The 55,725-nt window shown below is 63.7% G+C and carries 56 protein-coding genes, 1 tRNA gene, 1 pseudogene and 1 riboswitch (1 of these 59 cut by a window edge); of the genes and pseudogenes, 34 read left to right on the forward strand and 24 right to left on the reverse strand.

The window, feature by feature from the left end; genetic code table 11:
• The first annotated feature begins 249 nt into the window (after window positions 1-249).
• The 4 genes from EJ076_RS32780 to EJ076_RS32795 all read left to right on the forward strand — a co-directional run bounded on the left by EJ076_RS32780 (window position 250) and on the right by EJ076_RS32795 (window position 5,064).
• Entirely contained in the window at window positions 250-1,650 is a 1,401-nt protein-coding gene (locus tag EJ076_RS32780; RefSeq protein ID WP_109658601.1) for a lipopolysaccharide biosynthesis protein, read from the forward strand.
• Window positions 1,650-2,930 (forward strand): GNAT family N-acetyltransferase, encoded by a 1,281-nt coding sequence (locus EJ076_RS32785; protein ID WP_109658600.1) that lies wholly within the window; start codon window positions 1,650-1,652, stop codon window positions 2,928-2,930. The genes EJ076_RS32780 and EJ076_RS32785 overlap by 1 nt, the downstream gene beginning before the upstream one ends.
• Before the next feature lie 128 nt (window positions 2,931-3,058).
• Window positions 3,059-3,895 (forward strand): creatininase family protein, encoded by an 837-nt coding sequence (locus tag EJ076_RS32790; protein WP_126070652.1) that lies wholly within the window; start codon window positions 3,059-3,061, stop codon window positions 3,893-3,895.
• Window positions 3,892-5,064, forward strand: coding sequence for a YncE family protein (locus tag EJ076_RS32795; protein WP_126070653.1), 1,173 nt, complete (start codon window positions 3,892-3,894; stop codon window positions 5,062-5,064). Before EJ076_RS32790 ends, EJ076_RS32795 begins: the two co-directional genes overlap by 4 nt.
• A 138-nt stretch (window positions 5,065-5,202) precedes the next feature.
• Here the strand turns inward: EJ076_RS32795 and EJ076_RS32800 are convergent.
• Window positions 5,203-5,287: transfer RNA gene (locus EJ076_RS32800), tRNA-Leu, on the reverse strand.
• A 275-nt stretch (window positions 5,288-5,562) separates the two neighbouring features.
• Here EJ076_RS32800 and EJ076_RS32805 point away from each other — a divergent pair.
• Both EJ076_RS32805 and EJ076_RS32810 read left to right on the forward strand, forming a co-directional pair.
• Entirely contained in the window at window positions 5,563-6,150 is a 588-nt protein-coding gene (locus EJ076_RS32805) for a YqaA family protein (protein ID WP_109658597.1), read from the forward strand.
• Window positions 6,151-6,185: 35 nt separating this feature from the next.
• Entirely contained in the window at window positions 6,186-6,704 is a 519-nt protein-coding gene (locus tag EJ076_RS32810; RefSeq protein WP_109658596.1) for a disulfide bond formation protein B, read from the forward strand.
• 219 nt (window positions 6,705-6,923) lie between these two features.
• Here the strand turns inward: EJ076_RS32810 and EJ076_RS32815 are convergent, their stop codons facing one another.
• Entirely contained in the window at window positions 6,924-7,481 is a 558-nt protein-coding gene (locus EJ076_RS32815) for an HNH endonuclease (protein WP_006328497.1), read from the reverse strand.
• A gap of 128 nt (window positions 7,482-7,609) precedes the next feature.
• On the reverse strand, window positions 7,610-8,251 hold the full coding sequence (locus EJ076_RS32820; RefSeq protein ID WP_109661086.1) for a DNA-3-methyladenine glycosylase: 642 nt from the start codon (window positions 8,249-8,251) through the stop codon (window positions 7,610-7,612).
• A gap of 73 nt (window positions 8,252-8,324) precedes the next feature.
• Here EJ076_RS32820 and gluQRS point away from each other — a divergent pair, with 73 nt between their 5' ends.
• A complete protein-coding gene (gene gluQRS, locus EJ076_RS32825; protein ID WP_126071200.1) occupies window positions 8,325-9,200 on the forward strand; it encodes a tRNA glutamyl-Q(34) synthetase GluQRS in 876 nt (291 codons plus the stop codon).
• Between the two features lie 149 nt (window positions 9,201-9,349).
• Window positions 9,350-10,246, forward strand: a complete 897-nt coding sequence (locus EJ076_RS32830; protein ID WP_126070654.1) for a DMT family transporter — start codon at window positions 9,350-9,352, stop codon at window positions 10,244-10,246.
• Between the two features lie 68 nt (window positions 10,247-10,314).
• Here the strand turns inward: EJ076_RS32830 and EJ076_RS32835 are convergent, their stop codons facing one another.
• On the reverse strand, window positions 10,315-11,163 hold the full coding sequence (locus EJ076_RS32835; RefSeq protein WP_206438751.1) for a YihY/virulence factor BrkB family protein: 849 nt from the start codon (window positions 11,161-11,163) through the stop codon (window positions 10,315-10,317).
• Window positions 11,164-11,221: 58 nt separating this feature from the next.
• On the opposite strand from EJ076_RS32835, the gene EJ076_RS32840 reads away from it, so the two are divergent.
• The 7 genes from EJ076_RS32840 (at window position 11,222) to EJ076_RS32870 (ending at window position 16,745) form a co-directional block, all read left to right on the forward strand.
• Entirely contained in the window at window positions 11,222-12,088 is an 867-nt protein-coding gene (locus tag EJ076_RS32840; protein WP_126070656.1) for an SDR family oxidoreductase, read from the forward strand.
• Between the two features lie 23 nt (window positions 12,089-12,111).
• Window positions 12,112-12,303, forward strand: a complete 192-nt coding sequence (locus EJ076_RS32845; RefSeq protein ID WP_027038149.1) for a twin transmembrane helix small protein — start codon at window positions 12,112-12,114, stop codon at window positions 12,301-12,303.
• Between the two features lie 25 nt (window positions 12,304-12,328).
• Window positions 12,329-12,910: a cob(I)yrinic acid a,c-diamide adenosyltransferase gene (locus EJ076_RS32850; RefSeq protein ID WP_126070657.1), complete on the forward strand. Its 582-nt coding sequence runs from the start codon at window positions 12,329-12,331 to the stop codon at window positions 12,908-12,910.
• 28 nt (window positions 12,911-12,938) lie between these two features.
• Window positions 12,939-13,739, forward strand: coding sequence for a rhomboid family intramembrane serine protease (locus EJ076_RS32855; protein ID WP_126070658.1), 801 nt, complete (start codon window positions 12,939-12,941; stop codon window positions 13,737-13,739).
• A 213-nt stretch (window positions 13,740-13,952) separates the two neighbouring features.
• Window positions 13,953-14,702: an electron transfer flavoprotein subunit beta/FixA family protein gene (locus EJ076_RS32860; RefSeq protein ID WP_126070659.1), complete on the forward strand. Its 750-nt coding sequence runs from the start codon at window positions 13,953-13,955 to the stop codon at window positions 14,700-14,702.
• Between the two features lie 24 nt (window positions 14,703-14,726).
• Complete coding sequence (locus tag EJ076_RS32865; RefSeq protein ID WP_126070660.1) at window positions 14,727-15,656, forward strand: electron transfer flavoprotein subunit alpha/FixB family protein; 930 nt, start codon at window positions 14,727-14,729, stop codon at window positions 15,654-15,656.
• Window positions 15,657-15,866: 210 nt separating this feature from the next.
• The gene (locus EJ076_RS32870) at window positions 15,867-16,745 is read left to right on the forward strand and encodes a 3-hydroxybutyryl-CoA dehydrogenase (RefSeq protein WP_013529423.1); all 879 of its coding nucleotides are present in this window, start codon (window positions 15,867-15,869) and stop codon (window positions 16,743-16,745) included.
• A gap of 56 nt (window positions 16,746-16,801) precedes the next feature.
• On the opposite strand, the gene EJ076_RS32875 is transcribed toward EJ076_RS32870, so the two are convergent.
• From EJ076_RS32875 to EJ076_RS32885, 3 genes are all read right to left on the reverse strand, one after another.
• A complete protein-coding gene (locus tag EJ076_RS32875; RefSeq protein ID WP_245462931.1) occupies window positions 16,802-18,736 on the reverse strand; it encodes a PAS domain S-box protein in 1,935 nt (644 codons plus the stop codon).
• Between the two features lie 212 nt (window positions 18,737-18,948).
• Window positions 18,949-19,587 carry an NrsF family protein gene (locus EJ076_RS32880; protein ID WP_126070662.1) on the reverse strand — a complete coding sequence of 213 codons (639 nt, stop codon included), beginning with the start codon at window positions 19,585-19,587 and terminating at the stop codon, window positions 18,949-18,951.
• Between the two features lies 1 nt (window position 19,588).
• Window positions 19,589-20,140, reverse strand: coding sequence for a sigma-70 family RNA polymerase sigma factor (locus EJ076_RS32885; RefSeq protein ID WP_109671652.1), 552 nt, complete (start codon window positions 20,138-20,140; stop codon window positions 19,589-19,591).
• A gap of 207 nt (window positions 20,141-20,347) precedes the next feature.
• Here EJ076_RS32885 and EJ076_RS32890 point away from each other — a divergent pair, with 207 nt between their 5' ends.
• From EJ076_RS32890 to EJ076_RS32900, 3 genes are all read left to right on the forward strand, one after another.
• Window positions 20,348-21,355, forward strand: a complete 1,008-nt coding sequence (locus tag EJ076_RS32890) for an iron ABC transporter substrate-binding protein (protein WP_126070663.1) — start codon at window positions 20,348-20,350, stop codon at window positions 21,353-21,355.
• Between the two features lie 174 nt (window positions 21,356-21,529).
• A complete protein-coding gene (locus tag EJ076_RS32895; protein WP_164548919.1) occupies window positions 21,530-23,110 on the forward strand; it encodes an iron ABC transporter permease in 1,581 nt (526 codons plus the stop codon).
• Window positions 23,107-24,189 carry an ABC transporter ATP-binding protein gene (locus EJ076_RS32900; protein WP_126070665.1) on the forward strand — a complete coding sequence of 361 codons (1,083 nt, stop codon included), beginning with the start codon at window positions 23,107-23,109 and terminating at the stop codon, window positions 24,187-24,189. Before EJ076_RS32895 ends, EJ076_RS32900 begins: the two co-directional genes overlap by 4 nt.
• 30 nt (window positions 24,190-24,219) lie before the next feature.
• On the opposite strand, the gene EJ076_RS32905 is transcribed toward EJ076_RS32900, so the two are convergent.
• The 5 genes from EJ076_RS32905 to EJ076_RS32925 all read right to left on the reverse strand — a co-directional run bounded on the left by EJ076_RS32905 (window position 24,220) and on the right by EJ076_RS32925 (window position 29,549).
• Window positions 24,220-25,029, reverse strand: coding sequence for a phosphodiesterase (locus EJ076_RS32905; protein WP_126070666.1), 810 nt, complete (start codon window positions 25,027-25,029; stop codon window positions 24,220-24,222).
• 65 nt (window positions 25,030-25,094) lie between these two features.
• Window positions 25,095-26,195, reverse strand: coding sequence for a sn-glycerol-3-phosphate import ATP-binding protein UgpC (locus EJ076_RS32910; protein ID WP_109671647.1), 1,101 nt, complete (start codon window positions 26,193-26,195; stop codon window positions 25,095-25,097).
• Between the two features lie 19 nt (window positions 26,196-26,214).
• The gene (locus tag EJ076_RS32915) at window positions 26,215-27,129 is read right to left on the reverse strand and encodes an ABC transporter permease subunit (RefSeq protein ID WP_126070667.1); all 915 of its coding nucleotides are present in this window, start codon (window positions 27,127-27,129) and stop codon (window positions 26,215-26,217) included.
• 7 nt (window positions 27,130-27,136) lie between these two features.
• Window positions 27,137-28,021: an ABC transporter permease subunit gene (locus tag EJ076_RS32920; protein ID WP_109671666.1), complete on the reverse strand. Its 885-nt coding sequence runs from the start codon at window positions 28,019-28,021 to the stop codon at window positions 27,137-27,139.
• A 175-nt stretch (window positions 28,022-28,196) separates the two neighbouring features.
• Window positions 28,197-29,549 carry an extracellular solute-binding protein gene (locus tag EJ076_RS32925; protein WP_126070668.1) on the reverse strand — a complete coding sequence of 451 codons (1,353 nt, stop codon included), beginning with the start codon at window positions 29,547-29,549 and terminating at the stop codon, window positions 28,197-28,199.
• Between the two features lie 245 nt (window positions 29,550-29,794).
• Here EJ076_RS32925 and EJ076_RS32930 point away from each other — a divergent pair, with 245 nt between their 5' ends.
• On the forward strand, window positions 29,795-30,835 hold the full coding sequence (locus tag EJ076_RS32930) for an endonuclease/exonuclease/phosphatase family protein (protein WP_126070669.1): 1,041 nt from the start codon (window positions 29,795-29,797) through the stop codon (window positions 30,833-30,835).
• A gap of 149 nt (window positions 30,836-30,984) precedes the next feature.
• On the opposite strand, the gene EJ076_RS32935 is transcribed toward EJ076_RS32930, so the two are convergent.
• Window positions 30,985-31,674, reverse strand: a complete 690-nt coding sequence (locus tag EJ076_RS32935; protein ID WP_126070670.1) for a TlpA disulfide reductase family protein — start codon at window positions 31,672-31,674, stop codon at window positions 30,985-30,987.
• A 35-nt stretch (window positions 31,675-31,709) separates the two neighbouring features.
• On the opposite strand from EJ076_RS32935, the gene argH reads away from it, so the two are divergent.
• The 3 genes from argH (at window position 31,710) to lysA (ending at window position 34,799) form a co-directional block, all read left to right on the forward strand.
• A complete protein-coding gene (gene argH, locus EJ076_RS32940) occupies window positions 31,710-33,110 on the forward strand; it encodes an argininosuccinate lyase (RefSeq protein WP_126070671.1) in 1,401 nt (466 codons plus the stop codon).
• A 143-nt stretch (window positions 33,111-33,253) separates the two neighbouring features.
• Window positions 33,254-33,460 carry a lipoprotein gene (locus EJ076_RS32945; RefSeq protein WP_056583600.1) on the forward strand — a complete coding sequence of 69 codons (207 nt, stop codon included), beginning with the start codon at window positions 33,254-33,256 and terminating at the stop codon, window positions 33,458-33,460.
• Between the two features lie 70 nt (window positions 33,461-33,530).
• Window positions 33,531-34,799, forward strand: a complete 1,269-nt coding sequence (gene lysA, locus EJ076_RS32950) for a diaminopimelate decarboxylase (RefSeq protein ID WP_126070672.1) — start codon at window positions 33,531-33,533, stop codon at window positions 34,797-34,799.
• Between the two features lie 32 nt (window positions 34,800-34,831).
• On the opposite strand, the gene EJ076_RS32955 is transcribed toward lysA, so the two are convergent.
• Window positions 34,832-35,134: a metalloregulator ArsR/SmtB family transcription factor gene (locus EJ076_RS32955; protein ID WP_126070673.1), complete on the reverse strand. Its 303-nt coding sequence runs from the start codon at window positions 35,132-35,134 to the stop codon at window positions 34,832-34,834.
• Between the two features lie 50 nt (window positions 35,135-35,184).
• Here EJ076_RS32955 and EJ076_RS32960 point away from each other — a divergent pair, with 50 nt between their 5' ends.
• From EJ076_RS32960 to EJ076_RS32970, 3 genes and pseudogenes are all read left to right on the forward strand, one after another.
• Window positions 35,185-36,126, forward strand: a complete 942-nt coding sequence (locus tag EJ076_RS32960) for a threonine/serine dehydratase (protein ID WP_126070674.1) — start codon at window positions 35,185-35,187, stop codon at window positions 36,124-36,126.
• A gap of 212 nt (window positions 36,127-36,338) precedes the next feature.
• Window positions 36,339-38,933 (forward strand): TIGR02302 family protein, encoded by a 2,595-nt coding sequence (locus tag EJ076_RS32965; protein WP_126070675.1) that lies wholly within the window; start codon window positions 36,339-36,341, stop codon window positions 38,931-38,933.
• 53 nt (window positions 38,934-38,986) lie between these two features.
• A pseudogene (locus EJ076_RS32970) lies at window positions 38,987-39,357 on the forward strand (glyoxalase superfamily protein).
• Here the strand turns inward: EJ076_RS32970 and EJ076_RS32975 are convergent.
• Window positions 39,336-40,217 carry a LysR family transcriptional regulator gene (locus EJ076_RS32975; RefSeq protein ID WP_126070676.1) on the reverse strand — a complete coding sequence of 294 codons (882 nt, stop codon included), beginning with the start codon at window positions 40,215-40,217 and terminating at the stop codon, window positions 39,336-39,338. The pseudogene EJ076_RS32970 and the gene EJ076_RS32975 sit on opposite strands and share 22 nt — an antisense overlap.
• A 223-nt stretch (window positions 40,218-40,440) precedes the next feature.
• On the opposite strand from EJ076_RS32975, the gene EJ076_RS32980 reads away from it, so the two are divergent.
• On the forward strand, window positions 40,441-41,388 hold the full coding sequence (locus tag EJ076_RS32980; protein ID WP_109671663.1) for a DMT family transporter: 948 nt from the start codon (window positions 40,441-40,443) through the stop codon (window positions 41,386-41,388).
• Here EJ076_RS32980 and EJ076_RS32985 read toward each other — a convergent pair whose 3' ends face one another.
• The 3 genes from EJ076_RS32985 to EJ076_RS32995 form a co-directional block, all read right to left on the reverse strand.
• Complete coding sequence (locus tag EJ076_RS32985) at window positions 41,389-41,760, reverse strand: response regulator (RefSeq protein WP_164548794.1); 372 nt, start codon at window positions 41,758-41,760, stop codon at window positions 41,389-41,391.
• A gap of 75 nt (window positions 41,761-41,835) precedes the next feature.
• A complete protein-coding gene (gene hpt / locus EJ076_RS32990) occupies window positions 41,836-42,378 on the reverse strand; it encodes a hypoxanthine phosphoribosyltransferase (protein ID WP_056583612.1) in 543 nt (180 codons plus the stop codon).
• 24 nt (window positions 42,379-42,402) lie between these two features.
• Window positions 42,403-43,047: a hypothetical protein gene (locus EJ076_RS32995; protein WP_126070677.1), complete on the reverse strand. Its 645-nt coding sequence runs from the start codon at window positions 43,045-43,047 to the stop codon at window positions 42,403-42,405.
• A 192-nt stretch (window positions 43,048-43,239) separates the two neighbouring features.
• On the opposite strand from EJ076_RS32995, the gene ftsE reads away from it, so the two are divergent.
• From ftsE to EJ076_RS33010, 3 genes are all read left to right on the forward strand, one after another.
• Entirely contained in the window at window positions 43,240-43,899 is a 660-nt protein-coding gene (gene ftsE / locus EJ076_RS33000; RefSeq protein ID WP_010911739.1) for a cell division ATP-binding protein FtsE, read from the forward strand.
• Window positions 43,892-44,887 (forward strand): ABC transporter permease, encoded by a 996-nt coding sequence (locus tag EJ076_RS33005; RefSeq protein ID WP_126070678.1) that lies wholly within the window; start codon window positions 43,892-43,894, stop codon window positions 44,885-44,887. The genes ftsE and EJ076_RS33005 overlap by 8 nt, the downstream gene beginning before the upstream one ends.
• 133 nt (window positions 44,888-45,020) lie before the next feature.
• Window positions 45,021-45,746: a YdcF family protein gene (locus EJ076_RS33010; protein ID WP_109671635.1), complete on the forward strand. Its 726-nt coding sequence runs from the start codon at window positions 45,021-45,023 to the stop codon at window positions 45,744-45,746.
• On the opposite strand, the gene EJ076_RS33015 is transcribed toward EJ076_RS33010, so the two are convergent.
• Window positions 45,747-46,379, reverse strand: a complete 633-nt coding sequence (locus EJ076_RS33015; protein ID WP_126070679.1) for a pyridoxamine 5'-phosphate oxidase family protein — start codon at window positions 46,377-46,379, stop codon at window positions 45,747-45,749.
• Window positions 46,380-46,570: 191 nt separating this feature from the next.
• Between EJ076_RS33015 and EJ076_RS33020 the strand changes: the two genes are divergently transcribed.
• Complete coding sequence (locus EJ076_RS33020) at window positions 46,571-47,473, forward strand: LysR family transcriptional regulator (protein ID WP_126070680.1); 903 nt, start codon at window positions 46,571-46,573, stop codon at window positions 47,471-47,473.
• A 124-nt stretch (window positions 47,474-47,597) separates the two neighbouring features.
• Window positions 47,598-48,398, forward strand: a complete 801-nt coding sequence (locus EJ076_RS33025) for a 1-acyl-sn-glycerol-3-phosphate acyltransferase (protein WP_126070681.1) — start codon at window positions 47,598-47,600, stop codon at window positions 48,396-48,398.
• Window positions 48,399-48,423: 25 nt separating this feature from the next.
• On the opposite strand, the gene EJ076_RS33030 is transcribed toward EJ076_RS33025, so the two are convergent.
• The 3 genes from EJ076_RS33030 to EJ076_RS33040 all read right to left on the reverse strand — a co-directional run bounded on the left by EJ076_RS33030 (window position 48,424) and on the right by EJ076_RS33040 (window position 50,731).
• Window positions 48,424-49,050: a LysE family translocator gene (locus EJ076_RS33030; RefSeq protein WP_126070682.1), complete on the reverse strand. Its 627-nt coding sequence runs from the start codon at window positions 49,048-49,050 to the stop codon at window positions 48,424-48,426.
• A 91-nt stretch (window positions 49,051-49,141) separates the two neighbouring features.
• Window positions 49,142-50,089, reverse strand: coding sequence for an aldo/keto reductase (locus EJ076_RS33035; protein WP_126070683.1), 948 nt, complete (start codon window positions 50,087-50,089; stop codon window positions 49,142-49,144).
• Between the two features lie 120 nt (window positions 50,090-50,209).
• The gene (locus EJ076_RS33040) at window positions 50,210-50,731 is read right to left on the reverse strand and encodes a gamma-glutamylcyclotransferase (RefSeq protein WP_109671627.1); all 522 of its coding nucleotides are present in this window, start codon (window positions 50,729-50,731) and stop codon (window positions 50,210-50,212) included.
• 151 nt (window positions 50,732-50,882) lie between these two features.
• Between EJ076_RS33040 and EJ076_RS33045 the strand changes: the two genes are divergently transcribed.
• A complete protein-coding gene (locus EJ076_RS33045; RefSeq protein WP_126070684.1) occupies window positions 50,883-51,884 on the forward strand; it encodes a DUF2125 domain-containing protein in 1,002 nt (333 codons plus the stop codon).
• 7 nt (window positions 51,885-51,891) lie between these two features.
• A complete protein-coding gene (locus tag EJ076_RS33050) occupies window positions 51,892-52,827 on the forward strand; it encodes a sugar kinase (protein WP_126070685.1) in 936 nt (311 codons plus the stop codon).
• A 12-nt stretch (window positions 52,828-52,839) separates the two neighbouring features.
• On the opposite strand, the gene EJ076_RS33055 is transcribed toward EJ076_RS33050, so the two are convergent.
• On the reverse strand, window positions 52,840-53,775 hold the full coding sequence (locus EJ076_RS33055) for a prephenate/arogenate dehydrogenase family protein (RefSeq protein ID WP_206438752.1): 936 nt from the start codon (window positions 53,773-53,775) through the stop codon (window positions 52,840-52,842).
• Window positions 53,776-53,781: 6 nt separating this feature from the next.
• Window positions 53,782-54,891 (reverse strand): histidinol-phosphate transaminase, encoded by a 1,110-nt coding sequence (hisC, locus tag EJ076_RS33060; protein ID WP_126070687.1) that lies wholly within the window; start codon window positions 54,889-54,891, stop codon window positions 53,782-53,784.
• A 132-nt stretch (window positions 54,892-55,023) separates the two neighbouring features.
• Window positions 55,024-55,101, forward strand: a riboswitch (SAM riboswitch).
• A gap of 120 nt (window positions 55,102-55,221) precedes the next feature.
• On the opposite strand from hisC, the gene EJ076_RS33065 reads away from it, so the two are divergent.
• Window positions 55,222-55,725, forward strand: partial view of a homoserine O-acetyltransferase gene (locus EJ076_RS33065; RefSeq protein ID WP_126070688.1) — the beginning only. It continues 666 nt past the right edge of the window; 504 of the gene's 1,170 nt are visible here — the first part of the coding sequence; its start codon is at window positions 55,222-55,224; the stop codon falls past the right edge of the window.

Consider the following 55,725-nt stretch of genomic DNA (forward strand, 5'->3'; position numbering starts at 1 on the left):
GATGTGACACTCCCCATGTGACACCTCTGGCACCGCATATACCCGGTGCCTGGCCTTCCCCCTTGCGGGGGGAGGGGCGAGCGCAACGCCGACCCGGCTTCCCATGCTTCCCGGCGTTCGCTCGCCTTTCGTCATGCCACCGGCATGACGAATGCGCGTCCCGCGCACCGGCGGCTCACCCAACCGTTTCTTAATGTGTTTTGGCTACACCAAGGCCTGAAAAGAAGCGGAAAACGGAGAGAAATCGGGGTGCGCTTTTCCGCGGCCACGACAGCCGGGCGGTTCTTGCCGCAGCGTTTGGCGCTGCGCATGGGGCCGCTGCTTGGCCGTATCGACGCCGTGCTGTTCACCGCCGACGAGCGCGGCGAGGCCGGCCGCATGTCGGTCATCGCCTTCTCCATCCGCATCGTCAGCGCCGTCATCGCCTTCATCAGCCAGGTGTTGATGGCGCGCTGGATGGGCTCGTTCGAATACGGCATTTTCGTCCTCGTCTGGGTGACGATGGTCATCGTCGGCAACCTCGCCTGCCTTGGCTTCCACACCTCGGTCATCCGCTTCATTCCCGAATACCGCGAGCGCGGCCTGATGGACGAACTGCGCGGCATCGTGCTGGCCAGCCGCCTGTTCGTGCTGATCGCCTCCACGATCATCGCCGGACTCGGCGCGCTCGGCGTCTGGCTGGCAGCACCCTGGATCGAAAACTACTATGTGATCCCGTTCATCCTCGGCGTCATCTGCCTGCCGATGATCGCCATGTCCGACCTTCTGTCCGGACTGGCACGCGCCAACAGCTGGGCGCTGTTTGCGCTGTCGCCGACCTATCTCGTGCGACCCATCCTGATCCTGCTGTTCATGGCGCTGATGCTGGCGGCCGGCTACGCCCCCGATGCCAGGACGGCGATCTTCGCCTCGATCGCGGCTACCTATGTCACCACGCTTGGCCAGCTCATCGGCGTCACCCAGCGTATGGAAAGGCAGATCCCGGCGGGGCCGATGAAGGTGCATTTCGCGCAATGGTTCATCGTCTCGCTGCCGATCTTCCTGGTCGAGAGCTTCTTCTTCCTGCTCACCAATGCCGACGTGCTGATGGTTGGCGCCTATATGGATCCCAACGACGTCGCCGTCTATTTCGCCACGGTGAAGACGCTGGCGCTGGTGCATTTCGTCTATTTCGCCGTCAAGGCCGGCGTTGCCCAGCGCTATGCGCAGTTCACCCATGGCGACCCGCAAAGGCTCGCCGCCTTTGCCCGCGAGACGGTGTCGTGGACGTTCTGGCCCTCGCTCTTGATGGCGCTGCTGGTGCTGGCGTTGGGCGAGCCGATGCTGGTGCTGTTCGGCCCTGAATTCAGCAGCGGCTATCCCTTGCTGTTCCTGCTCGTCTTCGGCGTCGTGGCGCGGGCCGCTGTCGGCCCCTGCGAAAGCCTGCTGACGATGAGCGGCAACCAGAACATCTGTGCCGCCGTCTATGCCATGACGCTGGCTTTCAACATCGCCCTCAACGTGGTGCTGATCCCGATGTTCGGCCTGTGGGGTGCAGCCATGGCCACCGCCTTTGCCATGATCTTCGAAGCCAGCGCGCTGTCCTTCACGGTGTGGCGCAAGCTCGGCATCGTCATGCTCATCTTCGTGCCTGCGAAAGGAGCCGCGTGATGGCCGCCATCCCGTTGCTTGAGGAAACCAGCGGCGGCACCGCCGGCGCCATGGTGTCCGGCCTTGCCGGGCTGGCCCGTGACGCCGACCCGGCCCATATCGAGATCCTCGCCAACAACCGGCCCGAGCGCAAGCTCGCAATCTACCCGGCATCGGCCGGCTTCGACCTGGTCGAGGAACTGGATTATCTCTGCGCCCGCACGGTCGAGCCCAACGTCTTCTTCAACCCGCGCTTCCTGGCGCCCGCCATGCCGCGGCTGGAGGATCGCGAGGTGCGGCTGGCGGTCATCCGCGACGGCGACGAATACCGCAACCGGCTGCGCCTTCTGGTGCCGTTCTCGGTGGAACGGCCGGTGGTGCCGCTCGGCGTGCCGGTGATGCGCACATGGTCGAGCCCGTTCGGCCCGCTCGGCACACCGCTGGTCGACCGCGACGATCCGGTCGGTGTCATCGAGGACTTCTTCTCGATGCTGTCGCGCCCACATCTCAAGCTGCCGAAAGTGTTCGTCCTGCCCGACATCCGGCTCGATGGCCCGGTGGCGAGCCTGCTTGCCACCGTGGCCGAGACGCGCGGCCTGATGCTGGTCACCACCGGCCAGACCCAGCGCCCGGCGCTGGAGAGCGAGCTCGATGGCGATGATTATCTGAAGGCCTCGCTGCGCGCACACCATTATCGCGAGTTCCGCCGCCTGAAACGGCGCCTTGGCGACCTCGGCAAGCTTGAGCATGTCGTGGCGCGCGGCCCCGAAGACATCCGCCACGCCATCGAAGGCTTCCTGACCTTGGAAGCGGCCGGCTGGAAGGGTCGCGAACGCACCGCCATGGCGATCGATCGTTACCGCGCCGCCTTCGCCCGCGAGGCCGTGCACCGGCTGGCCGAGCAGGACATGTGCCGCATCCATTCGCTGACGCTCGACGGCCGCACAATCGCTTGTCTGATCGTCTTCGTCGAAGCCGGCGTGGCCTACACCTGGAAGACGGCCTATGACGAGACGCTGGCCAGCTATTCGCCCGGCACGCTGCTGATGATCGAGGTGACCAGGCAGCATCTCGACGATCCCAACATCATGATGACCGATTCCTGCGCGGTTCCCGACCATCCGGTGATGAGCCGGCTATGGGCCGAGCGCAAGCCGATGGGCACGCTGGTGATCGGCCTGACGCCGGACGCCGACCGCCTGACCCGCCAGGCCGCCTCGCAGCTGCATCTCTACCGCGAAACCCGCAACATGGCCCGTTTGCTGCGCAACCGCATGAAGAGTTTGCTGGGGCGGCGGTAGACCATGATCTCGAACTTCTGCGGCTGGATGGGCAGGCGCCTTGCCGAGACCCCTGCCATTCACACAAATTGCGCAAATCGGCAGACCGGCATGGGCGCTCGGATGCCGCGTAGGATCTAGAGGCTGGAATGATCGCACGACACGGTTTCACTTTCGCAAGCACCGTGATTGCCCTTTGCTTTCTGTCGGGTCTTGCGTCGGCAGCGAACGCCGCCAATGCGTCGGTCTTTCTTGAAGACCATACCTGGACCGAACTGCGCGATCTGGTCGCTGCCGGGACGACGACGATCATTGTCCCTATAGGTGGGACTGAGCAAAGTGGTCCCGCCATAGCTTTGGGCAAGCACAATGTGCGGGTCAAGTTCCTGGCTGAAAAGATAGCCAGCAGGCTGGGCAACGCGTTGGTCGCTCCGGTGATCTCCTATGTTCCGGAAGGGACCATCGACCCGCCGACCGCCCATATGCGGTTTCCCGGAACAATCACCATCAGCGACAAGACTTTCGAACAGCTGCTTGAATCCGCGGCCCGCAGCTTCAAGCTGCATGGCTTCAGGACCATTGTGCTGATCGGCGACCACGGCGGCTATCAGGCCGACGAGCGCCTTGTGGCCGATCGCCTGAATGCCGAATGGCGCAAAACCCCGGTCCGGGTCTTTGCGGCGCTCGAATACTATCAGATCACCCAGAGCGCCTATGTCGAAAAGCTCTTGTCGGCCGGCGCGACGCAGCCTGAGGTTGGAACGCACGCCGGATTGGCCGACACATCGCTCATGCTAGCTATCGACCCTTCCATGGTGCGCAAGGATCGCCTTGCGGCCGCCCCGAAGCTCAATGCCGACGACGGCGTCTATGGCGGCGATCCGACCCGATCGTCGGCCGCGTTCGGCCAACTCGGCGTAGACCTGATCGTTGATGGAACGACCGAAGCGATCCACGGATTCATCGCAAAGCAGCAGCCCAAATGATCAAGGCATATTGGTGGTTCAAGAGCTTCTGCGCGCCGCTCATGTTTTCGCTCGCGCTGTCGTCGACATCAGCTTCTGCCGGATCGTGCCCGGAAGATTGCAGCGAGCCGCCTCCTTCGCACTCTCCGATCAACATCTACAGCCAGACAACGGCGGATCATTTGAGCCCGGCGACGACAGGCGCGCTGCCCCGTGTCTATGTACCAAATCGCTCGTCCAACAGCGTATCGGTCATCGACACCGTGACCCTCAAGGAGGTCGACAGATTCCCTGTCGGGCGCAAGCCGCAGCACGTCGTTCCGTCTTGGGATCTGAAGACGCTCTGGGTCGCCAACAACGCCAGCGGTACCAACAAGGGCAGCGTGACGCCCATTGAACCCAAGACCGGCAAACCGGGTCACGAAATTCCAGTCGATGACCCCTACAACATGTACTTCATGCCGGACGGAAGCGCGGCCGTCATAGTCGATGAAGCCTATGAGCGGCTCGATCTGCGCGATCCGCATACAATGGCGCTCAAATCGGCGATCCCGACGCCGACCTGCCCCGGTATCAATCATGCTGATTTCTCCGCCGACAATGCCTACGCCATCTTCACATGCGAATACGGCGCTGGCGGCCTCTTGAAGGTGGACCTGAAAAATCAAAAAGTGCTCGGCCACCTTGCCCTGTCGAAGATGGGCATGCCGCAAGACGTCAGGCTTTCCCCCGACGGCAAGGTCTTTTATGTCGCTGACATGATGAACGACGGGGTGTTCCTGATCGACGGAGACAGCTTTTCCGAGATTGGTTTCATCTCCACCGGTATCGGAACGCACGGATTTGTCGTGAGCCGTGACGGGACAAAGCTCTACGTTTCAAATCGCGGCTCGCACAAGATGGAGCAAGGCCGCGCACACGGGCCGGGCAGCGTGACCGTCATCGATTTCGCCACCCGTTCGGTCGTCGGCCAATGGCTCATCCCTGGTGGCGGCAGCCCCGACATGGGAAATGTCAGCGCCGACGGCAAGCAATTGTGGCTGTCTGGTCGCTTTGACAGCGAGGTCTACATGATCGACACGACCTCGGGCGCTGTCACGAAGATCCCGGTTGGCGTTGAGCCTCACGGCCTGACGGTCTGGCCGCAGCCAGGCAGATACTCGCAAGGCCATACCGGCAACATGCGGTGAGCATCGGTAAAATTGGTGCCCCTTCGACGGCTCTGAATCGAACTGTCAACAGTCCTCCTTCGCCAAGGCTTCGGAGGACACTCCTTCGTCTAACGAGCTTCGAATGGCTTTGCCACCCGAAGCTCGAAGAGCGAAGGGTGGTGCCCCTAGCCGGAATCGAACCAGCACTCCTTGCGGAACTCGATTTTGAGTCGAGCGCGTCTACCAATTCCGCCATAGGGGCTCAGGCCGGGCGGCCTGGATGGCGCGGGACTATACGGTTGGAGGCCTGTTCGTCAACTGGCCAATTCTCCGGCGCCCTCAAGATGCGACCAAACTGCGCCTTTCGATTTCGTGACGGGGCTGCCATTGTGCCGCGCGGAAAATCTTTCTAGACAGGCGGCGCATCGAAGTGCTGCACGTCTGAAGGGACGATAGCGCGCTTTGGGTCTGGTTTTTGTGCACGCCGTTGTCCCGAAAACGCTGCGCACCTTTGGGTGACATGCATTAGGAGTGCCGATGCTTCGCGGACTTTACGACTGGACCTTGTCGCTGGCGGCCCGCAAATCCGCCGAATGGTGGCTGGCCTTCATCGCTTTTGTCGAAAGCTCGGTGTTCCTGGTGCCGGCCGACGTGCTGTTTTTGCCGATGGCGCTGTCGCGGCCGGATCGCGCCTACCGCTACGCGCTGATCGCCACGGTCGCCTCGGTGCTGGGTGGCATCGCCGGCTGGTTCATCGGCCACTACGCCTATGACGCGGTGGCGAGGCCGATCCTCGAATTCTACGGCAAATATGACGAATTCGAAGCGCTGCGCACCTCTTCGGGCGTCGGCTTCATCATCCTGATGCTGATCACCTCGGGCGCTGCTCATCTGCCGCCGATCAAGGTGGTGACGATCCTGTCCGGGGTTATCGGCGTCAATCTGGCGCTGTTCATCGTGCTGGCGATCGTGGCGCGCGGCGCCCGCTTCCTGCTGCTCGCCTGGCTGCTGCGCCGCTATGGCGAGCCGATCCGCGAATTCATCGAAAAGCGCCTTGGCCTGATCGCCGGCGGCGCGGCGGCTGCCCTGATTTTGCTCTATATCGTCGTCAAATACGCGTTCTGAACACAGCCTTCGCAAGCCGGACGGAGCCGATCGAAATGACCGCGACCATGAATGCCGACACCGGACGCCAGCGGACGCGCACGGCCTTGTTCCTCGCCGTCGCCATGGCCGCCACCGTCGGCTCGGCGCTCGGCTTCCAGTATCTCGGCGGCTACATCCCCTGCCACCTCTGCCTGGAACAGCGCACACCCTACTACATCGGCGTGCCGCTGATGGTGCTGGCGGTGATTGCCTCGATGCTGCACGCACCTAGCTGGCTGACGCGCGGCCTGCTGGCCGTCGGCGGCCTCTTGATGCTCTACGGCCTCTATCTCGGCGTCTACCACTCCGGCGTCGAATGGCAGTGGTGGGCCGGCCCGACCGATTGCACCGCGGGCGCCGGACCGGTCGACACCGGCGGCAAGGGCGTGCTCGACGCGCTCGACAAATTCGTGCCGCCATCCTGCGACAAGGCCGCACTGCGCATCCTCGGCCTGTCGCTGGCCGGCTGGAACGCCATCGCCAGCCTTGTCTTGGCCGCTATCGCCTTCCGCGGCGCCCTCACCCGAGACTGAGTCACCAAGACTGAGCCGACGCGAGATCGTTCAAAGAATTCGGCAGGCTGAGTCATAAGGAGTGATTGTCGAGAACCGAAGCGGAGCGGACATCCAGCATGTCCCGGAAAAGTGGTTCCGGTTTTCCGATAAGGACATGTGGCAAAGCAAAGTATCCGTGAACATCGGAAGCGCAGACAGTCGCTGCAGACGGCCAGCCTCCCGAATTCTCGGACGATCTCAGGGTTCGAGTTCGACATCCCAGTAGAGATAATCCATCCAGCTCTCATGCAGATGGTTGGGCGGGAACAGGCGACCGTTGTTGTGCAGATCGTGCACTGTCGGCTGGAAAGGCTTCTGCAGCGGCCACATCTTGGCATGCGCAGGCATCATGCCGCCCTTCCTCAAATTGCAGGGCGAGCAGGCGGCAACGACATTCTCCCATGTCGTCGCGCCGCCGCGGTGGCGGGGAATGACGTGATCGAAGGTCAGATCCTCCGGCGTGCCGCAGTACTGGCACTGGAAGCGGTCGCGCAGGAAGACGTTGAAGCGGGTGAAGGCCGGATGCCTGGACGGCTTCACATAGGCCTTCAGGCTGACCACGCTCGGCAGCTTCATCGAGAAGGTCGGCGAGGAGACGGCGTGCTCGTATTCGGCGACGATGTTCACCCGGTCGAGGAACACCGCCTTGATGGCATCCTGCCACGACCAGAGCGACAGGGGGTAATAGCTGAGCGGACGGTAATCCGCATTCAGCACCAGTGCTGGAAGCCCATCCGGAGATACGGCGACCGTCACGTGTTTACCTCCTTGGTTCTAGACCCGAACGGCGCGGATACTGTAAGCCCGACATGACAGGGATGTGAAGCGGATTGTCGCGCCGCTGAAGCGCCAAAAATATATGATTTTTATGCTTTTTTGCGGATTCAGGCCGGTGGCGCGGCATCCCGTCCTCTGGTTTCGCGATAATAGGACCAGAAAAGCCGTGATGCGACACCTCGCCACGGGCTCCATGATTCGGCCAATGCGATCAGTGTTTTCTCCGGCGGACGCGGCTCGATGCCGAGCGCGTGGCCGACCGCGCTCTGCAGCGCGACGTCGCGTGCGGGGAAGATGTCGGGGTGTCCGGCGGCAAACAACAGGTACACTTCCGCCGTCCACGGGCCGATGCCGGGCACCGCCGTCATCGCCGTGATCGCCTCCTGGGCATCGAGCGAACAGAGGTGATGAAGGTCGAGGCCGTCGACCACGGCCTGGGCAACAGCGATCAGGCCGCGCTGCTTCGGCCGCGACAGGCCGGCCTCGCGAAACATGTCTTCGCCGGCGGCAAGGATCGCCTGCGGCGTCAGAGGATCGACGAGCTTGGTCAACCGGCCGAAGATGGCATCGGCGCTCGCGCGGGACACCTGCTGTGAAACGACGATCGACGCCAGGCTCCTGAAACCCGGCTCTGAGAGCCGCAGCGGCACCTCGCCGGCCATGCCGCGCACCTTTTCCAGGCGCGGGTCGATCACGCAAAGCGCATCGAGCCCACGGGCAATGTCGTCTGATGTCACGATACGCTGCATGCTTTCTTGTTCCTTGACCGTCGACAAGGTAGCAATTGGCGAAGCGCCGCAAAACATGATTGCCGCCGAAGAGATGACACTCCTGACATTCCGCTTCGCCCCCAGCCCCAACGGCGACCTGCATCTCGGCCACGCTTATTCGGCGCTGCTCAACCAGAAACTGGCGGCACAGACGGACGGCCGCCTGCTGCTGCGCATCGAGGATATCGACACGACGCGCTGCACGCCGCAATTCGAGGCAGGCGTGCTTGCCGATCTGAAATGGCTTGGGCTTGGCTGGGAAGAGCCGTTGCGCCGCCAGTCCGAGCATTTCCCCGAGTATAAGGCGATGCTTGACCGGCTGATCGCGGAAGAACTCGTCTATCCCGCCTTCATGAGCCGTGGCGAGATACGCGCTTTCATCACCGACAGCGAAGGGAACGGACGCGACTGGCCGCGCGATCCCGACGGCGTGCCGCACTACCCCGCAGCCGACAAGGCTCTGCCGGTCAAGGAGCGCAAGCGGCGGATCGCCGAGAACACGCCCTTCGCCTGGCGGCTGGATGTCGAGGCCGCCATGGTGCGTGTCGGCAAGGACCTGTCATGGACCGAATTCGTCGATGAGAGACTTTCTGCGACCCGATCGGTCGAAGCCCGGCCGTGGGACTGGGGCGATGTGATCGTCGCGCGCCGCGACATCCCGACCAGCTACCACCTCGCCGTCGTCATGGACGATGCCCTGCAAGGCGTCAGCCACGTCGTGCGCGGCCAGGATCTGTTTTCCGCCACCGGCGTGCAGCGCCTGCTTCAGGAACTCCTCGGACTGCCGCAGCCTGCCTATTTCCATCATCGCCTCGTCCTCGGGCCGGATGGACGAAAGCTGTCCAAGAGCCTCGGCCACACCGGCCTTGCCGCCTTGCGCCATACCGGCGCATCACCGGACGACGTCAGGCAACTGGTCGGGCTTTGAGCGCGGCGCGGTCAAGGTAACGCATGTCGAACTTGACGCCCGTTGAATTCCGGTGATGCATGGATCAATGGTTTCGTTTTGCGCGCCGGGTTGAAGCGCAGTAGAGCAGCGCCACGGTCAACTCCCTCCAGCGCGGCGGTCTGCGGAACATGCACAGCATCAAGCGGTTCATTCCCGCCACCTTCGTCGTCCTGTGGGCGACCGGCTTCATCGGCGCGCGCTACGCCATGCCATGGGCGGAGCCGTTCACCTTCCTCGCCGCACGGTTCGTCATCGCCGCCATCCTGCTGGCCGTTCTGACGCTTGTGCTGGGCTCGAAGGGAGCCACACGCGAGGAGGCGTTGCATGCCACCGGCGCCGGAATCCTGATGCACGGCGTCTATCTCGGCGCCGTCTTCTGGGCCATCCACAGGGGCATGCCGGCCGGCTTTTCGGCCCTGATCGTCGGCCTGCAGCCGCTGATCACAGCGGTGCTTGCCGGCAAGTTTCTCGGCGAGGCGATCCTGCCGCGTCACTGGCTTGGTCTTGGCATCGGCCTCATCGGCATCGTCATCGTGCTGTGGCCTAAGCTCGGCGCGCTGGGCGGCGGCGTGACGGCGGCGACACTGACCGCCTCGCTGGTCTCGGTGCTCGGCATGAGCGCCGGCACCATCTGGCAGAAGCGCTTCGCCTCGGGCGGCGACCTCGTCGCGGCGACCATGTGGCAATATGTCGGCGGCGCGGCTTTGATGATCCTGGCCGCGCTGGCCTTCGAGACGCACACGGTCGTCATCAACGGCGAACTGATCTTCGCCATGGCCTGGCTGGTGCTGGTGCTGTCGCTCGGCGCCATCTTCCTGCTGATGGTGATGATCCGCGACGGCGAGATGTCGAAAGTGGCCTCGCTGTTCTACCTGGTGCCTGCGGTGACGGCCCTCATCGCCTGGGCCTTGTTCGACGAGCAGCTCAACGCGCTGCAGATTGTCGGCATGGCGATCACCACATTCGGCGTCGGCCTGGCGACGGCTCGGCCGAACAAGGGAGGAATTGTAGAACTGAGGAATTGAGGAACCCAAGCGACAGCCCGTTCTTCAATTCTTCAATTCTTGATTTCCTCTATCCGCCCAGCACCGACTCATCCGACCCGCGCACGGGCCTCCAGATAGCGGCTGATCGCGGCATTGAGTTCGCCGCCGAGGATGAAGATCGCCGAGACCATGTAGAGGAAGACCACGGCGATCATGATCGAAGCCAGGCCGGCATAGGTCGTCACATAGGACGAGAAGTGGTCGAGATAGGTGGCGAAGATGGTCGAGCCGATAAGCCATGCCGCCAGCGTGAAGATGATGCCCGGCACCAGCGAGACGAAGCGGCGCTTGCCTGCCGGCAGCCAGAAATGGACGGCAAACAATCCGCCGACAATGACCGCCGAGGCGATGACATAACGCCACAGCGTGATTGTGCCCATATAGGGCTTGATCCCGTCAATATGGGCTTCGGCGAGCCGCGCCAGCAGCGGCGCGAACACCAGGAGCACGCTGATCGCCAGGAAACCGGCGGTGGCGATGAGAACGAAGATGATGCTCTGCACCCGGCGGTAGATGATGCCGCGCGTTTCCGAGACGCGATAGGCGCGGTTGAGCGACGTGCGCAGCGCCTCGATGCCGTTCGAGGCAAAATAGGCGGCAAGCACCACGCCGTAGGTCAAAAGATCGGTGCGCCTGACGGTCAGCACATTGAGCACTTCGCGCGCGATCGGCTTGGCGATCTGTTCGGGCCAGGTGTCGAAGACCAGGTGCACGGCCGTGTCGGAGAACGCCTGCGCGCCGAGGAAGCTCGCCAGCGTCGTGGCAAAGATCAGGAAGGGGAACAGCGCCATCAGCGAGGTGATCGCCAGATGGCTGGCCATCGCCCAGCCGTCATCGGTGTTGAAATGGCCAAGCGCGTCGTAGAGGACCCGCTTGAGGGCTACGATCTTCCGCATCAAGAACCGCGCCCTCCAATTGTCTCCACGCCGGGAATATGGGAAGGGATTGCGGCAAATGGCAACCCTTGACGACACCACGAACAGTCCGGCGCAGGAATTGCGCTCGATCATCGTCACCGGCGCATCTTCTGGGATAGGCGCGTACTGCGCCCGTGCGTTGAAGGCTGAAGGCTGGCGGGTGTTCGCGACGGCGCGCAAGCCGCAGGACATCGCCGCGCTCGAAGCCGACGGTATCGAGGCTTTCTATCTCGATTATTGCGAGCCGGACTCCGTCGGCGAGCTGGTGACGGCGGTGCTCGACCGCACCGGCGGTCGGCTCGACGCCCTGTTCAACAATGGCGCCTATGCGCAGCCCGGAGCCGTCGAGGATCTGCCCGTTGCAGCGCTCAAGGAGCAGTTCGAAGCGAATTTCTTCGGCTGGCATGACCTGACCCGCCGGTTGGTGCCGGTGATGCGCCGCCAGGGCCACGGCCGCATGGTCCACTGCTCGTCGATCCTCGGCCTGACGCCGGTGCGTTTTCGCGGCGCCTATTCGGCGTCGAAGCACGCTCTGGAGGCCCTTATGCTCTGCCAGCGCCAAGAACTGGCCGGCAGCGGTGTCCATGTTTCGTTGATCGAGCCAGGGCCGGTGAAGTCAAAGATAGCCAGCAATGGCCTCACCTGGTTTCTCAGGAATATCGACCACGAGAATTCCGTGCACCGCGTGGACTATGCGGCGCAACTCGAGCGGCTGCGGGCCGGCGGCAGCCAATCGGCCTTGAAGCCAGGGCCGGAAGTGGTTCACGCGGCGCTGCGCCATGCACTTCTGTCGCGGCGCCCGCGCCCGCACTATGTGGTAACAGTGCCGGCCAAAATCGGTGCGGTGCTCAAACGCATCCTGCCCGCATCGATGCTCTACCGCATCCTTGCCAAACGCGCCTGAATCAATCGAACTGGGAACACACCATGGCAACCGTCTTCAACATCCTCGCCATTCTGGTCATGGTCGCCGTGGTGATCGTGCTTGTTCGTGGCCTCATCAACATGATGCGCGGCGGCTCAGGCGTCACCTCGAACAAGCTGATGCAGGCGCGCGTCATGCTACAGGCCGTGGCGCTGGTGCTGATCCTGCTGGCGGTGTATTTCACCCGCAAGTGAGGATATCGGCAGCCGGGGAGGCGAAATGGTCAAGCTCAACAAGATCTATACCCGCACCGGCGATGATGGCACCACGGGTCTCGGCACCGGCGAACGGCGGCTGAAATCCGATCTGCGGGTGGACGCCTACGGCACGGTCGACGAGGCCAATGCCTGCATCGGCATCGCCCGGGTCCATACGGCAGCGACCCATCCGGCGATAGACGCCATGCTTTCCCGCATCCAGAACGATCTCTTCGACCTCGGCGCCGATCTTGCCGTGCCCGACGACGGCAAGCCGCTCGGCTATGAGCCGCTTCGCATCGTCCCCGTGCAGACCGACCGGGTCGAGAAGGACATCGACCTGCTCAACAAGGAGCTTCAGCCGCTCAAATCCTTCGTGCTCAATGGCGGCACGCCGGCAGCGGCGGCACTTCACCTTGCCCGCACCGTGGCGCGGCGAGCCGAACGGCTGATGGTGGCACTGGCCCAGGACCCGCGCGAACACGTCAATCGCGACGGACTGAAATACATCAACCGCGTCTCGGATTTCCTGTTTGTCGCCGCCCGGGCGGTCAATGACAACGGAAACGCCGACGTGCTATGGGTTCCCGGCAAGAACCGCTGATTGTCGAAAGCGGAAGAGGGCCTGGGGCATGTTCATCCCGCTTTACGACACCAACAGGCTGCGGCACATCCGCCTGCAATACGTGACGATCGGACTGATCGTGGTCAACGCCCTGGTCTACCTCGCCACCGCGCTCGGCGGCGAGAGTTTCTCCAATGCAGCCGTGCTTGGTCTCGGCTTCATCCCGTCGGTCGTCCATGACACCGCCGAGCTTGATCCCCGTTTTATCGTCATCCCCGAAAGCCTGAGCTACCTCACCTATTCCTTCCTGCACGCCGACATCTTCCACCTCGGCGGCAATATGCTGTTCCTGTGGGTGTTCGGCGACAATGTCGAGGATGCGCTGGGCCACATCCGCTACCTCATCTTCTACCTGTTATGCGCCGTCGCCGGAGCCGCCTTCCAGGGCCTTCTCGCCTGGGATTCGCAGGTGCCGCTGATCGGCGCCTCGGGCGCCATCGCCGGCGTGGTCGTCGCCTATCTGATCCTTTATCCCAGGGTGAAGGTCTGGGTGCTGGCCTTTGCCCGCATCCCGCTCCGCATCCCTGCCTTCATCCCGCTCATCCTGTGGGTGCTGTTCCAGGTGGTGATGTTTGCCGCCGGCGGCGAGGACCAGATTTCCTGGGCCTGCCATATCGGCGGCATCATCGCCGGCGCCGTTCTGGTGCTTGTCCTGCGCAGCCGCGGCGTGCCGCTGTTTGCCGGCGCTGACGACGATGCCGCGGTCGCCGCTCCCAACCAGCCGCAGGCCACTGCTGAACCGGTGGCGCCTGAGCCACCCGCAGCGACGCCGCGTTGGGGGCGCGGAAACGCTTCCAGTTCGGACTGAACCGATTTGAGCGGCTTGCAGCGTATTGACGTGCAGTGTTGCCGCAACTACGGAAACGTCACTGCCGCAGCCTAAGGCGGTCAAAGACCAGAATTTCCATCCGGCCAGAATTCCGTCTGGCCGGAATTCAGTCAGGAATGTCGGCTTTCGACAACTCAGAAAGGGCGCAGGCTGTTATAGCGCGCCCAACTAGCGTGAAGAGGTGACAGGCAAATGAAGATCCTTGTGCCCGTGAAGCGGGTTGTGGATGCGAACGTCAAGGTTCGCGTGAAGGCTGATGGTTCGGCGGTGGAGCTCGCCAACGTCAAGATGGCGATGAACCCGTTCGACGAGATCGCGGTGGAAGAGGCAATCCGGCTGAAGGAAGCCGGCAAGGCGGAAGAAATCATCGTCGTCTCGATCGGCCCGCAGCAGTCGCAGGAAACCCTGCGCACCGCGCTCGCCATGGGCGCCGACCGCGCCATCCTGGTCAAGACCGACGAACAGACCGAGCCGCTCGGCGTCGCCAAGGTGCTGAAGGGCGTCGTCGACGCCGAGCAGCCCGGCCTTGTCATCCTCGGCAAGCAGGCGATCGACGACGACAGCAACCAGACCGGCCAGATGCTGGCGGCCCTGCTCGGCTGGGCGCAGGGCACCTTCGCCTCCAAGATTGTGCTCGACGGCGACAAGGCCAAGGTGACGCGCGAAGTCGACGGCGGCCTGCAGACGGTGGAGCTGAAGATGCCGGCGATCGTCACCGCCGACCTTCGCCTCAACCAGCCGCGCTATGCCTCGCTGCCCAACATCATGAAGGCCAAGAAGAAGCAGCTCGACGAGAAGACCCCGGCCGACTACGGCGCCGACGTCAAGCCGCGGCTGAAGGTCATCAAGACCGAGGAGCCGAGTGGCCGCAAGGCAGGCGTCAAGGTCAAGAGCGTCGCCGAGCTGGTCGACAAGCTCAAGAACGAAGCCGGCGTGCTGTAAGCGATCGGGAAAGGAACAAGAAAAATGGCTATTCTCCTCATCGCAGAGCACGACAACGCAACGCTTTCCGACCAGACCGCCAAGGCGCTGTCGGCGGCGCTGCAGATCGGCTCGGACGTGCATGTGCTGGTGGCCGGCAAGGGCGCCAAGCCGGCAGCGGACGCCGCCGCCAAGCTGAAGGGCGTGAGCAAGGTGCTGCTGGCCGAAGCCGACGAGCTGGCCGAGCGCCTTGCCGAACCGACGGCAGCGCTCGTCGTGTCGCTGGCAGGCGCTTACGACACCATCATCGCGCCGGCGACCTCGTCGGGCAAGAATGTCGCGCCGCGCGTGGCAGCGCTGCTCGATGTCGCGCAGGTGTCCGAGATCATCGAAGTCGTATCGCCCGACACCTTCAAGCGGCCGATCTATGCCGGCAATGCCATCCAGACGGTGCAGTCGAGCGACGCCAAGAAGGTGATCACGGTGCGCACGGCCTCCTTCCAGGCAGCCCCCGAGGGCGGCTCGGCGGCGGTCGAGTCCGTCAAGGCGGCAGCCAATCCCGGCCTTTCCACCTTCGTCGAGAACAAGCTTTCCGAGACCGACCGTCCGGAACTGACCTCGGCCAAGATCATCATCTCGGGTGGTCGTGCGCTGGGTTCGGCGGAGAAGTTCCAGGAAGTCATCCTGCCGGTCGCCGACAAGCTCGGTGCGGCGGTCGGCGCTTCGCGCGCGGCGGTCGACGCCGGCTATGCGCCGAACGACTGGCAGGTCGGCCAGACCGGCAAGGTGGTTGCCCCCGATCTCTACATCGCGGTGGGCATCTCCGGCGCCATCCAGCACCTCGCCGGCATGAAGGATTCGAAGGTCATCGTCGCCATCAACAAGGACGAGGAGGCGCCTATCTTCCAGGTTGCCGACTACGGCCTTGTCGGCGATCTCTTCGTCATTCTGCCGGAGCTGCAAAAGGCGCTTTGACGCTTTCTGCCAAAGCGTATTAAATAGTGAGGGGTGGGGTAGACGAAGTCGCCCCGCCCTTTTAGTTTGCACTGCACAAAAACCAGGCCGCAAAGGCCAAAAGCAATTCCAGCAAAAGTGCGCAGCGGTTTTGCGTCCGGAATTGCGGAAAACAAAAAGGTGGAGCGCTTTCGCAATTCATGCGGAAGGGCTCAGGACGGGATCGGTGTAATGAGCAAGATCGAGACGATCGGCATCATCGGCGCGGGCCAGATGGGCGGCGGCATCGCCCATGTCTCCGCGCTTTCGGGCTACAAGGTACTGATCTACGATATATCCCCCGACCGCATAGAGAAGGGCATCGCCACCATCAGCGGCAACATGGCCCGCCAGGTGGGGTCGGGCAAGCTCGACGAAAAGGTGCGCAACGACGCGATGGGCCGCATTTCGGCCGCCCCGGCGATGGCCGATCTTGCCGGCGCCGATCTGGTCATCGAGGCGGCGACCGAGGACGAGACGGTCAAGCGCAAGATTTACGCCCAGCTCTGTCCGCAGCTCAATCCCGAAGCCATCCTCGCGACCAACACCTCGTCGATCTCGATCACGCGGCTTGCCGCGCAGACCGACCGGCCGGAGCGGTTCATCGGCATACATTTCATGAACCCGGTGCCGCTGATGAAGTTGGTCGAACTGGTGCGCGGCATCGCCACCGAGGACCAGACCTTCGAGGCAGCCAAGACCTACGTGAAGCAGCTCGACAAGACGATCACGGTCTCGGAGGATTTTCCGGCCTTCATCGTCAACCGCATCCTGCTGCCGATGATCAACGAGGCGATCTACACGCTCTATGAGGGCGTCGGCTCGGTCGATGCCATCGACACCGCTATGCGGCTCGGCGCCAACCATCCGATGGGACCGCTGCAGTTGGCTGACTTCATCGGGCTCGATACCTGCCTGTCGATCATGCAGGTGCTGCATGACGGCCTGTCGGACTCGAAGTACCGCCCTTGTCCGCTGCTGGTGAAATATGTCGAGGCCGGCTGGCTCGGCCGCAAGACCGGGCGTGGCTTCTACGATTATCGCGGCGAGCATCCCGTCCCGACGCGCTGATCAGATCCGCGTCAGCGGAAACCCGAAGCCTCTCGGATCAGAGGTTGATACCCGGATCAGGAGGCCGCAGCCAGCGGCTCGGGCGGCACTGCCTTGCCGTCCACAATCTCCCCTTCCGGCGCCACGCAAACGCAGCCACGGCCGGCCGCCTTGGCCGCATAGCAAGCTGCATCGGCCCTAGCGATGATCTCGTCGACCTCGCCGCAATTGGCGCTGATCGCGGCCAGCCCGATGCTGGCGCCGATCACGTGAGGACGGCCGTCCCAGGTGAAGTCCAGGCCGCCGATCGAATCGATGATGGAGCGCGCAGCGATCTTGGCACCGGCTGCCGAACCCGATTTCAAAATGACCGCGAATTCATCGCCGCCCAGACGAGCAACGATGTCCTCTGGACCAAGCACGCCGCGAACCGCCGCGGCAACCCGTTTCAGCAGCGCGTCTCCCGCCGCGTGGCCGCCCGTATCGTTGACCAGTTTGAAATGGTCGAGATCGATGAACATGAACTGGTGTCCGCCGCCTTTGCCCGAGGTACCGTCCTTGCGGGCCTGACCGACCAGTTCCTCCATGGCGCGAATGAAGCTCGAGCGACTGGCAAGGCCGGTCAGCGCGTCATGCGCGGCGGCATGGGCGAGCTGGCGCTGCAGCGCGCGCGCATCGGTAAAGTCCTGGAAAACGATGACCAGCCCGCAGAATTCGTTCCGCTCGTTGATGATCGGCGACACGACCTGACGGATGCTGCAGCGTGTGTCGTCGCGCCGGATGAGAACGGCGCGGCTGTTCTGATCTGCGGGCGCCAGGCCGCCGATCGCCGGTCGGATCACGCCGATCCGGTGCCCCGTCTCCTCGTCAACTGCCCAGTAGACATGGCCAAGCATCTTGCCGAGAGCCTCGCCGCTGGCAACACCGGTCAGCTTTTCGGCGACCGGATTCATGAAGGTGACGCGGTTTGCGGCATCGGTGCAGATGACGGCATCACCGATCGACTGCAGGGTCACCCTCAGCCGCTCCTTTTCATCGGCAAGCATTGCCGCCGATACGGTGAGGCGTGCTTCGGCCTCCTTGCGTCGGGTGATGTCGGTCAGGCTGCCAATGGCCCTGATCAGCCGGCCATCCTCGTCACGCTCGATGGCCTTGCCGCGGTCGAGGATCCACATCCAGTGGCCATCCTTGTGGCGCATCCTGAACTCGGCTTCAAAGAACGGCGTCTTGCCCTCGAGATGGGCGCGATCCGCTTCCGCGACAATCTCGCGATCGTCGGGATGGATCATCGTCAGCCAGCGGTCGGTGTCGCCATCGAGCTCGCCATCCGCATAGCCCAGCATCTTGACCCAGGTCGAGGAATAGGTCGTGCCGCCCTTGCGCATGTCGAGGTCCCAGACACCTTGGCCGGCGCCGGCCAGGGCGAAATTCCAACGCGTTTCCGCTTCGGCAATGCGCGCCTCGGCCTGCTTGCGTGCGTCGATGTTCTCGATTTGCGAGACAAGATAGAGCGGGCGGCCGCTGTTCTCGTCGCGAATGACCGAGCCCGCAAGATGGGCCCAGACCGGCGTTCCGTCCTTCCTGAGATAGCGCTTCTCGAAGTGGAAGGAATTGACCGTGCCCGCCTTCAGATCGTCCATCGTCTCCCGCCCGATCTGCAGATCGTCGGGATGCGTGATCTGGAAGAAGGTCAGCGCCTCGATCTCTTCACGGCTGTAGCCAAGCATGGCGGCGAAGGCCGGATTGGTCTCGCGCATGCGCCCGTCGAGACCGACAACGGCCATACCGATCGCCGAATCCGCCATGGCGCGGCGGAAGCGCATCTCGCTCTCGGCGATCTGCTGACGATCCTCGCTGATCCGACGGGTGGACATGACAGCGAGGAACAGCGCGCCCGCCGCCACCGCCGCCGAGATCTGCAGGCAGAGTTTCAGCGCTTCGGTGCCGAGGTCCAGGCGCGACAGCAGGATCGAAGCCGCTAGGACGCCCAGGCCGGCCACGAGCAACGCCAAGCCTGCATGCCCAAGAGATTTTCGGCTGGTCAATCCTCGCCACATCACGATACGTGCCACCCCCGTGCGCAAACGCATGTTCTCGCATCAACCTTGACGGATCGATTTTAAGGAAAGGTTGCGTCCGGCATACCGGCGCCATCGCTAACCGGCAAACAATTGCCGGCATGATTAAGGATCGGTGTGCATGGGCTCGGGATCGTGGCGGAACGCTACCAGCGCACGAAAAATCGTCCGCCGAGCGCACCGAGCAACGCGAGTGCTGCGATCGCTGTCGTGTACCAAGTGGCGACGAAAAGCGGCGAATCGTCGAAGCAGTGCGCGGCGTAGAAGGTCGCCGCCAGCCCGCCAGCGAGCAGACCCGCCACCGCACCGGCCAGCACCGGTCGTGTCGGCGCGCCGTAGCGCAGCATCCACAGGAAGATGGCAAGCGGACCGAGGCCGATCAACGGGATGAAGCCCATGCAGATCATCATGTTGGAGCCGACCATCCTTGTTCCCCACAGCGCCTCCGGCACCATGAAAAGCTCCAGAATCACCGCCACTGCTACCAGCACCGGAGCCGCGGCCATCCAGGCCATCGCCCGGCCCGTCGAGGCACCCGGCGTCGACAAGGCGCGGATCAAGGCAAAGGCGCTGACCGCAAGCACGATGGTGAAGACGAATTTGGAGAGGAAGCGCATCGTGTGCGCGGCCGCCATGAAATCAGGGCGCGGGCCGATGGTCAGCAGGAAAACGGCTGCCGCGATGACAACGGCCGCACCGGCGGCCATCCACCACGCCGACTGCAGCGGCATCGCCTTGCTGCTTGCATCGGCGTCCAGCGCCTTGATGAGATCGTCCGTCCTCATGTCATTCCCGCCCGAACCGCCCCTGCCCGAATCGCTTGGCTATCGCGGCAAGTCCCCGATGCAGCGACACACGCACCGCCGTCTCGCTGATACCGAACTTTGCTGCCGTCTCACCGATGGACCGCCCTTCCACCGAAACGGCCGAGACCACGGAGCGCTGCGCCGGCGACAGGCCGTCCAATGCCCGATTGATGTCGCGTTCGCTGACGGTCTCGGTTTCCGGCTCGGCGAAGGTCTCGGCGATATCGTCGACATCGATCTCGATGCGCCGCCCACGCCGCCGGAACGCGTCGATCAGCTTGAAGCGGGCAATCGCATAGATCCATGGCAACACCGGCGCGTCCTGGCGCCAGGTATGCCGTTTCACATGAATGGCCAACAAGGTTTCCTGCACGACATCCTCGGGATCGACCCCGCCCTGCACGATCTTGCGCCGAACAAAACCGCGCACCAGCGCGGCAATCCGGTGCAGAAAGTCGGCATAGGCCTTCTCGTCTCCCGCGATCGCGGCCCGCATCAGCCGGGAAAGCTCGGCCTCATCCTTGCCGCTCACAAGAGTTACTCCCCCGATTTTCGCGTCTCGGCGCTGATTTGTTACGTGGCCGGCGAAATAATGTCCAAGCCAAATTACCGGCAAATCACGAAAGTTTGTGCCTCGGCGTCTTATTAAAATCCGCAAGACAATGTTGACTATCCTTGTCATGTATCGATAGGTGCAGCCGTGACAGACTGAAGACTCCCCGAGATCGAGGACAATGCCATGAAATACGCTCTTTCCACCCTCGTCGGCGCCACCGCGCTGGCAATCAGCCTGATCGGCGGCCCGGCGATGGCGGAAGATGATGGCATCATTGTCTACAACGCCCAGCATGAAAACCTGACCAAGGCGTGGGCCGAAGGCTTCACCAAGGAAACCGGCATCAAGGTCACCGTGCGCAATGGCGGCGACAGCGACTTCTCCAACCAGATCGTCGCCGAAGGTACGTCTTCGCCGGCCGACGTCTTCCTGACCGAAAATTCACCGGCCATGGTGCTGGTCGAGACATCAGGCCTGTTCGCACCGGTCGACGCCGACACGCTGGCACAGGTTCCGCAGGACTATCAGCCGGCCAGCGGCAAATGGGTCGGCGTCGCCGCGCGCAGCACGGTCTTTGCCTATAACAAGACCAAGCTGACCGCCGACCAGCTGCCCAAGTCGATGCTTGACCTCGCCGATCCGAGCTGGAAGGGCCGTTGGGCCGCCTCCCCGTCGGGCGCCGATTTCCAGGCCATCGTCAGCGCGCTGCTTCAGCTCAAGGGCGAGGCCGCCACGGCTGGCTGGCTGAAGGCGATGAAGACCAATTTCACCGCCTATAAGGGCAACAGCACGGTGATGAAGGCGGTCAATGCCGGTGAGATCGAAGGAGGCGTGATCTACCACTATTACTACTTCGGCGATCAGGCCAAGACCGGTGAAAACAGCAAGAATGTCGAGCTGCACTATTTCAAGAACCAGGATCCGGGCGCGTTCGTTTCGATCTCCGGCGGCGGTGTGCTGGCCTCGAGCAAGCATCCTAAGGAAGCCCAGGCCTTTCTGAAATGGGTGACCGGCAAGGGCGGCCAGGACGTGCTGAAGACTGGCGATTCCTTCGAATACGCGGTCGGCAAGGGTGCGAAGTCTAACCCGAAGCTGGTGCCGCTCGCCGATCTGCAGGCACCGAAGGTCGATGCTACGACGCTGAACTCCAAGAAGGTCACCGATCTGATGACGGCAGCCGGCTTGCTTTAGTTGTCATTCCTCCTAAAAGGACAACCGACCACGCTCCCGCGGAAATTCGCCTTCCGCGGGAGTGATTTTGTTTTTCGAGATGGCATTCGTCGATGACGACACGCTGTGTTCCCGACCGCGATCGCGGCCCTTCAATTGCTGCCGCTGGACGGCAACGGCACGGCGTCTGACCTGATGCAGTCTGCGGTCGATCTCGCGCGCTCGGGCCTGCCTTTGGGCACAGGCCGAAGGGCGCGCCGACGCGCACCGCTTTGGCTGGTCGTCGCCGCCATCTTCGTTGCGCTGCTGGCGCTGGTGCCACTTGCCTTCATCATCTGGATCGCGGTGCAGACCGGTTGGGAGACCGTCTCGGCGCTGGTCTTCCGGCCGCGTGTCGGCGAGCTTCTGGTCAACACTGTCCTGCTGGTCGCGCTCTCCGTGCCGATCACCATCGTGCTGTCGGTTGCGCTGGCCTGGCTGACCGAGCGCAGCGACCTGCCGGCGGCCCGGCTCTGGGCCTGGCTGTGCGTGGCGCCGCTCGCCATACCGGCTTTCGTGCACAGCTATGCCTGGATCACCATGGTGCCGGGACTGCACGGCCTGTGGGCCGGCGTGCTGGTTTCCGTGATCGCCTATTTCCCGTTCTTGTATCTGCCGGTGTCGGCGGCGTTGCGCCGTCTCGATCCCGCCCTGGAGGACGCCGCCGCCGCACTCGGCCTTGGACCCTGGCGCGTCTTCTGGCGTGTCGTGTTGCCGCAATTGCGGCTCGCCATCTGCGGCGGCTCGCTGCTGGTCGGCCTGCACCTGCTGGCCGAGTACGGCCTCTATGTCTTCATCCGCTTCGACACCTTCACCACGGCGATCGTCGACCAGTTCCAGTCGACCTTCAACGGACCGGCCGCCAACATGCTGGCTGGCGTGCTGGTGAGCTGCTGCTTCGTGCTGCTCGGCCTCGAAGTGCTGGTGCGCGGCGAGGAACGCTATGCTCGTGTCGGCTCCGGCGCCGCGCGCTATCAGCAGCGCACAAGCCTCGGACGCGCCACCATCCCGAGCTTGCTCTTGCTTGTCATCACCACGCTGCTGGCGCTCGGCGTGCCGTTCGTCACCATCGGCGGCTGGCTTGCCGCCGGTGGCGCCGATGTCTGGCGCTTCGACGAGATCGGCCTGGCGCTTGGCCAGACGCTGTTCCTGGCGCTCGCCGGCGCATTGCTCGCCACGGTCGCCGCGATGCCAATGGCCTGGATCTCGATCCGCGCGCCGGGGCCATTGCAGCGTCTGCTGGAGGGCTGCAATTACATCGTCGGCTCGTTGCCGGGGGTCGTCATTGCGCTGGCGCTGGTCACCATCACCGTGCGCATCGCGCTGCCGCTCTACCAGACCCTGTTCACCATCCTGGTTGCCTATGCGCTAATGTTCCTGCCGCGCGCGCTGGTCAGCCTGCGGGCGTCGATCGCGCAGGCACCGGTCGAACTCGAACGCGCCGCTTCCAGCCTCGGCCGGCCGCCGCTGCAGGCGCTGTGGTCAACGACGATCCGCCTGTCGGCGCCAGGTGCCGCGGCTGGCATGGCGCTGGTGGCGCTCGGCATCATGAACGAACTGACCGCGACCCAGATGCTGGCGCCGAACGGCACCCGCACGTTGGCGATGGCCTTCTGGTCCTATAGCGGCGAGATTGATTATGCCTCCGCGGCACCTTACGCCTTCATCATGGTGGCGATGTCGCTTCCCTTGACCTGGCTGCTCTATGTCCAGTCGAAACGGATGGCCGGACGATGAGTTTTCTCGAAATCAGCGGCCTGCACAAGCATTACGGCCCGGTGGCCGCCCTTGCCGGCGTCGACCTGAACGTCGCCAGCGGGAGCCGCACGGCGATTGTCGGCCCGTCCGGCTGCGGCAAGACGACCTTGCTGCGGCTGATCGCCGGCTTCGAGGCCCCGGACCAGGGCCGCATCATGCTCGACGGCGAGGTGCTGGCCAATGGCGGCGCTGCGGTACCGGCGCATCGCCGCGGCATCGGCGTGGTGGCGCAGGATGGTGCGCTGTTCCCGCATCTGACCATTGGTGACAATATCGGTTTCGGCATGGGTCGCGGCGAGGACAAGCGCACCGAACGCATCGTCGAGCTCGCCTATATCGTCGGCCTCGACAAGGCGATCCTCAAACGCCGCCCGCACGAACTCTCCGGCGGCCAGCAGCAGCGTGTGGCGCTCGCCCGCGCCATGGCGATGAAGCCCAGGCTGATGCTTCTCGACGAGCCGTTCTCGGCCTTGGATACCGGCCTGCGCGCCTCGATGCGCAAGGCGGTGGCCGAGCTTCTAGAAGCCGCCGGCATCACCACCATCCTGGTCACGCACGACCAGGCCGAAGCGCTGTCCTTCGCCAGCCAGGTCGCGGTGATGCGCGACGGCAAGTTCTCGCAGGTAGGGACGCCGCGCGACCTCTATCTCAAGCCGAAGGACAGGATGATCGCCGAGTTCCTCGGCGACGCCATCATCCTGCCGGCAAAGATATCAGGCGGCTTCGCCAACTCGCCGCTTGGCCGCATCGCGGTCGACACCAATGACAGCCGCGATATCGCCCGCATCATGCTGCGGCCGGAGCAGATCGCACTGAAGAGAACGTCGCGCGAGGGCATGTCGGGCACTTCGGACATGCTGTTCGGCGAAGTGACGGAATCGGAATTCGCTGGCTCGATGTGCACGATCGCGGTGCGGCTCTTGAACAATGCCGATCCGCCCGATGCGGCCGCGATCGGCAACACGCCGCTGGTCCTGCGCAAACCGGGCATGGACACGCCGGCGGTCGGCGAGATCGTCCGGCTGACCGTATCGGGAAAGGCGCATGTCTTCGCCTGATTGATCGAAAGCGCTGACACACCGCGCCTCTCACGCCGTGAGGCGCTCGCCGGTTTCAGCGGAATAGATCGGCCATTGTTCGAGAAAATCGCAGCCATGCACGACCACGTGCTCGTTGGCGCTGTCGATGAGGATGACCGTGTAGGAAGGCGGCGCCTGCTCGACAATCTCGCTCGATCTGTCGAGCGCAAGCTCGAACCTGGCATGCAAGCCGCGCTGCGCCGAAAACGGAATGCCGGCGACCGTGCCGGCAATGTCGCGATGGACGTGGCCGAAGAAGATGTGGCGGACATTGCCATGGCGCCGCAGCAGGCCGAGCAACCGTTCGGGCTGCTCAAGGGCAAGCGGATCGAGCTGCGGCAGGCCGAGCGCGACCGGCGGATGATGCATGAAGACATAGGCCGGCCGGCCTGCCGCTTCCTCGAGCCGGGCTTCGAGCCAGGCTAGTCGCCTGTCGCACAATTCGCCTTCGACGCGACCTTCCGCCAGGCAGTCGAGAAACAGCAGCACCTCGTCGGCCGTTTGATGGGCCGACTGCACGAAGCCGTTCTCATCGAGCGGAATCTCGGGAAACGCCGCGACAAGATTGGCTCGTCGATCGTGGTTTCCCGGCAGCAGCCGCCAGGGCACCGACAGCGTGCTCAGGGCTGCCCTGAGATCGGCATAGCTCTCGGGCGCGCCGGTCTCGGTCAGATCGCCGGTGAAGACACAAAGCGTGGCATCGGCGTGATGCGCATTGATGTGCGCGATGCATGAAGCCAGCCGCTGATGCAGATCTGCGCCATAGCGGCGCTCGCCTTGCCGGCCAAGATGGACATCGGTGACCTGGATAATTTTCATTGCGCGCTTCTTGGACTTGTCGGTGGTGCCTGCCCGTCATCGGCGATGACTGGCGGCTTCAGAAATTAGAGTGCCGGTTCCGGCACCGAAGCCTTGAAGACCTCGAGACGTGTTCCCGTATCCGACGAGAAGAAATGCATATCCTCCGGCGAAATCTTCAGGCCGACCGCGCTGCCCGGTTCGGGGTGGACGGCCTCCGAGGTCATCACGGAGAACGACGCACCGTCGAGATCGACATAGATGACGCGTCCCGCGCCCAGCTCCTCGACGAGATCGACTGTGGCATCGAGCGCGCCTGCCGTGCCCGGCGCCACCAGGCGGACGGCTTCAGGCCGGATACCCATCGCTACCTTCGTGCCGACCGGCAGCCCCGCGCGTGCCATGGCTAGGCGCCGGCTGCCGCCAAGCAGCGACAGCCCGTCGAGATCAACTGTGCCTTCGAGGATGTTCATGGCCGGCGCACCGACGAAAGTGGCGACGAAGCGGCTGGCCGGACGGCTATAGATCTGGGCCGGCGTGCCGACCTGCTCGACGCGGCCGCCATTCATGACCACCAGCCGGTCGGCCAGCGTCATCGCCTCGACCTGGTCATGCGTGACGAAGACCGAGGTGGCATTCAGCCGGCGATGCAGCTTGCGGATCTCCGAACGCATCTGAACGCGCAGCTTGGCATCGAGGTTGGACAGCGGTTCGTCGAACAGGAACACCTTGGGCTCGCGGATCATCGCCCGGCCCATGGCGACGCGCTGCCTTTGGCCACCGGACAGCGCCATCGGCTTGCGGTCGAGCAGATGCTCGAGCTCCAACGTGCGGGCAACCGCCTGGACGCGCAGCTGGCGCTCGGCGGCGGGGACGCCGGCCACCTTGAGCGAATAGCCGATGTTCTGCGCCACGCTCATATGCGGATAGAGCGCGTAGTTCTGGAACACCATGGCGCAGCCGCGCTCGCGCGGCTCCAATTTGTTGACCACGGTGCCGTCGATGGCGATCTCGCCACCGGAAATCTCTTCCAGCCCAGCGATCATCCTGAGCAGCGTGGACTTGCCGCAGCCGGAAGGCCCGAGAATGACGACAAATTCGCCCGAGGCGATGTCGAGGTCGACGCCGTGCACAATCTGCAACTTGGCGTAGCTCTTCTTGACGTCGCGAATGGTGATGGAGGCCATCGGCTCTCTCCTTCTGAAGTCACTTCTCGGTGGCGATCAGGCCGCGCACGATCCAGCGCTGCATGGCCACGACGACGATCAGCGGCGGCAGCATGACGATGAGTGTGCCGGCCATGGCGATGTTCCATTCGGGAATGCCGCCGACGTTGGGAATGAGTTGCTTGAGTTCGGTGACCGCCATCGCATGGGATTGATCCGTGGTGATGAGCAGCGGCCACAAATACTGGTTCCATGCATACAGAAACATGATGGTTCCAAGCGCCGCCATGTTGGTGCGCGACAGCGGCAGCAGAACATCGATGAAGAAGCGCAGCGCGCCGGCACCGTCCATGCGCGCCGCCTCGGTCAATTCGTCCGGTATCGTCAGGAAGAACTGCCGATAAAGGAAGGTGCCGGTGGCCGTCGCGACCAGCGGCAGGATAAGCCCGGGATAAGAATTGAGCAGCCCTAGGTTCAGCGAGACCTGAACGCCCGAAACCTTTTCTATGAGCCAGCTTATGCCGGTCACGTCGAGAATCGCCTGATAGGGCGTAAGCACATTGGCAACGACCGCGTAGGTCGGGACGATGCGCACTTCCAGCGGCAGCATCAGGGTGACGAAGATCAGCCAGAAGATGAAGGTGCGGCCGGGATAGCGGAAATAGACGATCGAAAAGGCGGTAAGCGCCGAAATTATCACCTTGCCCGCCGCGACCCCCGTGGCAACGACGAAACTGTTGAGCAGCTTGGGGCCGAGATCGGCCGTCGTCCACGCCGTCTTGATGTTGAGCCAGAAATCGCTACCCGGCAGCAGGGACATCGGCACGTCGTTGACGTCCTTCAGATTGTGCGACGAGGCAATCACCACGATCACGAAAGGCGCGATCGCCAACAAAAACCCGATGAACAGCACAAGGTGCGTGACGAAGTTCAGGATGGGGGTGCGCTCTACCATGACCGTCTCACTGATAGTGCACGCGCCGCTCGATAAAGCGGAACTGGAAGATGGTAAGCACGATGATGAGCACCATCAGGATGATGCTCTGCGCGGCGGCGCCGGAAAAATCGAGGCCTTTGAAGCCGTCGGAATAGATCTTGTAGACCATCAAATTGGTGGCGTTCGCCGGCCCACCCGAGGTCATGATGTCGACGATGCCGAACGAATCCTGGAAGCTCTCGGTGATGTTGATGACCAGCAGGAAGAAGATCGTCGGCGTGATCAGCGGGAACTGGATGTCCCAGAAACGTCTGACGACCCCGGACCCGTCCATCGCCGCTGCCTCGATCAGCGAACGCGGGATGGCCTGGAACGCGGCCAGGAAGAAAATGAAGTTGTAGCCGACATATTTCCACGAGAAGGCGACGATGATCGACGCCATGGCATCCGCGCCATCGAGACCCGGATCCCAGATCCCTGGCCACATCCGGTTGATGACGGAAAGGAACCCCGCCTCCGGCGCCAGAATGAAGCGGAACGCCAGCGCCAGCGCAGGCGCCGCGATGCCGTAAGGCCAGATCAGCACCACGCGATAGAAGCGCGAGCCGGCAAGCTGGCGGTCGGTCAGCGCCGCGAGCACCAGCGCGACGAACATCGCAAGCCCGGTGCTGATCGCGGCAAAGACCAGGCTGGCGGTGATCGAATTCCAGTAGTCGGCGTTGGACAGGATCGAGCGGAAATTGTCGAGCCCGACCCAGACATTGCCGCCGCCCCAGGGCTGCTGCAGCGTCAGCGACCAGTACACGGCCTGACCGGCGGGCCAGTAGAAGAACGTGAAGATCAAGAGGAGCTGAGGCACCGCGAAAAGGATGCCGATCGTCCAGCTGCCAAAGGTAACGCGTTTTTCCATCGGTCCGCCGATGCCGCTCAACGGCCACTTAGAGCAAGATTAATAACGAAATGGCCGCCCGTCGACCCAAGCATGATCCCGAAAAGTGGAAACCCGTTTTCACGGACAAACGGTTTCCGTTTGTCCAGGGATCATGCTCGGAGAAGACCGGCGGGCGGCCGCGTAGATTCCGAGATCAGGGCAGGGTCTTGCCCGGATAGGTCTGCTGGAAGCGGTCGAGGATGGCGTCGCCATTCTTGACCAGCGTATCGAGGCCTTCCTGGACGCTGACCTTGTTGGCGAAGATCGCCTGCATCTGCGTGCCGAACTCGGCGCGGATCTGGGTGAAATTGCCCAGCCGCACACCGCGGGTGATTTCGGTCGGCTCGGACGCGGTCAGGCTGGCGATCGCGACTTCACGGCCCTTGTAGGGCGCCTTGTCGTAGAAGCCGGTGGACTTCATGTAGTCGAAGCCCGACTTGGTCACCGGGATGTAGCCGGTGTTGGTCGACCAGAACAATGCGGTCTTGGGGTCGTGGATGAAGTTGAGGAACGCGGCTGCACCTTTGTATTCCGCATCCGACTTGCCCGAGAGAACCCATAGCGAAGCGCCGCCGACGAGCGAATTCTTGCGCTCGGTACCGGCATAGACCGGCAGTTCGGCGACATCCCAGTTCATGCCTTCCTTCTGGGTCTTGCCGACGGTGCCGTGATCGCCGACCGAGGTCAGGATGACCTGGCAGGTGCCGGAAGCGAAGGCCTGGACCATATCCTGGCCGAGGTCCTTGGACTTGATCTTGATCAGGCCGGCATCATACCACTTCTTGAGATCGGTGACGTACTGGACGAACTTGGTCTTGTTGACTTCCAGACGCGCGTCGAGGCCGTCATAGCCGTTGTTCTTGGTGGCGACTGGTTGGTTGTGGAGCGCCGAGAACTGCTCCATCAGCTGCCAGCTTTCATTGGCGGAGATGTTGATCGCCATCGGGCACTCGTAGCCGGCCTCCTTCAATGCCTGGAGGTCGGCTGCGACATCTTCCCAGGTCTTCGGCGCCTCGGTCTTGCCGATCTTGGCGAAGGCGTCCTTGTTCCAGTACATCAGTGGGGTCGACGAATTGAACGGGAAGGACAGCATCTCGCCCTTCGAGGTCGCATAGTAGCGCGCGATGCCGGGGAAATAGTCGGCGTAGTCGATCTTGTAGCCGTTCTCTTCCATCAGCTTGTCGGCCGGCTTGTAGGCGCCCGACAGCATCATGGTGGCGGTGCCGACGTCATAGACCTGGACGACGGCGGGCTGCTTGCCGGCGCGGAAGGCAGCGATCGTGTTCTGCAGCGTGGCGTCGTAATTGCCCTGGCTGGTGCAGACGACTTCATAGTCGGTCTGCGAGGCGTTGAAGTTCTTGCACAGCGTGTCGACGACGCGGGCGAGATCGCCCGAAAGGCCGAACCAGAAATCGAATTTTACCGGCTCTGCGACGGCAGGCATGGCAAGCGCTGCGCTGAGCGCGCCAGCGGCAAGGGCGGCGAAGCCCCGCTTGATGATGGTCATGATTTCTTCCCTCTTGAGTGGCTGTTGACAAGGGTCTTGCGCAAGTCCTTGCACGCTCTCTTAGAGAAGGTATGTGACAGTTCTGCTGTGGCCTCTCAGGCCTGTGGACAGCCCGTCTCTCCTCCTCTCCGGCGGTTGCGCCGGCATGAAAATGTCATGCCGGCGCTCTAGGTAGCTAGGGCGGCTGCCGAGGACGTAAAGACCCTGAAGAGCTGTCATGATTACCCGGCTAAGGGATGAATGAAATGCTGGTGCCACAGCTGACGCATGTTCCACTCGCTGAGCGCCAGGCCATGCGCGACGGGCCACGCGACAGCGCCACCCATCTGCGCCTGGCTGCCGCCACACCGGCACTTGGCCAGATCGAAATCGGCGGCAAGACTTCACGCGAAAGCGCCGGCGAAACGCTCACCGTCGTGGCCTGGAACGTCGAACGGCTGCGCCATGGCGATGCTATCGCGGCCACGCTTGCCGGCCAGGCTCCCGATGTCGTGCTGCTGTCCGAGGTTGACGAAGGCATGGTGCGCTCAGGCAACGGCCATCCTTTGCGTGTTCTTGCCGACCGACTCGGCCATGCCTTCGCCTATGGTGTCGAATTCGTCGAGCTCGGCGGCGGCAACGAGGCTGAGCAGGCCGCAACCGGCACGGCCCAGAATACAGAAGGCTTCCATGGCAATGCCGTGACCAGCGCCATCCCACTACTTCGCCCTTTCCTGGTCCGCCTCGAGGCGGCTGGCGGCTGGTTCCGGCCGGAACGCGGCCAGCCGCGCATCGGCGGACGCATGGCCATCGGTGGCCAGGTGCGGATCGGTGACCGCAGGGTGACGGTGGTCTCGGTGCATCTCGAAAACCGCACAGATCCCGCCGGCCGTGCCATCCAGACCAGCCATCTCCTCGATGCCATCGACAAATACGATTCGCGGGCGCCGGTCTTGCTTGGCGGCGACTTCAACACGCTGACGTCAACCCATGAGGAGCGCAATGACGATCCCGACGCTTGGGCGGCGCGCATCGCGGCAGAGCCGGACCGGCTGATCGATGTCGAACGCCATGAACCACTGTTCGCGGTCCTCGCCGGGCGCGGTTACGACTGGAAGCCCGCCAACAAGCTCGACCTGCCCACGCAGCGACGCGAGGCCGGCGATCCCACCCCGATCGGCCACATCGACTGGTTCTTCACGCGCGGCCTTGTCGCAACGGCTCCTGCCGTTCTTCCGGCTGTGCTGGCGGACGGCAGGCCGAGCTCCGATCACGAGGCACTTGTCGTGACGGTCCGCATCGCCTGACGAGCGCGGGCGGCCGGCTTCCACCAGAAGAAATCAACCACCCCTGCTCCGGAAAAACACGCCTTCGCGCCCGCGCCCGCGCCCGCGCTCGGTCTGAACAGGGCCTGATCGCCCAAAGGGTATAGCGGCTTTGGGAGAACGACGCGCTTTTAGAGGCTTTCGGGCTTGAGCGCCATCTCGACCAGCCGCCTGGCATCCGGCCCCGACCATTCGGCCGGGCCATTCATATGGGCGATCAGGCAGCCTTCGCCGTCGATCAGCATGGTGACGGGAAGACCGAGCGCCAGGCCGCGCGTCTTGAGGTCGTTGAACAGCCCCATCGTCGAATCCCTGAAATAGCCGAGCGTCTTGACGCCGGTATCGCTGAGGAACTTCTTCGGCTTCGTATCGTCACCTGCATCGACATTGACGGCGACCACTTGAAAGGCGTCGCTGCCCTTTTCCTTCTGCAGTGCATCGAGCGCCGGCATTTCGGCTCGGCACGGCGCGCACCATGTCGCCCACAGATTGAGCAGCACCGTCTTGCCGGCATGATCGGCAAGCGTCATCGGCTTGCCGTCCGGGCCATTGAAGGCGAGGCTCTTTAGGGATTGCGGCGGATCGGCCGGCAGAAGCGCGGCGACCTCACCGGTGGCGGAAGCCGCGACCTTCTTGGCGCGGTCGCTCTTGGCGGCGCAGACAACGTCGTCCTTGCTCTCGCCGACGGCCGCTTGTGCCGGTGCATTGTTGCCAGACCGGCTCTCGCTGACATATACCGCGACCGCGCCGGCCAGCGCGCCTGCCACCAAGGCGGCGAAGATCAGGCGCGGGGCCGGGAAGAATCTATTACCGTCTGCCATTTTCTCAAAACTGCTCCGAAGCACGGGTTATAGCCATGAGCGACAAGAAGACCAGCAACCAGATGTGGGGCGGACGTTTTGCCTCGGGTCCGGCCGCGATCATGGAAGCCATCAACGCGTCGATCTCGTTCGACCGTAAACTCTATGCCCAGGACATCAAAGGCTCGATCGCCCATAGCGAGATGCTGGCGCAAACGGGCATTATTTCGGCAGCCGATCAAGAAAAAATCGCTCACGGGCTGAACACGATCCTGAAAGAGATCGAGGCCGGCACCTTCGAGTTCTCGACCCGGCTCGAAGACATCCACATGAACATCGAGGCACGCCTTGCCGATCTGATCGGCCCGGCGGCCGGCCGGCTGCACACCGCCCGCTCGCGCAACGACCAGGTGGCGGTCGATTTGAGGCTGTGGGTCAAGGACGAGTGCTTTCGCGTCGCCGAGGCGCTGAAAGGGTTGATCAAAGCGCTGCTGGAGCGGGCCGAGGAGCATGCGGCAACGGTGATGCCGGGCTTTACCCATATGCAGGCGGCACAACCGGTGACCTTCGGCCATCACTGCATGGCCTATGTCGAAATGTTTTCGCGTGACCTGTCGCGTGTGCGCGATGCGATCGAACGGATGGACGAAAGCCCGCTCGGTGCCGCAGCGCTCGCCGGCACCAGTTTCCCGATCGACCGTCACCAGACCGCCAAGGCGCTCGGCTTCCGCGAGCCGATGCGCAATTCGCTCGACAGCGTTTCGGACCGCGATTTCGCTCTCGAATTCCTCGCTCTTGCCGCGATCTGCGCCACGCATTTGTCGCGGCTGGCCGAGGAGATCATCATCTGGTCGACGCCGCAGTTCGGCTTCGTCAGGCTGTCGGACTCGTTTTCCACCGGCTCCTCGATCATGCCGCAAAAGAAGAACCCTGACGCCGCCGAACTGGTGCGCGGCAAGACCGGCCGCGTCACCGGCCATCTGGTCGGCCTGCTGACGGTGATGAAGGGCATGCCTTTGACCTATGGCAAGGACATGCAGGAAGACAAGGAATCGGCGTTCGATACCGCCGAGACGCTCGACCTGATGCTGGCCGCGATGACCGGCATGGTCTCGGACATGACGATCAACGCAGCCGCGATGAAGAAGGCCGCCGGCTCCGGCCACGCGACAGCGACCGACCTCGCCGACTGGCTGGTGCGCACGCTCGGCCTGCCGTTCCGCGAGGCGCATCATGTCACCGGCCGGGCGGTGGCACTGGCCGAAGACAAGAAGGTGGGGCTGGAGAAGCTTTCGCTGGAGGATTTGCAGTCGATCAATCCCGGCATCACGGCGGACATATTTTCGGTGCTGGCGGTGCAGAACTCGGTCAAGAGCCGCACCAGTTTCGGCGGCACCGCGCCGTCGGAAGTGAGGAAGCAGATCCGCGCCTGGAAAAAGCGACTGGCGAAAGCGTGATGCCAGATATTGCGACCAGCAATATCTCGGATGCTGCAACCAGCAATATCCCGGGGATATTGCGACCAGCAATATCCGGGGTGCAATACGCTGAGAACTCGGCTAAAAGCGGCGGCTGGCAAACGTTTCGGACGGATGGATCGATGACCGGAAGCAGGATTTTGGTGACGCTGACGCTGCTGGTTGCGATCGCGGCCGTTTCGGCCTGCGGCAGGAGGGGCGGTCTCGACACGCCCTATGAGGCAGCCGTGCAAGCGCGCAAGGACGCCTCGAAGGCTCACCAGCCTGTGCCGCCGGAGCCGGAAAAACCGGTCGTGGACAAGAAATTCATCCTCGACCCGCTGATCTAGAGCCGATGACACCGGGGTTGGTCTTTCCAAACCCGGTCTCATCGTGCCCCAACTTTCCGGAACCACTCTCGTGAACCATTTCGACTACCGCGACGGCGTGCTCCATGCCGAGGACGTGGCGATCCCCGATATCGCCACGCAGGTCGGCACGCCGTTCTACTGCTATTCGACGGCCACCTTGACCAGACACTACCGGGTGTTCGCGCAAGCCTTTGCCGGGCTCGACGCGCTGGTCTGCTACGCCATGAAGGCTAATTCCAACCAGGCCGTTCTGCGCACGCTGGCGAAGCTCGGCGCCGGCGCCGATGTGGTTTCGGAAGGTGAATTGCGCCGGGCGCTGGCCGCCGGCATCCCAGCCGGCAAGATCCTGTTTTCGGGCGTCGGCAAGACCGCGCGCGAAATGGATTTTGCCCTTGCCGCTGGCATCCTCTGCTTCAACGTCGAATCCGAGCCTGAACTCGAACTGCTGTCGGCGCGAGCCGCCGCGCTTGGCAAGGTGGCGCCAATCTCGCTGCGCATCAATCCCGACGTCGACGCCAGGACCCACAAGAAGATCTCCACCGGCAAGGCCGAGAACAAATTCGGCATCCCGTGGCAGAAGGCGCGCCAGGTCTATGCCCGCGCGGCAACGCTTCCCGGCATCAAGATCACCGGCATCGACACCCATATCGGCAGCCAGATCACCGAACTGCAGCCTTTCGACGACGCCTTCGCCCTGCTTGTCGATCTGGTCGGCGCGCTGCGTGCCGACGGCCATGCCATCGAGCATGTCGATCTCGGCGGCGGCCTCGGCATTCCCTACCGCGTCGACAACAACCCGCCGCCGCTGCCCGACGCCTACGCCCAGATTGTCAGGAAGCACGTCACCAAGCTCGGCTTGAAGGTGATGTTCGAGCCGGGCCGGCTGATCGTGGGCAATGCCGGTATCCTCGTCTCGGAAGTGATCTTCGTGAAGGAAGGCGACGCCAAGAATTTTCTGGTCGTCGATGCCGCCATGAACGACCTGATCCGGCCGACGCTGTACGATGCGTTCCACGATATCCGTCCGGTCGTGCAGCCGCCGGCCGACACGCCGCGCATGATGGTCGATGTGGTTGGCCCGGTCTGCGAGACCGGCGATTATATCGGCCTCGATCGCGATCTGCCCAGGCTGAAGGCCGGCGACCTGATTGCCGTCTCCACCGCCGGCGCCTATGGCGCGGTACAGGCCGGCACCTACAACACCCGCCTGCTGGTACCGGAAGTGCTGGTCGACGGCGACCGGTTCCACGTCGTGCGTCCGCGCCTGACCTATGACGATCTGATCGGGCTGGATTCCATGCCCGACTGGCTTGCGTAAAAGCTGCCCGGCCTGAATGCAGGCCGGGAACGCTACAGCCGGCTCTGGATGAGCGCCCTGATGTCGGCGATCCTGTCCTCATCGCGGCGGTAGAATGTCCATTGCTTGATGCGCCTGGCGCGCAACAAGCCGGCCTGGGTGAGCACGCGCATATGCTCACTCAGCGTCGCCTGGGTGATTCCGAGCTTTTCGGCGATCAGCAGCGCGCAAACGCCGTCCTCGACCAGATCGCCATCCGCTTGGGCAGGGAAATGCGCGCGCGGATCCTTTAGCCAGTCGAGGATCTGCAGCCTGCGTTCGTTGGCAATCGCCTTGAAGACATCAACCTCTTGCATTTAGCCATTTTGCCAAGTTACTAATTGCTGTCAATCCCGAGGAGATCATCATGTCGCAGGGCAATACCGTCACACGCGAGCGCATTGCCGCGATGGAACCGCGCATCCGCCCCTATGTGCGCCACACACCGGTGCTGCGTGTCGACATGGCCGACTTCGACCGCGCGCCACTGACGGTCGACCTGAAGCTCGAATGCCTGCAGCATTCGGGTTCGTTCAAGGCGCGCGGCGCCTTTACCAACTTGCTGGAGCGTGCGGTCCCAAAGGCCGGTGTCGTCGCCGCATCCGGCGGCAACCATGGCGCGGCCGTCGCCTATGCCGCCATGCGGCTGGGCCACAAGGCGACCATCTTCGTTCCCGAGGTGAGCCCGGCGGCCAAGCTGGAGCGTATCCGCAGCTACGGCGCCGAGCTGATCGTCGGCGGCGCCCGCTATGCCGAGGCGCTAGCCGCCAGCGAACGTTTCGCGGAGGAGACCGGCGCCCTCCAGATCCACGCCTTCAACCAGGAGGAAACGTTGGTCGGCCAAGGCACGCTCGGGCTCGAAATCGAGAGCGATTTGCCTCAGATCGACACGCTGCTGGTCGCTGTCGGCGGCGGCGGCCTGATCGGCGGCATTGCTGCCTGGTTTGCCGGCCGCATCCGCATCATCGCCGTCGAGCCGGAAGGGGCCCCGACGCTTTACCGTGCCTTCGAGGCCGGACACCCCGTCGACGCGCCGGCCGAGGGCATCGCCGCTGATTCGCTGGCGCCAAAGCGCGTCGGCGAAATGATGTTCCCGATCGCCGAGGCCTTTGTCGAACGCTCGATCCTGGTCAGCGACGACGACATCATCGCCGCGCAGAAGGCCCTGTGGAACCGGGTCCGCATCATCTCCGAGCCGGGTGGCGCCGCGGCCTTTGCCGCCGTCCTGTCCGGCCGCTATACGCCGGCGCCGGGCGAACGCGTCGCCGTGCTGGTCTGCGGGGCGAATGCCAACCCGGCGACCTTCTGACTGCAACTATAGCGATGGGCTTCACGTTTTTTGAAAGCGCCTCGCCTTTGCCGTGTTTGCTGGTATTCTTCGAGTCGTGAGGCTTGGGCTATCCTGCCCGCCCCACAGCATGATTCCGAAAAGTGGAATCCGGTTTTCGGAACAGATCATGCTCAAGGAGATAGAGCCCCATCCCGGTTCTTTCGGGATGGAATAGGCTCTAGGAAGGGCCGATGACGCAACGACCCACCTTCAGCAGCGATCGCGGCCTGGCCGGGCGCCTTGCCTTGAGCCGGCTGGCGACGCGGGTCTCGATGATGGTCGAGCGCGGCTGGCCGTTGCTGCTTCCGCTCGTCATCGTCGCCAGCCTGTTCCTCAGCATCTCTTGGCTCGGCATCTTCTCCCGGGTGCCGGATATGGCGCGCATCGGCCTCGTCGCCGCCTTCGCCATCGCGGCATTGGCCGCGCTCTACCCGCTGCGCTTCTTCCGCCTGCCGGGCGCTGCCGAAATCGACCGCCGGATCGAGGCGGCCAATCAACTGTTGCACAGCCCGGTGCTGGTGCAGACCGACCGGCCAAGCGGCCGGGAAAGCAGCTTTTCGCAGGCGCTGTGGCGCGAACACCAGAAGCGCATGGCCGGAAAGCTCGACAGCCTCGGCGCCGACCTGCCGCGTACACGCGTGCCGGAACACGACCCCTGGGGGCTGCGCGCGGTGGCGGCACTTTTGCTCGTTACCGCCTTTGCCTTCTCCTTCGGGCCAACAGGCGGCAGGATCAGCGACGGGTTCAATGCCCATGGCGCGCATGATGCCGTGCCGCCGCGCATCGACGCCTGGGTGACGCCACCGGCCTACACCGGCAAGCCGCCGATCTTCCTGACCGCCGACGCCAACCAGGCGACGCCGACCTTCACCATTCCGGAAGGCAGCGACGTCTCGCTGCGTGTGACCGGCGGCTCGGGCGAAGAAACCCTTGCCTATGCCGACAAGCAGGGCAATTCCCGCGCCATCGACCCGGCCGGCCCCCAGGCCGCCGCCGCCAAGCCGGCGCCAACGCCGGCGACACCATCCAAAGTGCGCCAGTTCACCGGCAAGCTGACCGGTGACGGCACGCTGACGCTGACGTCGGGCGAGGACCAACTGGGGCGCTGGGCCTTCGCGGTCATATCCGACAAGCCGCCACAGATCCGCTTCGTCGGCGAGCCGAAGCGCGCCGCCAACGGCGCCTTCGAACTCAACTACCAGATCGACGACGATTATGGCGCCGCCACCGCCAAGGCGGTGTTCGCGCTCGCCGATCCGCAGGCGCCCAATGCACACCCGCTCTATGGTCCGCCTGAAATGCCGCTGTCGCTGCCGCGTCGTGGTGGAAAGTCGAACGCCGCCAGGACCTCGAAGGACCTGACCGAACATGTCTGGGCCGGCAACAGCATCAAGCTGACGCTGGTTGCCACCGACGATGCCGGGCACACCGCATCGAGCGAAACCAAGACGCTGCTGATGCCGGAGCGGCCATTCGCCAACCCGCTGGCGCGCGCGGTGATCGAGCAGCGCCGCCTGCTGGCGCTCGACGCCAACGCCAAGCCGCGCGTGCTCGACCTGATGGACGCCATCACGCTGCGGCCGGAAGACACGTTCGACAACATGTCCCACTACCTCGCCATCATGAGCGCCCGCAGCCGGCTGAAGATGGCCGACAGCGACGATCAGTTGCGCAGCGAGGTCTCCTATCTCTGGGAAATCGCGCTCGGCATCGAGGAAGGCAATCTCTCGGCCGCGGAAAAGCGGCTGCGCCAGGCGCAGCAGGCGCTGCAGGACGCCATCAAGAATGGCGCCAGCGATGCTGAAATCGAGAAAGCGATGAAGGAACTGCGCGAGGCGATGAACCAGTTCCTGCAGGAATTCGCGGAGCGCGCCAAGCAGAATCCCAACGCACCGCAGATGCAGCAGAACGGCCAGGAACTGCGCCAGAGCGACATCGACCGCATGATGGACCAGATCGAGAATCTGGCGAAGTCGGGCGATCGCGACAAGGCGCAGCAATTGCTGTCGCAACTGCAGGACATGATGAACAATCTCCAGGCCGGCCGCCAGCAGCAAGGCGGCCAGCAGGACAGCGAGATGCGCCAGCAGATGGACAAGCTCGGCGAGATCCTGCGGCGCCAGCAGGAGATGATGAACGACACCTTCCGCATGGACCAGATGCAGCGCGGCGAGCGCCAGCGCGGACAGAACCGCGACGAGCAGCTCGGCGAAGGCAACGGCCAGGGTGAGGACAAGCCAGGGGTCGGCGAGGACCGCGATCCGCTCGCCCGGCAAAAGCCGATGACACCGCAAGAATTCGCCGACGCGCTGAAACAGCTGCAGCAAGGCCAGGGCCAGCTGAAAAGCGACCTCGAGCAGCTGAAGAAGGGTCTCGAAGGCATGGGCATGGAGCCCAATGAAGGATTTGGCGAGGCCGGCAAGTCCATGGGCAATGCCGAACAGGCCCTCGGAGAGGGCCAAGGCGACGAGGCCGTCGGCCATCAGGGCCGGGCGCTGGAAGCGCTGCGCAAAGGCGCCAAGGACATGATGAAGCAGATGCAGGCCATGCAGGGCGACCAGGGCGGCAGCGAGGAAGGCGGCCGTCAGCAGAACGCCGATCGTGATCCGCTCGGCCGGCCGCGCGCCAGCCAGGGTCCCGATTTCGGCGATTCGGTGAAGGTACCCGACGAGATCGACGTGCAGCGCGCCCGTCAGATTCTGGAAGCGATCCGCAAGCGGCTCGGCAATGCGCTCAGCCCCGACATCGAACGCAGCTATCTCGAACGGCTGCTCGAGCTGAAGTAAGGATTGCCCGCCTCCCACCCCGCCCGAAAACCCTCTTCAACGGTTGCACCACCATGCCTAGACTTGGCGCCGTCACGCCCATCCTGCGCATCTTCGACACTGCCAAGGCGCGTGAATTCTATGTCGGCTTCCTCGGCTTCGAGGTGCAGTGAAGCATCGCTTCGACGACAACGCGCCGCTTTACATGGCGATCGGCCGCGATGGCTGCGTCCTGCATCTCAGCGAACATCACGGCGACGGTGCACCCGGCATTGCCGTGCGCATCAAGGTCGAGGACATCGCCGCGCTACATGGCGAACTGATCGGCAAGAAATACCGGTTCGCCAAGCCGGGCCTGGAAGAGACGCCTTGGAAGACCCGCGAGGTATCGGTCGCCGATCCATTCGGCAACCGCCTGCATTTCTATGAAGATGCCGCCGGCTGACTGAGCCTGTTGACGAACGCTTCGCGGATTGCCTCCTGCATACCGTCGATCGCCTCGCCTGACGCATTCGGGTTGCGGTGCATCACCACATTCGAGGAATCGATGGCGCCGAACCCGTCCGCGGTCGTCAGTTCACGGCAGCCGTCGGGAATGTTGCTGCGTGAAATCGGCGCGATCGCCAGTCCGGAGGTGACGGCGAGCTTGAGGCCGCCGGTGGTGTCGCTGGTATAGGCGACACGATAGGCAAGATCGCGTTGCTCCAGCGATTTGATGGCGAAGTCCTTGCACCAGCCGGCCCGGTTGTAGAGTGCGATCGGCACCGGCTGTTCCTCATGCATATGGTGCAGGGTCGACGTTACCCACACGGTCGGATCGTGCATCAGCACTTCGCCGGCGGCAGGATCCTGCCATTCAAACACCACGCACAGATCGAGTTCGCCGGCGGCAAGCGCGGCTATCTGTGCCCCCGAATGCGCATAGCGCACGGTGACCTCGACCTGTGTATGGCGCTTCGAAAAGGCACCGAGCGCGCGCGACAGGATGGCGTGGCCATACTCCTCGGGAATGCCGATGCGCACCGGCCCGCCGAGCGGCGGCGCCGCCATCGACGCCGACGTCTCGTCGAGCAGCGAGACAATGCGGCGGGCGTTGACGATGAGTTCGCCGCCGCGCCGCGTCAGCGCGACGCCGCGCGAACCGCGCTCGAACAGACTGTCGCCAATCAGCTCTTCGAGCTTCTTCATCTGCATCGACACCGCCGACTGGGTGCGGCCGGCCTGCTCCGCCGCCTTGGTGAAATTGCCGGTCTCGGCAATCGCCACGAAGGTGCGCAGGAGGTCGCTGTCGAGGGTCGGTCGCATGAAATCCGCCATAAGGAAATTTGATCGCTGGTATCATTCCAATTCGTTTGCAACATGTCAAACGCAGGATGATAGTGGCCACGCCCATTGGATATGCGACTGCGAAATCAGCCGCGGACCAATCAAGAGTCCTCACTCGTGCCCGCTGCCCGAAACGGTGGCGGGTTCTTTTTTCACTTGCACAAGCGTGCTTGCGGGCGCGGTACTGGAGCCTGGAATCCTCATGCAGAACCGGATGGTGCGCGGCATCCTGAGCCTGTGTCTGGGCGTGCTGGTCTTCTCGCTGCAGGATCCGCTCGTCAAAGCCGTGTCGAGCGGTTATCCGGTGACCGAGGTGATGGCGATCCGCTCGATCGTCGCCCTGCCGATCCTGATCTTTCTGGTCCATGCCGATGTCGGCTTGCGGGCGATCCTGTCGAGGCGATTCGGCATGCTTACTGTGCGCGCCTTCATCCAGTTCACCTCCTATACGGTGTACTATCTGGCCATCGCTGCCTTGCCGCTGGCCGATGCGGTGGCGCTCTACTTCATGGCGCCGCTGTTCATCATGGCGCTGGCCGGGCCGTATCTTGGCGAGCGCGTCTCCTGGCGGACGCTGGCGACCGTGCTGATCGGGCTGTTCGGCGTCCTCGTGATGCTGCGCCCGGGCGCCGGGCTGTTCGACTGGGCGGCGCTGCTGTCACTGGGCTCGGCGGCGCTCTATGGTTTTTCGCAGTTGATGGCCCGCAAGATCGGCGATACCGAATCGTCCACCGTCATGGCCTTCTATCAGAACGGCGCCTATCTGGTTGGCGCCGCCGTGGTGGCCGGCGCGTTTCACCTTGCTGGCATAACTCACGCCGTCCACCCGAGCCTGGAATTCCTGGTGCGGCCCTGGCTGTGGCCGACGCTGCCCGATTTTCTCAAGATGGCGGCCTGCGGTTTCGTCGCTTCGGCAGGTATGATCTTGCTGTCGCAGGCCTACCGGATGGCGCCGGCCAACCGCGTTGCCACTTTCGAATACACCGGCATCCTGTGGTCGCCGCTGTGGGGTTTCCTGTTCTTCGCCGAAGTACCACGGTCGACAACCGTGATCGGTGCTGCCTTGATCATCGGCGCCGGCCTGATGGCGCTCAACACCGAACGGCGCAAGAGCGCTGCACCCGTGCTCACTGCTGCCGATCCAGCCTGATCAGGCGAAGCAGATCAGCGCCCGTTCGACGCGCGAGCGGATTTCGGCCAGCGTAAAAGGCTTCTGCACGACATCGAGGATAATGCCGTTCAATTCCTCGGCACGCTCGCGCTGGTCGGCATAGCCGGTCATCAGCATGATCTTCATCGATGGGAAGAGCGCTGCCGCCGCGATCGCCATCTCGATGCCGTCCATCTCCGGCATGCGGATGTCGGAGACGACAAGATCGTAGCCGCCACGCGCGGCCTGGATCAGCGAAAGCCCTTGCGCGCCGTCCGCCGCGATATCGATTGTGTGCCCGGCGCGTTCAAGCGCGCGGGCTGCCAGGGTGCGGACGGACTCATCGTCCTCGACGATCAGAAGCTTTGCCATGGCCGGCATATTTGGCGCTGAAAAGTTGACTTTTCCTGAAAGCGCGCAGCATCGCCAAGCATTTTTGATGGCCGCTCACACGTCCCCTTTGACGACGCCGACAAACGGCAACTCGCGAAAAGCGTGGGCAACGTCCATGCCGTAGCCGACGACGAAATAGTCGGGGCAGTCGAAGCCGACATAGTCGGCATTGAGCGCGGTCTGGCGGCGCATGCGCTTGTCGAGCAGCACCGCGATGGAACAGCTCTTGGCGCCCCGCGACAGCATCAGGTCGCGGGTGAAGCTCAGCGTCTTGCCCGATTCGAGAATGTCGTCGATCAACAGCACGTCACGGCCGGCGACCTCATTGTCGATGTCGCGCAGCACCCTCACCTCGCCGCTGGTGGTGCCGGCGCCGTAGCTGGAGATGAAGATGAATTCGACCTCGGGCGACAGGCCGACATCGTGCATGGCGCGGATGAGATCGGCGGCGAAGATGAACGAGCCCTTCAGCACCGAGATCACCAGCAAATCGTGATAATCGTGGCCGGCGATCTCCTTGGCAAGCTCGAGATTGCGCCGCGCGATCGCCGATGCCGAAAACAGGACTTCGATGTCCTTGCCGCGTACGATGGGCATTGGTGGTCTTTCCCCGGTGATCGCCTATTGGGCGAAAGTGACCAAAACGGTCCTTACGCCGTTCTTAGGCACGTCGAGCCGGCTGGCAAAGCCGAATCTTTCGCCGGACGCCAGCGCGCGGCCGGATGTCCCCAACGTATAGCGGGTTGTGCGCCCGTCATTGCCAGTCACCCGGATTTCGAGCGGCGGCAACTGCGCCGGTTTCGCACCGTCATTGACGGCCTCACCATCGACGAACAGCGCGGGGTTCGGCCCGGAGGCGTCGACGCGTGACGTGACGCCCGAAATGCTGAGCGCCGAGGCCTGCGCACCGGACAGGAACGGCGCCTGGCGCACTAGCGCGTGCCCGCCGGAAACCCAGAAGGCGGCCAGCGCGGCGCCGATGCCGGCGATCCAGAAGATCGGCCCGCCGCGCGAGGCCGGCGGCCGTTCCGCCGGGGCCTCGGGCTTGCGCAGCATGTCCATGCCCTCGATGGGCGGTGTGACGATCGCGCGCGGCAGCGGTGAAACGCTTTCCACGGCAGGGACAAGACGTGGCATCACCACGTAGTCGGCATCGACGATGTCGACAGCCGAACCACGCATGAACCGGTCCGTAGCGGCAATTGCCGCCGGATCGGTCATGATTTCGCCGGAAACCGGGCGCGCGGTTCGATCGTCAGGCATCATGGCCCCAGCATTGCAGCACGTGTTCGCTTTTCGTTTCTTTTGCGTAAACATAAATGGTTAACGCTTCCCCACCGGAGCCCTCGTGACGAGCCGAAAGAGCCCAGGAATTAACCGCCGGTTAACCATGCCGGCCGATGGTCTTTACCCAGAACAGGCCGGCTCGCCGCCGTGCCGAATTTCAGGTCGCCGAAATTGATTCGTTTCGAAAATGTCGGCCTCCGCTATGGCATGGGTCCGGAAATCCTCCGCGACATCTCCCTGCACATTCCGGAGCGCTCCTTCCAGTTCCTCAGCGGGCCCTCGGGCGCCGGCAAGACGACCTTGCTGCGCCTGCTGTTCATGTCGCTGAAGCCGACGCGCGGGCTGATCACCATCTTCGGCAAGGATCGCTCACGCATCTCGCGTACCGAACTGCCGCATCTGCGGCGCCGCATCGGCGTGGTGTTCCAGGACTTTCGCCTGCTCGACCACATGACCACCTACGAGAACGTCGCGCTGCCTTTGCGCGTACGCGGGCGCGAGGAGGCGAGCTACCGCACCGATGTCACCGAGCTGTTGAAGTGGGTCGGGCTGGGCGAACGCATGCATGTGCTGCCGCCAGTTCTGTCCGGCGGCGAGAAGCAGCGCGCGGCGATCGCGCGTGCGCTGATCGAGCAGCCGGAAATCCTGCTCGCCGACGAGCCGACCGGCAATGTCGATCCGCCGCTGGCGCGACGCCTGCTGCGGCTGTTCATCGAGCTCAACCGTCTGGGCACCGCCGTGGTGATCGCCACCCACGACCTCGGCCTGATGGAACAGGTCGACGCGCGCCGCATGATCCTGGCCGGCGGAAGGCTGGACATCTATGACTGAGCTGTCCGCCGACCATCTTGTGGAACGAGAGCAGGACGCCGAGGCGAGCGAGGCAAAGCCGCGCGCCCAGCGCAGGATGGCGCCGATCGTGCCGGCGCAGAACATCGCGGGCCGGGCGCTGGTGCTGGTCATCGCCATCATGACCTTCCTGTCCTGCCTGACCTTCGGCGCGGTGACGCTGGTGCGCGACACCGCGTCTGTCTGGGAGAACCAGATCTCGCGCGAGGCGACGATCCAGGTCAAGCCGGTCGACGGCCTGGACATGGAGGCAGCCCTTGCCCAGGCCTCGCAGATCGCCGGCGAGTTTCCCGGCGTCAAAGCAACCAAGATCATCGATCGCGAGGCAACCGCGAGGCTGCTGGAGCCATGGCTGGGTTCAGGCCTCAACATCGACGAGCTACCGGTGCCGCGCCTGATCATCGTCACCATCGACGAGAACAGCCCGCCCGATTTCGCCGCCATGCGCGCCGCGATCACACCGAAACTGCCGAGCGCATCGCTCGACGATCACCGCACCTGGGTCGACCGGCTGGTCGCCATGGCCCGCACCACGGTGACCATCGGCATCGCCGTGCTGGCGCTGATGCTGTCGGCGACGGTGCTGACCGTGGTGTTCGCAACGCGCGGCGCCATGGCCGGCAACGGCCACATCATCGAGGTGCTGCATTTCGTCGGTGCCGAGGCACAATTCATCGCACGCGAATTCCGCCGGCATTTCCTGGTCACCGGCATGAAGGGCGCGGCGGCCGGCGGGGCGGCGGCGGTGCTCGTCTTCATCGTCTTTTCCTGGTGGTCGTCGCGCAACATGGCAACACCGCAGGCCGACCAGGCGACCGCCCTGTTCGGCAATTTCGCCATCGGTTCGGCTGGCTATCTCGGTGTCGTCTTGATGGTGCTGGTGATCGGCGGGCTGACGGCGGCGACGTCCCACGCCACCGTCGTTGCCTATCTCAGCGACATCGATGTCCGCCAACCGGATGCAGGCTGATCCATGTCGCCCAAAAGTGGGAACCGGTTTTGGGACAACGACATGGATAAGACAGGGTGATCACGGATGGAGAATTCACGTAACGCAAAGTGCGTCTTTTACCTACCCAAGGGCGCATTTCAGGACTAACCATATGGCTATGGACGCGCGGGAATCGACCGGTACGGCTGGGCAGATGCCAGTGGTGGTTGCCCGTTCGCATGACCGTAGCACGGTGAGCCGTCTAAGGGCCGCGTTGCGCCTGTCCGCTCTCTCTGTGCTCATCCTCGCAACTTTGTTTGCCGGCGGCTTCGGCTGGTTCGCCAACAAGGTCAGTCACCTGACAACGCCCGCCAACCCGGCCAAGGCAGACGCGATCATCGTGCTGACCGGCGGCCAGTCCCGCCTTGATGCCGCGATGGATCTGCTGGCGTCCGGCAAGGGCGAGCGGCTGCTGATCAGCGGTGTGCATCCTTCCGCCAGCCGTCGCCAGTTGCAGGCGGCGACCGGTGGTGACGTCAGGCTGTTCTCCTGCTGTGTCGACATCGACCGTGCTGCGCTCGACACGATCGGCAATGCCGAGGAAAGTGCCAAATGGGTGGAGAGCCACGCCTATGGCACGGTGATCCTCGTCACCAACAACTATCATATGCCGCGCAGCCTGCTTGAGATGGGCCGACTGCTGCACGGCGCCAAGCTCGAGCCCTATCCGGTGGTCAATTCCAACCTCGACAATGGCGGCTGGCTGACCAAGCCGCGGGCCTTGCGGGTGCTGTTCACCGAGTACAACAAATATTTGCTGGCGCTGGCGCGCGGCATCGTGCCGGTCAAGCCGACGCCCAACGGCATCGCGCTGGCCGAAACCGCGGCCGGCGGCTGATCATTCCCCTGCGGCGGCGCCTGAATTCACCTTGAGACGTGCGATCTCCTGTTCAAGTCGCTCGATGCGCTTGTCCCGCTCGCCGAGCGCGGCCGCCACGTCGGCTGCCTCGAACCGTTGCGGGATATGTTGCGGGCAATTGGCATCCCAGGCCGAGACCGTGAACAGGATGACCTGCTCGGGGCGCGCCTTGTAATCCTGCGGCATCAGCTTCGCCATCAGTTCGGCATCGTTCTCGACGACGCGCGCGGTACCCCAGAGCTTGATGCGCTGGCGGTGCATGTAGTCGATCAGGAACAGGAAGGCCTGCGGATTGTCGGCCAGATTGCCCTGCGTGATGAACTGCCGATTGCCGGCAAAATCCGCGAAGCCGATCGTGTGTTCGTCCAGCACCTTGAGAAACCCGGCCGGCCCGCCGCGATGCTGGATATAGGGCTGGCCCTCGCCATTGGCCGTCGACAGGAAGACGCTGGTCTGCATCTCGATGAAGGCGGCAAGGTCAGGGGTGATGGCGGCCTGCCAGCCGCCACGCTCCTCGACGCGGGCATAGGATTGCCGCGAGCCCTTGCGGGCCTGGATCGCCTTGACCGTCGGCGTGAAGGCAACATCGCTGGTGAAAGCATGCGCGTTCATCGAAACCTCCTTGCCCGGAACGGGAATTCATCCAAAGCCCGAGTTCCTATAATGTTGGGTGATCGTCCGGCCGCTGGCCGAGCAGACGATCAGCCCGTGCAGGCAGGCCGACACATCGAATATAGAGCCTTCCATCAATGAAACGCAGATGGCATATTCGTAACCTGTCCTCCCATTTTTCGGAAGAAGCTATGGATCGTCTCGAAGCCATGTCGCTCTTTGTCGCCGCGGTGGAGGCAGGCAGCCTTTCCGAGGCCAGCCGCCGTTTCGGCATTCCGCTGGCGACGGTCAGCCGCAAGATTTCCGATCTTGAGCGCCACCTGAACACACGCCTCCTGAACCGCTCGACGCGCAGGCTTACGCCGACCGATGCCGGCCAGGCCTATCTTGCCGCCTGCCGCCGCATCCTCGACGAGGTCGGTGAGGCCGAACGCACGGCAGCCGGCGAATACAGCGCGCCGACCGGCGAACTGGCCATCACCGCGCCGGTCGTCTTTGGCCGCCTGCATGTGCTGCCGGTCGTCACCGGTTTCCTCGCCGCCTATCCCGACGTGGACATCCGCCTGACGCTGGCAGACCGCATAACCCAGCTGGTCGAGGACCATTTCGATCTCGCCATCCGCATCGGCCAACTGCCCGATTCGAGCCTGGTCGCCATTGGCGTCGGCGCGATCCGCCGCGTCGTGTGCGCCAACCCCGCCTATCTGGCCGAGCATGGCACGCCGACGACCCTGGAAGATCTCGGAACACACAGCTGCATCACCTTCGAGAGGCTTGCTTCCGCCACCACCTGGAGCTTCACCAGGGGCAAGGCCGAAATCCCGATTCAGGTTCGCTCACGGCTTCAGGTCAACACCGCCGAAGCGGCCATCGATGCAGCGATTGCCGGCGTCGGGCTGACACGGGTGCTTTCCTACCAGATCGAAGCCGCACAGCGGTCCGGCACGCTGCGCGTCCTGCTGCAGGAGTTCGAGCCAAAGCCATGGCCGGTAAGCCTGGTGCATGCAGGCCACGGCCTGCTGCCGGTCAAGCTGCGCGCATTCCTCGATTTTGCCGCCCCGCGCCTGAAGGAGCGATTGGCGCGACTGATGTAGCGGAATCGGGCCGCTCGCCGATCGACGGATCGCTCATCTTCGCCGATCAGAGCGCCCGACGGCCATTTCCTTTTTCCCCGCGCTTGGTGTAACCAACGCTCACCTCCTGACCGGGCCTCCCCCAATGCTCTATTTCAGATCGCTGACGTTCAATTTCGTCTTCTACGTCAACCTGATCGTCCAGATGATCCTCTGGACCCCCTATTACTTCCTGTCGCCCCGTCACCGCGCCTGGTTCGTGCCGAAATTCTGGTCGCGCACCTCGATGTGGCTTTATGACAAGATCGCCGGAACGAAGAACGACATCACCGGCCAGGAAAACCTGCCCGAGGGCTCCTTCATCCTGGCGCCAAAGCACCAGTCGTTCTGGGATGCGATCGCCTTCTTCCCCTTCCTCCAGGACCCGCTCTACATCCTGAAGCGCGAGCTGACCTGGATCCCGTTCTTCGGCTGGTACATCATGAAGATGCGCATGATCCCGGTTCACCGCGGCAGCCGCTCGAAGGCGCTGAAGGCCGTGGTCGCCGCGACCAAGGAGGAGATGGCCCGCAATCCCCGCCAGCTCATCATCTATCCCGAGGGCACACGCCGGGCGCCGGGCGACGAGCCGGCCTACAAATACGGCATCGTCGAAATCTACACGCAACTTGGCATTCCGGTGGTGCCGGTCGCCCATGTCGCCGGTCTCTATTGGCCGCGTCGAAAATTTCTGCGCTACCCCGGCACCGTGAAGGCGCGTTTCCTGCCGCCGATCCCACCGGGACTGGGCAAGGACGAATTCATGGCCCGGCTGATCGGTGAAACCGAGGCTGCCTGCGACCAGTTCCTGATTGATGCGGCACGCGGCCCGAACCCACCTGCCTTGCCGCCGACAGCGGTGAAAAGGCTGCAGGAGCTGGACGCGGCTGCAAGAACCAAAGTCTGAACCGGAAGTCTCCGGCCGGCAGGTCTCAGCCAAACACGGCCAGCGCGGTGGTCAACACCAGCGTCGCGGCAAAGACCAGATTGATGACCCGCGAAGCCGCCGGCCGGCGCAGGAAGCGCGCGAACGCTGCCCCCGCGACAAGCCACAGAGCGTGGATGGCAACGATCATCAGGGCAAGAGCCGCCAGCTTCAGCCATAGACCAAGCTCAGCGGCGCCCTGTTTCGACGAGGCACCGGCAAACACGGCGGCGATCGCCACATAGGCCTTTGGATTGGCGACCGCGAGAAGAAACCCAGCCAGCCATGTTGGGCGCGAAGCTTCGGCGGCACGTGCTGCCAAGGGCGGGGCCGTGGCGATCTTGAAGGCGAGATAGAGGATGTAGGCGGCGGACGCGACGGCCAGCAACGGCGCCAGCTTCGGCATCGACGCGAGCACCGCCATGACCCCCGTCGCGACGACCAAAAGCACGGCGATCGTGCCCAGGATGATCCCCCAGGCATAGCCCAGCGAATGGCGCAAACCGAACGCCGCGCCGACGACGGTGACGCTTATCGTTGCCGGTCCCGGGCTGCCCATGACGACGGCAGAGGCAAGCACCAGAGCGAGCAGCTGACGCCAAAGGTCCGGCTGCGAAAGAAGCGGCTCAGTCATCTCACCCTCTGCCTTGCCCCGTGCGACGGAGGCTATGGCAAGACAAGAGGGTCGTCTTGGACGTTCGTGCGAGGAGCGGCCGCCGAAAACCTCAGCCGCTCGCTCTGTCGAGTTCGGCCATGTCGGCAGCGCTCAGCTTCAGGGACGCCGCCTTGATCAGGCTGTCCATCTGCTCGGGCTTGGTGGCGCTGGCGATCGGTGCGGTGACGCCCGGCCGCGCGATTGCCCAGGCAAGCGCCACCTCCGCCTGCTTGGCCGAATGCCTGGTCGACACCGCGTCGAGTGCGGCAAGGATGCGCATGCCGCGCGCGTTGAGGTAGTCTTTCACCCCACCGCCACGCGGGCTTTGACCGAGATCGGCCTCGCTGCGGTATTTGCCGCTGAGAAAACCCTTGGCCAGGCTGAAATAGGTGATGACGCCGATGTCTTCGGCCACGCACAGATCGCGCAGCGGCCCGTCAAAGGACGAGCGATCGTAGAGATTGTATTCCGGCTGCAGCACCTCGTAGCGCGGCAGGCTTCGCAGGCTCGCCACATCAAGCGCGGCACGCAACTGGCCGGCGTCGAGGTTCGAGCAGCCGGCATAGCGGATCTTGCCCTTGGCGAGCAGCTTCTCATAGGCGCCAAGGGTTTCCTCATAGGGCGTCGTCGGGTCCGGCCAATGCGACAGATAGAGGTCGATGACATCGGTCTGCAGCCGCTTCAGCGATGCATCTACGGCCTTTTCGATGTAGGCGGCGGACAGGTCCTTGTGTCCTTGCCCCATATCCGAACCGACCTTGGTGATCACCACGACCTTGTCACGATTGCCACGGTCTTTCATCCACTTGCCGATGATGGTTTCCGACTCACCGCCCTTGTGGCCAGAGACCCAGCGCGAATAGGCGTCCGCCGTATCGATAGCGTTGAGGCCGGCCCCGACGAAGCGGTCGAGCAGGTCGAACGAGGTTTTCTCGTCGGCGGTCCAGCCGAAGACATTGCCGCCCAGAACCAGCGGCGCGATGGACAGGTCGGTGCGACCGAGACGGCGTTTCTGCAAGGCGTATCTCCAGGATGATTGGGGTGGGCGAATGCGGCCCACTGGCTGAGGTTCGAAGCCTAACTAGGTCTTGCCTGATCGAGGTCAAAGGCCTGGCCGCCTTTTTCCGCAGAGCCAGCTTCACAAAGGCGCGACCTGCCTGGCGACATCCTCCAGCCAGTGGTCGCGGATGCCCAGCGCCTTGAGATGCTCCAGCGTGCTGAGCACATAGTCCTCGTTGATGCCGGATTGGCCGACGGCACCGCGCACCACCGCCGCCGCATGTGCCGCATCGAGCGCGCCGGCATATTGCTCGTGCTGGCGGTCGACGATGTAGGTCACCGCTTCGACCGTGCGGCCGCTGTCGAGGCGAACCTTGAGCATACGCTCGAGATAGACATTGGTGACCAGCTCGCGCTCGCGCAGATAGGTGATGACCTCGTCGCGCAAGCCGCCGGGAACGCGGAACGCCAGGCCGATGCAGGAGCCGCCGCGGTCGAGGCCGAGTACCAGCCCCGGTCGTTCACGCGTGCCGCGATGCACGAAGGAATAGACGCAGAGCGACCGGCGATAGCCGTGCAGACGGGCGCGTTGTGTCTCGACATGCGCGAAACCCGGCCGCCAAATCAGCGAACCATAGCCAAACACCCAAAAATCGCCCATATCGCCGCGCCTGATTGCAAAAGAATGGCAGCACCACAGGGAATCGGTGTTTTTTCCGCCCTTCTCTGTCTACCTATTCGTCTCTGTCTACCTGTTGTTGGCGGAATCGACTGTCCGTCCGCAACACCCTTGCGTTAACGAGAGCCAAAGCATGACGTCAAGTGACGAACGCCAGCCGAGTAACAACGGTCGCCGCCTGTTCTGGCTTGCAGCGTTCATCGTCGTGCTGTTCGCCATCTACAGCGGCGGCTGGTTCTATCTGGCTGACCGGGTGAGGACCGAGGCCGACAAGGCGGTCGCCACGCTGAACAAGACTGGCGTCGAAGCCGGCTGCGCCAACCTGCAGGTCAGCGGCTATCCCCTGAGCTTTAGCGTCTCCTGCGACAACCTGGCCTACGAGGACGATGCCAAAAACATCGCCGCTTCGGCCGGCAGCTTCAACGCAGCCGCCCAGATCATCCAGCCTCTGTCACCGGTAGCCAATCTGCGCGGTCCGCTCAGGACCTCCGTTCCGGACATGGTGCCGCTCTGGATCGACTGGGACAATCTGCAAGCCAACGTCAAATTGTGGTGGCCGCTACCGCAGCGGATTTCTCTGGAGGCGGAGGGCCTGTCCGGCCAGACCGATCCAGCCGACGACACCGATCCGATGCAACTGTTCAGCGCCGGCAAGGCATCAGGTCAGTTGCAGCCGAACGGCGGAGATATCGACTATATCGGCAGTTTTGGCGATCTCGAGATGGATCCCGACGCGATCGGCGGGCGCGTGCTGCCGGCGCTCGATGCCAGCGGCGACGTCACGCTGAAGAACGGCGTCGCGCTGATCGGCACGCAAGTGAAAAGCCTGCGCGGCCAGGCGATCGAAATCCGCAACCTCGACCTGTCGTCGGGCACGGCGCGCATCACCGTTTCGGGACCGCTGTCGGTCGATGCCGAGGGCCTTATCAACGCCGATCTGATGATCAGGCTGAAGGATCCGAAGGCGGTGGCGGCGATCCTCGGCGCCGCCATACCCGAGCAGAAAAGCCAGATCGAGCAGGGCTTTGCTGCCTTGGCGGTGCTCGGCAACGAACCGTCGATGCCGCTGAAGGTGGTCAAGGGCAAGGCCTCGCTCGGCTTCATTCCGCTGGGCAAGATCAAGCCGGTGGAATAGCGTTGCCATGGCAAGACCCGTGAGGTTGCTGAGTGTTGGCGCACTGACGTTGGACACCATCCTGCGTGTCGAGACACTGCCCATGCATCAAGGAAAGTTCATCGCCTCCGACGGCGTCCAGATCGCCTCGGGCATGGCGACGAGCGCTGCCTGCGCGGCCCACCGCCTGGGCGCCGAGGTATCGCTGTGGGCGAGTGCCGGCGACGATGCCGTCGCCGACCAGCTCATCGCCGGCATCGAGGCCGAGGGCGTCGATTGCACCTTTGTGCGCCGCGTCAGAGGCGCCCGCTCGGCGCTGGCCTCGATCCTGGTCGACGCGCATGGCGAGCGCATCATCGTGCCGTTCTATGACAGACTTGCCCAGGCCGATCCCGAAGCCTTGCCGGTCGCTGACCTCATGGCATTCGACGCCGTACTGGTCGATGTCCGCTGGCCGGGTGCGGCAGCACTTGCCCTGAAGGCGGCCCGCGCCATGGGCCGTCCGGCGATCCTCGATGCCGACACCGCACGGCTGGAGGTCCTGGAACAGCTGTTGCCGCTCGCCACGCACATCGTCGCTTCGGAGCCGGCGGCGCGCATTGTCTGCGGCCAGGCGCTCGATCCGGAAACGGCTTGCGCCGATCTCGCCAGCCGCACCGACGCCTTTGTCGCGGTGACCGGCGGCGCGGCGGGGAGCTGGTGGCACGACCGTTCCGCAGGCTGTGTACGCCATGTCGCGGCGCCGAAAATCAAGGCCGTCGACACGTTGGCCGCCGGCGATGTCTTTCACGGCGCCTTCGCCGTCGGGCTGGCGGAAGCCATGCCGGTCGAGCAGGCTTTGCGCTTTGCCAGTGCGGCCGCCGCGCTCAAATGCCTGCGCTTCGGCGGCAGGCTGGGCGCGCCGGACCGCGCCGAGACTCTGGCCATGGTCGCTGCGATCTGGCCGACATCCCGACAAGGCTAAGGGAGCTGAGATTCAGGTCCCTTTAGGGTGCTCGACCGCCTGACGGCCAAAATCGGGCACGTCGATGTCCTGGCCGGCCTCGATGATCGAGCGGCGCACGGCGCGGGTGCGGGTGAACAGGTCGAAGAGTTTTTCGCCATCGCCCCAGCGGATCGCGCGTTGCAGCGACGCCAGATCTTCCGAGAACCGCGCCAGCATTTCGAGGATGGCGTCCTTGTTGTGCAGGCACACGTCGCGCCACATGGTCGGGTCGGAAGCGGCAAGGCGGGTGAAGTCGCGAAAGCCCGAAGCCGAATATTTGATCACTTCGGATTTGGTCACCGACTGCAGATCATCGGCGGTGCCGACGATGTTGTAGGCGATGATGTGCGGCAAATGCGAGACGATGGCCAGCGTCATGTCGTGATGCTGAGGGTCCATCGTGTCGATGTTGGCGCCGCAGCGCCGCCAGAATTCCGACAGCCTCTCCAGCGCGTCCGGATCGGTGTCGGGCACCGGCGTGAAGATGCACCAGCGATTGTCGAACAGGTCGGCGAAACCGGCATCGGGGCCGGATTTTTCAGTGCCCGCCAGTGGGTGACCGGGAATGAAATGGACGCCGGCCGGCACATAAGGCTGCATCTGCGCGATGACCGATGCCTTGGTCGAGCCGACATCGGTGAGGATCGCGCCCGGCTTCAGCGCCGGCGCGATTTCCTCGGCGACCGCGCCGGATGAGCCAACCGGCACCGAGACGATGACCAGATCGGCATCGCGGACCGCTTCTCTCGCATCGGTCGTGTAGGAATCACCCAGCCCAAGCTCCTCAGCCCGCGCCAGCGTCGCGGCGCTGCGGGTGGAAATGGCGACGTGACGGGCGAGGCCCTCGCGGCGGATGACGCGGGCCAGCGACGAGCCGATCAGGCCGATGCCGACCAGCGCAATCTTTTCAAACATCGGTGATGTCATGGTGTTCTAGCTTTTCAGGAATGTCGTGAGAGCGGCGACAACGCCGCGATTGGCCTCTTCGGTGCCGATGGTCATGCGCAGCGCGTTGGGAAAGCCATAGCCGGAAACGCGCCGCAAGATATAGCCGCGCGCGGTCAGATAGTCGTCCGCCGCCGCTGCGGAGTGTTTCTGGTCATCGGGAAAATGGATGAGGACGAAATTGCCGACACTGGGCGTCACCCGCAACCCAAGCCCCGTCATCTGTTCGCTGACCCAGGCCAGCCAGGTCTCGTTATGCGCGACGCTGCGCTCGACATGGGCGCGGTCGCGGATCGCCGCGATGCCGGCCTCGATCGCCGTTGCGTTGACGTTGAAGGGGCCGCGCACGCGGTTGACGGCGTCGACGATGTGCGTCGGCGCGTACATCCAGCCGATCCGCGCACCACCAAGGCCGATCTTGGAGAAGGTACGGGTCATCACGACGTTCTCGGCGCTACCGACCAGTTCGATGCCGGCTTCATAGTCGTTGCGGCGGACATATTCGGCGTATGCCGCGTCGAGCACCAGCAGCACATGCCTGGGCAGGCCGGCATGCAGGCGGCGCACCTCCTGGAACGGCACATAGGTGCCGGTCGGATTGTTGGGATTGGCGAGGAACACGATTTTCGTGCGCGGCGTGACGGCGGCCAGGATAGCATCGATGTCGGCGCGCTCGTTGGTCTCCTTGACCGGTACCGGGACGGCACCTGCCGACTGGATATAGATCTTGTAGACCATGAAGGCGTGTTCGGTGAAGATCGCCTCGTCACCGGGCGCCAGATAGGTCTGCGCCAGCAGGCCGAGGATCTCGTCGGAACCGTTGGAACAGATGATGTTCTGTGCGTTGAGGCCATGCACCTCGGCGATGGCTTCGCGCAGCCGCCTGGCGGTGCCGTCGGGATAGATGTCGAGCTTTCCGGCAATCTCCCGCGCGGCTTCGATCGCCTTTGGCGAGGGCCCCAGCGGATTCTCGTTCGAAGACAGCTTGTAGACCTTGGTAACGCCGGCCGGCGCCGTGCTCTTGCCCGGCACATAGGCGTCGATGTCCATGATGCCCGCGCGCGGGGTTGGACGTGCCTGATCCGGTGTCTGCTTCATTTCGAGATATCCATCGAGAAAGCTCCGCAGGAGCCGCAGCGGAAATACAAGCCATGACCGGCAATGTCGAGAGGTGGCGGTGGTGCCAGTGGCCGGCATTGACGGCAAGGCGGGCGAGTTCTAGAAGAGTAGCGACAGTTCCGTGGTGATTTGGCCGGTCGGCTTGCAGCCACGTTAAACAATTCGCTAAAGGGCCGTTTGCGTGACGTAACCGGCTTTGCGAAGGCAATGCCGGTTTTTTATTGTCCGCGACCGGGCGGATGAGCGCATCGGCCCGAAAATCGGCAGCGATTTTTCGAAAAGCACGATGCGGAAGGGTAGAGAGACATGATGGCCGCTCTGCGTGCTCGCAAAACCAACAACGAGGCCGACCAGCCGTCGAGCCCGGTGTTGCGTTTTGGACCTGACAAGCCGCTCAAGCTCGACGCCGGCACGCTGCTGTCGCCGTTCCAAATCGCCTACCAGACCTATGGCACGCTCAATGACGCCCGTTCCAATGCCATCCTCGTCTGCCACGCGCTGACCGGCGACCAGCATGTCGCCAACACCAATCCCGTAACCGGCAAGCCGGGCTGGTGGGAAGTGCTGATCGGCCCGGGCAAGATCATCGACACCAACCGCTTCTTCGTCATCTGCTCAAACGTCATCGGCGGCTGCCTGGGCTCCACCGGCCCGGCCTCGACCAATCCCGCCACCGGCAAGCCCTATGGGCTCGACCTGCCGATCATCACCATCCGCGACATGGTGCGCGCGCAGCAGATGCTGATCGACCATTTCGGCATCGAGAAACTGTTTTGCGTGCTCGGCGGCTCGATGGGCGGCATGCAGGTGCTG

Source organism: Mesorhizobium sp. M7D.F.Ca.US.005.01.1.1, from assembly GCF_003952545.1.
GTDB lineage: Bacteria > Pseudomonadota > Alphaproteobacteria > Rhizobiales > Rhizobiaceae > Mesorhizobium > Mesorhizobium loti.

Coding starts and splice junctions, on each gene's coding strand:
- EJ076_RS32785 (WP_109658600.1), top strand. CDS start 1,650: ATGGCCGCCATCCCGTTGCTTGAGGAAACCAGCGGCGGCACCGCCGGC.
- EJ076_RS32790 (WP_126070652.1), top strand. CDS start 3,059: ATGATCGCACGACACGGTTTCACTTTCGCAAGCACCGTGATTGCCCTT.
- EJ076_RS32795 (WP_126070653.1), top strand. CDS start 3,892: ATGATCAAGGCATATTGGTGGTTCAAGAGCTTCTGCGCGCCGCTCATG.
- EJ076_RS32805 (WP_109658597.1), top strand. CDS start 5,563: ATGCTTCGCGGACTTTACGACTGGACCTTGTCGCTGGCGGCCCGCAAA.
- EJ076_RS32810 (WP_109658596.1), top strand. CDS start 6,186: ATGACCGCGACCATGAATGCCGACACCGGACGCCAGCGGACGCGCACG.
- EJ076_RS32820 (WP_109661086.1), bottom strand. CDS start 8,251: ATGCAGCGTATCGTGACATCAGACGACATTGCCCGTGGGCTCGATGCG.
- gluQRS (WP_126071200.1), top strand. CDS start 8,325: ATGACACTCCTGACATTCCGCTTCGCCCCCAGCCCCAACGGCGACCTG.
- EJ076_RS32830 (WP_126070654.1), top strand. CDS start 9,350: ATGCACAGCATCAAGCGGTTCATTCCCGCCACCTTCGTCGTCCTGTGG.
- EJ076_RS32835 (WP_206438751.1), bottom strand. CDS start 11,163: ATGCGGAAGATCGTAGCCCTCAAGCGGGTCCTCTACGACGCGCTTGGC.
- EJ076_RS32840 (WP_126070656.1), top strand. CDS start 11,222: ATGGCAACCCTTGACGACACCACGAACAGTCCGGCGCAGGAATTGCGC.
- EJ076_RS32845 (WP_027038149.1), top strand. CDS start 12,112: ATGGCAACCGTCTTCAACATCCTCGCCATTCTGGTCATGGTCGCCGTG.
- EJ076_RS32850 (WP_126070657.1), top strand. CDS start 12,329: ATGGTCAAGCTCAACAAGATCTATACCCGCACCGGCGATGATGGCACC.
- EJ076_RS32855 (WP_126070658.1), top strand. CDS start 12,939: ATGTTCATCCCGCTTTACGACACCAACAGGCTGCGGCACATCCGCCTG.
- EJ076_RS32860 (WP_126070659.1), top strand. CDS start 13,953: ATGAAGATCCTTGTGCCCGTGAAGCGGGTTGTGGATGCGAACGTCAAG.
- EJ076_RS32865 (WP_126070660.1), top strand. CDS start 14,727: ATGGCTATTCTCCTCATCGCAGAGCACGACAACGCAACGCTTTCCGAC.
- EJ076_RS32870 (WP_013529423.1), top strand. CDS start 15,867: ATGAGCAAGATCGAGACGATCGGCATCATCGGCGCGGGCCAGATGGGC.
- EJ076_RS32880 (WP_126070662.1), bottom strand. CDS start 19,587: ATGAGGACGGACGATCTCATCAAGGCGCTGGACGCCGATGCAAGCAGC.
- EJ076_RS32890 (WP_126070663.1), top strand. CDS start 20,348: ATGAAATACGCTCTTTCCACCCTCGTCGGCGCCACCGCGCTGGCAATC.
- EJ076_RS32895 (WP_164548919.1), top strand. CDS start 21,530: ATGCAGTCTGCGGTCGATCTCGCGCGCTCGGGCCTGCCTTTGGGCACA.
- EJ076_RS32900 (WP_126070665.1), top strand. CDS start 23,107: ATGAGTTTTCTCGAAATCAGCGGCCTGCACAAGCATTACGGCCCGGTG.
- EJ076_RS32905 (WP_126070666.1), bottom strand. CDS start 25,029: ATGAAAATTATCCAGGTCACCGATGTCCATCTTGGCCGGCAAGGCGAG.
- EJ076_RS32910 (WP_109671647.1), bottom strand. CDS start 26,195: ATGGCCTCCATCACCATTCGCGACGTCAAGAAGAGCTACGCCAAGTTG.
- EJ076_RS32915 (WP_126070667.1), bottom strand. CDS start 27,129: ATGGTAGAGCGCACCCCCATCCTGAACTTCGTCACGCACCTTGTGCTG.
- EJ076_RS32920 (WP_109671666.1), bottom strand. CDS start 28,021: ATGGAAAAACGCGTTACCTTTGGCAGCTGGACGATCGGCATCCTTTTC.
- EJ076_RS32925 (WP_126070668.1), bottom strand. CDS start 29,549: ATGACCATCATCAAGCGGGGCTTCGCCGCCCTTGCCGCTGGCGCGCTC.
- EJ076_RS32930 (WP_126070669.1), top strand. CDS start 29,795: ATGCTGGTGCCACAGCTGACGCATGTTCCACTCGCTGAGCGCCAGGCC.
- EJ076_RS32935 (WP_126070670.1), bottom strand. CDS start 31,674: ATGGCAGACGGTAATAGATTCTTCCCGGCCCCGCGCCTGATCTTCGCC.
- argH (WP_126070671.1), top strand. CDS start 31,710: ATGAGCGACAAGAAGACCAGCAACCAGATGTGGGGCGGACGTTTTGCC.
- EJ076_RS32945 (WP_056583600.1), top strand. CDS start 33,254: ATGACCGGAAGCAGGATTTTGGTGACGCTGACGCTGCTGGTTGCGATC.
- EJ076_RS32955 (WP_126070673.1), bottom strand. CDS start 35,134: ATGCAAGAGGTTGATGTCTTCAAGGCGATTGCCAACGAACGCAGGCTG.
- EJ076_RS32960 (WP_126070674.1), top strand. CDS start 35,185: ATGTCGCAGGGCAATACCGTCACACGCGAGCGCATTGCCGCGATGGAA.
- EJ076_RS32965 (WP_126070675.1), top strand. CDS start 36,339: ATGACGCAACGACCCACCTTCAGCAGCGATCGCGGCCTGGCCGGGCGC.
- EJ076_RS32975 (WP_126070676.1), bottom strand. CDS start 40,217: ATGCGACCGACCCTCGACAGCGACCTCCTGCGCACCTTCGTGGCGATT.
- EJ076_RS32980 (WP_109671663.1), top strand. CDS start 40,441: ATGCAGAACCGGATGGTGCGCGGCATCCTGAGCCTGTGTCTGGGCGTG.
- EJ076_RS32985 (WP_164548794.1), bottom strand. CDS start 41,760: ATGGCAAAGCTTCTGATCGTCGAGGACGATGAGTCCGTCCGCACCCTG.
- hpt (WP_056583612.1), bottom strand. CDS start 42,378: ATGCCCATCGTACGCGGCAAGGACATCGAAGTCCTGTTTTCGGCATCG.
- EJ076_RS32995 (WP_126070677.1), bottom strand. CDS start 43,047: ATGATGCCTGACGATCGAACCGCGCGCCCGGTTTCCGGCGAAATCATG.
- EJ076_RS33005 (WP_126070678.1), top strand. CDS start 43,892: ATGACTGAGCTGTCCGCCGACCATCTTGTGGAACGAGAGCAGGACGCC.
- EJ076_RS33010 (WP_109671635.1), top strand. CDS start 45,021: ATGGCTATGGACGCGCGGGAATCGACCGGTACGGCTGGGCAGATGCCA.
- EJ076_RS33015 (WP_126070679.1), bottom strand. CDS start 46,379: ATGAACGCGCATGCTTTCACCAGCGATGTTGCCTTCACGCCGACGGTC.
- EJ076_RS33020 (WP_126070680.1), top strand. CDS start 46,571: ATGGATCGTCTCGAAGCCATGTCGCTCTTTGTCGCCGCGGTGGAGGCA.
- EJ076_RS33025 (WP_126070681.1), top strand. CDS start 47,598: ATGCTCTATTTCAGATCGCTGACGTTCAATTTCGTCTTCTACGTCAAC.
- EJ076_RS33030 (WP_126070682.1), bottom strand. CDS start 49,050: ATGACTGAGCCGCTTCTTTCGCAGCCGGACCTTTGGCGTCAGCTGCTC.
- EJ076_RS33040 (WP_109671627.1), bottom strand. CDS start 50,731: ATGGGCGATTTTTGGGTGTTTGGCTATGGTTCGCTGATTTGGCGGCCG.
- EJ076_RS33045 (WP_126070684.1), top strand. CDS start 50,883: ATGACGTCAAGTGACGAACGCCAGCCGAGTAACAACGGTCGCCGCCTG.
- EJ076_RS33050 (WP_126070685.1), top strand. CDS start 51,892: ATGGCAAGACCCGTGAGGTTGCTGAGTGTTGGCGCACTGACGTTGGAC.
- EJ076_RS33055 (WP_206438752.1), bottom strand. CDS start 53,775: ATGACATCACCGATGTTTGAAAAGATTGCGCTGGTCGGCATCGGCCTG.
- hisC (WP_126070687.1), bottom strand. CDS start 54,891: ATGAAGCAGACACCGGATCAGGCACGTCCAACCCCGCGCGCGGGCATC.